Raw genomic sequence first — 57671 nt, forward strand, 5'->3', positions numbered from 1 at the left:
CCGTATCGACGCTGAGCCTCCGTTCTGACGGAGGCTTGTCGCCGTGTCCGTGAGCCTGGCCGGCCGGATCGACCGGCCGCCAGGCCATCAGGGGTTTCACCCCTCGACTCTCCCCCGCCGGCTGACGCCGGAAACGGTCGCGTCCCCTTTGGGGCCGCGGGTCTCTTCTCTCTCTGACATCCTATTTTACTCCAGCAAATCCGGCGTCAAGGACGGCGCGGTCTCCCCCAATTTTGCCACAAGCGACAAAATCGGTTCCCCCGCTTGCGAGCCGCGTTCCGCGGTCCTTGACCCCTCTTTGCTACAGAGTGGCCGATCTCCGTCATCAAGATGAAGGAGATCACATTATGACATCCGACCACAACCTCATGCTCCACACCAAGCTTGCCGGGTTCCGGCTCGTCGTCGTCGCAAACCGCTTCGGCGGCGACACCGATTTCTCGCGAGAGCTTCACGACCGCCTGATTGAAGGGCTCGACGCGGCAATCGCTCGGATCCATGTCATCATGGAATTGGAACGAAACCTTCTCGTCGGAGATGACGAATTCATTGCCTATCAGCTGCAAGGCGAGACCGAGATATTCGGGCGCTTCACCATCAATCTGCTGGATGAATTGGAGATCGACTACGACACACATGAATACCGCATCAACGGCGGCAACTGGATCAACGCTTTGACGGCCGATGACGGTGGGGTCGAGGTCAAGTTTCCGGCATTGGTTCGGTTGACCGACGATGAACTCGGCACACTGGCGTCGATAATTCAGGATATCACGCTAGAAACTGACATCCCCGTTCATGCGGTGCGTGCAATTTGATCCTCGTGTAGACGCTTCAGATGCTGAGAGACGACGGCCGCCTCCAATTGGCGATGGCTCAGTCGTCTGAGGCTGAGCGGCAATGACGGGACACCCACAGCTACTTTCCAGGCATGATCGTAACGTCTCCAACCAGCAAACTTGCAGCACTGTTGGAAATGCTGTAAATTACAACAAATACAGCACCAAGGTGACCCATATGCCTAAGTCAAGCGGTTCCTATTCAACCAGCGACCTCTCCCGTAAGTCTGGCGACATCATCGCCGAAGCCCTGCGCCATCCAGTGACCATCACCCAGCGGAATAAACCCCGACTGGTCCTCCTCAATATCGAAGACTACCAACGGCTGATGAAGCAGTCGGATCGGCGCACCGCCGGGACCATTGAAACGATGCCCGATGAACTGTTTGCCGAGTTCGAGAACGCCGTCGAGGCTTACGCCGGCGAGGACGAGGCAGGCCACTGATGAACTACGAGCTGATCCAGACCGCAAGCGTCATACGCTATCCCTATCTATGGGCGAGAGAGGCTGGGCGTGGAGAGACGGAAGGACGCAAGGAGCGGCCGGTGGCCGTCGGCGTGAGAATGCTGCGGCCGGACGGGGATCTGGTTCTCTTCTTTCCCATCACCACCAAGCAGCCGGAGGCGTCGCGGTTTGCTGTGGAAGTGCCGGCCATCGAAAAGCGCCGCGCCGGCCTCGATGCCGATCGCAGGCTTTGGATTATCTTCGATGAGTTCAATACCGACATCGTCGGAAATTCATTCTATCTTGAGCCTGAGCCGCCAACCGGCCGCTTCAGCAAAGCCTTCTTCCTGCCGCTGCTGCGCGAATTCATCCGTCGCCGCAAGTCGGCCACGGAGGTCAGCCGATTCCGCTGAGCAGGCCCTGAGAACTCGAATTAGCGTTTGCGCACGAACTCGGTGCGTAGAACGAGGCCCTTGATTCCATCATGGCGGCAATCGATCTCCTCGGGATTATCAGTGAGGCGGATCGACCTGATGACGGTGCCCTGTTTCAGCGTCTGGCCGGCTCCCTTGACCTTCAAATCCTTGATGACGGTGACCGAGTCACCATCGGCAAGAACATTGCCGCTTGCGTCTCGAACGACCGCCTCACCGCCACTGGCGGATGCTGACATCTCCGAAGCCGGACGCCATTCGCCAGTCACTTCGTCATAGATGTATTCGTCATTTCAGCGGCCATGCTCGTCTCGGTTCCTCAGAAGTCCTTGGCGCCTTCCGTGCGGGAGCGGCGTACGAAGGCGCTTATCGCAGACGTCCGCCCAACGCAACTCGGGCGGCGCGCTGCTGAACGTGTGAGCTCGTCAAGTTCGCACGAAGCGATTGGCCTTTGCTTGCGCGTCCATCTCCTTCCGCCGGAAATAGATCGCCCGGCCGCAACGGATCGGGCTATGGCCCTGGACGATGATGATCTGCTCGTCCTTGCGCATCGACTGGGTGATCTCGTGCGGCATGATCAGCGGCCGGCGCTGGAAATTGACGCTCTCGGATTTCCGCGTGCCGCCGCCTTTCGTGTCCCAGCCGATGTTGCGCGACCGCCCTTGAACCTCGACGGTCATTTCCCCGCATTGCGCGGAAATATTGCGCGCCGTATCGAGGGCCTTGATCGCCGCATAGGAGGCGAAGGCGCAGCCATCGATCCATGACGTCGCGCCATCCTTCCCGAAGTGCCGCTCCAGCTGTCCGACCGATTGATAGAGCAGCATCATGCTGATGCCGTATTTACGACCGCGATCGCGCGCCTCTTCCAGCACCCGCATGTAGCCTAGCAGGTCGACCTCATCGAGCATGAAGAGCGCTCGGCGGCTGAAGCCGCCATCGGCCTGGACCATGGCGTTGATCAGAGAGCCGATGATGACACGCCCGATGCCCGGATAAGAGCGCAGAATCGACGCCGGGATATTGAGGAACACGTCCTTCTTGTCCGATACGATATCGCTCGACTTGAAGGCATTGCCGCAGACGAGGGCTGCATAGCTGTCCAGCGACAGCCATTGAGTATCCTTCGACGCCGTCGAATAGACACCCGAAAAGGTTTGCTCGGTCATGTTGGTGAAGACGCCGAGCGTTTCGCGGATGAAGGCAGATTCCGAGTGTTCCTGAATGTCGCGCAGCATGGCGAGGACGGAGGGTTCCGGCTCGGAAACGATCTGGCGGAGGCTGCGCAAGTTCCTGCGGCCGGCATACTCCGGCGACAACATGACGTGGGCCAGCAGACCGGTCAGGAGATTGTGCGCCTGGTTCTGGAAATAGGAACCCGTCGAGGATTCAAAACGCAGGCTTTCCGATAGAAGCATGTGGGCGATGCCGACGATATCCTCCTCTTTTCGCTGCGAATGCTCGATGCCGTCGAGGACATTGAAGCCCGTGATCGGGTTCGTCGGATCGAGCACCATGACCTCGCGCCCGACAACGCGCGTGCGATGCTCGACCACCATCGGCGCGACCTCGGTGGAAGGATCGAGGCAGATCAAAGGGCCGGTGTAACGCAGTGCGGTCGGCAGGACGTTGCTGGTCGTCTTGTATCCACCCGATCCGGCAAAGAAGAGCATATGGGTGGAATCGAAATCTTGGCTGTAGGTGAGCAGCGGCGCCTTGCCGCCCTGTCCCCATGTACTGCGATCGTTGGGGTCGAATGGAAGCTCATGGACGACTTCCTTGTCGACGCGATAACGTTCGCCGACGACGATCTCACCGTCGGGCGGAAACAGCCTTGCCGCCGCCGACATCGAAAGCCAATCGGCATCTCCGAACGCTCCGCCCTTCGCCCGTTTAACCGGCTCGGGCACGACCACAGAGATGCGGGCGGCCGCCGCCACAGCGATGAAACCCGCCAGCGCGCCGATGACGGCAACGAAATCCAGATAGGAAAGCGCATGGTCCCACGTGACCGCACCACGTTCCACCGATGGTGCGAGACGGCCATATTCACGCAAAGTATAAAAGCCCGCGACGAGGAGAAAGCAGAATAGGCTGGCCATTGCGACCGGCCGCCGGCGATGCAGCGGCAACGCCCAGACGGTTAGAAGTCCAGCGAGCGGTCCGAACAGAAGCGCCGGCACCGGTGCGACGCGCAGGAACCAATACTCCGTCTTGCCCGACAGGCCGTGGGCCAGTGCCGGCCACCGCCAGCCGGTGATGTAGACGGCGATCGCTGTCAGGGCGATCGGCACGAAGACCAGCAGCAGGCTCGGATACAATCGACCCTTCAGCGCCATCCGGCGTTCTCCTCGATGCGCGGGGAAGAAGGATCGAGCGAAGGGGCCATGAAAGCCTCTTCGCCAATATCGCACAGCCGCTGATACCCGGGTGAGCCTGGCGCAACCCTCGCAAGTTCGATCAGGCCGCCGAGCAGAAAAGCCCGGTCGGCCGTCGACAGGCCAGCCTTCACGACGATGCCGCCGAGCAGGAATTTCTCGCGTGCTTCTTTCTTGCGGTCAGCCGTCATGTGAAACCTCCGACGTCGATCCAGCGCCACCAACTGCTGGTCGACGCGTTTGAGGAGATGCGGCGCTAGCCCCCTTCTTTTCCTCTTTGCGAAATCGAGCGGCGATCTCTTCGAAGATCCGCTCGACCTCCTCGTCGGCGATCTCCATTTCCGCCAGCCCCGACTTCGTCGCAGCGCGGGCAAACCGCTCGGCCGATTTAACTATCAGAATACGCCGACGTTCTCGCAGCTTCTCTATCTGCGCGTCGAGATCAGAAATCGATGATTTTGCGGCCATTAGTGAATCCCCCTATCCTGAAAGTAGCCTCTGAAGACCGATTATACTAACTGGAAAACGATAGTTAAATAGGCTATTTTATACCAGCCCCAAAACGTCGCAGCCGGAATTTCGACCGATGGCCGTCTTCCGGAAAAGCGGCATCGGCCCTGCGGTCCGATCGGTTTGAGGGCGCAATATACGTCGCTGTGGCGACGTGCTCAGAAGGTGAGGAGACGGCAGTGGCGATCATGTTCGTCAGAGCGCAGGTGATCAGCAGGGGAGCGGGACGCAGCATCGTCTCGGCCGCTGCCTATCGCCACCGCGCCCGGATGATGGACGAACAGGCCGGCACGTCGTTCAGCTATCGGGGCGGGGCGTCCGAATTGGTGCATGAAGAGCTGGCGCTCCCAGACCAGACCCCAGCCTGGCTGCGCGCGGCGATCGACGGTCGCACCGTTGCAGCGGCGAGCGAGGCGCTGTGGAATGCGGTCGATGCTTTCGAGAAACGGGCGGACGCGCAGCTGGCGCGAGAACTGATCATTGCGCTGCCGGAAGAGCTGACGCGGGCCGAGAATATTGGCCTGGTGCGCGAATTCGTCCGGGACAATCTGACCTCGAAGGGCATGGTCGCGGACTGGGTCTACCACGACAAGGACGGCAATCCGCATATCCATCTGATGACGACGCTAAGACCGCTGACGGAGGAGGGGTTTGGACGCAAGAAGGTGGCGGTCACCGGTGAAGACGGCGCGCCGTTGCGGGTTGTCACGCCGGATCGACCAAAGGGCAGGATCGTCTACAAGCTCTGGGCCGGCGACAAGGAAACCATGAAGGCCTGGAAGGTCGCCTGGGCGGAAACGGCCAACCGGCATCTGGCGCTTGCCGGCCACGAGATCCGGCTCGATGGCCGCTCCTATGCCGAACAGGGGCTCGATGGCATCGCGCAAAGACATCTCGGTCCGGAGAAGGCAGCCCTTTCCCGCAGGGGTGCTACGATGTACTTCGCACCGGCCGACCTTGCCCGTCGGCAGGAGATGGCCGACCGGCTGCTTGCCGAGCCGGAGCTTCTGCTGAAACAGCTTGGCAATGAACGCTCCACCTTCGATGAGCGCGATATCGCCAAGGCGCTGCATCGCACTGTCGACGATCCCGCGGACTTTGCCAATATCCGCGCGCGGCTCATGGCGTCGGACGATCTTGTCATGCTGAAGCCGCAACAGGTCGATGCCGAAACGGGGAAGGTGGCGGAACCCGCTGTCTTCACCACGCGCGACATTCTGCGCGTTGAATATGACATGGCGCGGTCCGCGCAGGTGTTGTCGGAGCACGAGGGTTTTGCCGTTTCCGATCGGGCGGTTGCGGCTGCGATCAGACACGTCGAAACCGGCGATCCGGAAAAGCCCTTCAAGCTCGATGCGGAACAGGTGGACGCGGTCCGTCATGTCACCGGTGACAACGGCATTGCCGCCGTGGTCGGCCTTGCTGGCACCGGCAAGTCGACCTTGCTTGCCGCCGCACGCGTCGCCTGGGAGAGCGGTGGCCGCCGGGTGATCGGCGCGGCCCTTGCGGGGAAGGCCGCCGAAGGGCTGGAAGACAGCTCCGGCATCAGGTCGCGAACACTCGCCGCCTGGGAGCTCATCTGGGCCAATGGGCGCGACACGCTTCATCGCGGTGACGTGCTTGTCATCGACGAGGCCGGCATGGTGTCGTCGCAGCAGATGGCCCGCGTGTTGAAGCTCGTGGAACAGGCAGGGGCGAAAGTCGTCCTGGTCGGTGATGCGATGCAGCTTCAGCCGATCCAGGCGGGTGCGGCGTTCCGGGCGATCACTGAGCGGATCGGTTTTGCCGAACTTGCCGGTGTGCGCCGCCAGCGGGAACCGTGGGCGCGAGAGGCATCGCGGCTTTTTGCGCGTGGCGAGACGGAGAAAGGTCTCGACGCCTATGCGCAGCAGGGTCATCTCATCGAGGCGGCGACGCGCGACGAAATCATCGATCGGATCGTCGCCGATTGGAGCGAAGCGCGCAAACTGGCAATCGAGACGTCGGTCCTCGAAGGCAATGACGGTCGTCTTCGCGGCGACGAGCTTCTCGTGCTCGCCCATACCAATCATGACGTGAAGCGTCTGAACGAGGCACTGCGATCGGTGATGACAGGAGAGGGCGCGCTGGGTGAGAGCCGCTCTTTCCGGACCGAACGAGGTGCGCGTGAGTTCGCCCCCGGCGACCGCATCATTTTCCTGGAGAATGCCCGCTTCCTCGAGCCACGTGCTCCCCGTCTCGGCCCGCAATATGTGAAGAACGGCATGCTCGGCACGATCGTTTCCACCGGCGACAAACGTGGTGATACACTGCTTTCGGTCCGTCTCGACAATGGCCGGGATGTCGTCATCAGTGAGGACAGTTATCGCAATGTCGATCATGGTTACGCCGCGACCATTCACAAATCACAAGGCGCCACCGTCGAGCGAACCTTCGTACTCGCCACCGGCATGATGGATCAGCATCTGACCTATGTGTCGATGACCCGGCATCGCGGCCGCGCTGACCTCTATGCCGCGAAGGAAGACTTTGAAGCGAGGCCGGAATGGGGAAGGAAGCAGCGTGTCGATCATGCCGCCGGCGTGACCGGCGAGCTCGTTGAAACCGGACAAGCCAAGTTCCGGCCGAATGACGAGGATGCCGACGACAGTCCTTATGCCGACGTGAAGACGGATGACGGAAGCGTCCATCGTCTCTGGGGTGTGAGTTTGCCGAAGGCGCTCGAAGAAGGTGGTGTCTCCGAGGGCGACACGGTGACCCTGCGCAAGGACGGTGTCGAGAAGGTCAAGGTTCAGGTTCCGGTCGTCGATGAACAAACCGGGCAGAAGCGGTTCGAGGAAAGAGAAGTCGACCGCAATGTCTGGACCGCCAAACGCATCGAAACCGCCCAAGCCCGGCTGGAGCGCATCGAACTGGAAAGCCATCGGCCGGAACTGTTCAAGCAACTCGTCGAACGCCTGTCGCGCTCCGGCGCCAAGACGACGACGCTCGATTTTGAGAGCGAGGCCGGTTATCGCCAGTATGCCGACGACTTCGCCCGGCGTCGTGGGATCGACACTCTTTCTCAAGCTGCCGCCGGCATGGAAGAGGAGGTTTCGCGGCGGTGGGCGTGGATTGCGGAAAAGAGAGAGCAGGTGGCTGAGCTCTGGGAGCGGGCGAGCATGGCGCTCGGTTTTGCGATCGAGCGGGAGCGGCGGGTCTCCTACAATGAGGAGCGCATTGAAACGCAAACTGTCTCGGATGCAGATGCCGGCCGTGCGCGGCATCTGATCCCATCCACCACGGGCTTCACCAGGAGCTTGGAGGAAGACGCGCGGCTGGCTCAGCGTTCGTCGCCGGCGTGGAAAGAGCGCGAAGCCATCCTGCGGCCGCTGCTGGAGAAGATCTATCGTGACCCGGATGCGGCGCTGTCAGCGCTGAACGCGCTTTCCTCGGATACAAGCATCGAACCGCGCAAGCTTGCCGAGGATCTTGCCGGAGTACCCGATCGGCTGGGCCGCCTGCGTGGTTCAGATCTCATCGTCGACGGTCGTGCGGCACGCGACGAACGAAATGCCGCGATCACCTCCTTGACGGAACTGCTGCCGCTCGGCCGTGCCCATGCGACGGAGTTCCGCCGGAATGCCGAACGCTTCGATCTCCGTGAGCAACAGCGCCGCGCTCATATGTCCCTGCCGATCCCGGCTCTCTCGAAGGCGGCGATGGCACGTCTCGTCGAGATCGAGGCGGTGCGCAGGCAGGGTGGTGACGACGCCTACAAGACCGCCTTTGCGCTTGCCACCGAAGACCGCTCGATCGTCCAGGAGGTGAAGGCGGTGAGCGAAGCCTTGACAGCCCGTTTCGGCTGGAGCGCCTTCACAGCCAAAGCCGATGCGATTGCCGAACGCAACATAGCCGGGCGTCTGCCGGAGGACCTCGCGAGCACCAGACGCGAGAAGTTGGTTGGCCTATTCGAAGCCGTGAAGCGTTTTGCCGAGGAGCAGCATCTCGCCGAGCGGCGGGATCGCTCGACGATCGTCGCTGGCGCCAGTGCCGATCCCGATAAGGAGAATGTCCCCATGCTCGCCGCAGTCACCGAATTCAAGACCCCGATCGACGAGGAGGCGAGATCGCGCACTCTCGCCACGCCGCTGTATCGCCAGCAGCGCGCCGCGCTGGCGACCGTGGCAAGCATGATCTGGCGCGATCCGGCCGGCGCCGTCGGCAAGATCGAAGACCTGCTCCAGAAAGGTTTTGCTGCCGAGCGCATCGCCGCCGCGGTGACCAACGATCCGGCCGCCTACGGCGCGTTACGCGGTTCCGATCGTCTGATGGACCGGATGCTGGCTTCCGGCCGGGAGCGGAAGGAGGCTGTGCAGGCCGTGCCTGAAGCCGCCGCTCGCCTGCGCGCGGCCGGCGGAGTTTATGCCAGCGCCCTCGATTCCGAGCGCCAGGCTATTGCCGAAGTGCGACGACGCATGGCAGTCGCCATTCCCGGCTTGTCGAAGGCGGCGGAAGAAGTGCTCATGCGTCTGACCGTTGAGGTGAAGAACAACGGCCACAAGCTGAGCGCATCTGCCGCTTCTCTTGATCCCAGCATTCGCCGGGAGTTCGCCGCAGTCAGCACCGCGCTCGACGAGCGCTTCGGCCGCAATGCCATCGTCCGAGGAGAGAGGGATCTCATCAACCACATTCCGCCAGCGCAGCGCAGCGCCTTTGAGGCGATGCAGGAGAGGCTGAAATTCCTGCAGCAGACCGTCCGCAAGGAGAGCAGCGAAAAGATCCTTTCGGAACGGCGCCAGCGCACCGTCAACCGCGGCCGCGGCATCGATCTTTGAAAGTCCATCGAAGAAGTGAAGGGTCGGCCGGGCCGAGGAGCCGAAAGGAGGTGCCGTCGAGCAGATCTACCGTGTGCGTGAAATAAGTGCGCTATCGCGGGCTTCTGCCCTGTAACAACGGCTCGCTCAACATGTTGACGTCGACGTTTGGATAAACCCGCTCCTCCAACAATTGAAGGGATCCAACCCGGACTCCTACAGGCAAAAACACTGCGTTAAAGTCGACTGCCGGTAGCCATTCTACTGCAGAAAACCTGAACAATGTCATGTGAGCAATTTGGGGCGGAGTTGGGCGCCAGTGTTCGAAGCAGATAGCATCTGAAATGGCCGAGCGAAGCTCGCGCAATTCTACCGGCTCCTGGGCCTTTACGAAGATAGCGGCTTCTGAGGCGGCGACCTCATCGAAATGGAGCTCAATCGGCGGGGTCTCTTCGACCAGTTTCTCCACGATCGCTTTCCATCGTTCCCCTTTCGCTTCCAGACCTCGTAGTTTGGAATCCTCAACTGCGTCGCCGCGTTGAGCAGAGTTGCGACCATCATGTGCAGGCTTGTGGCCGGGACGCGCAGAAGCGGCGCAGTGCTATTTCGCTCGATGCTCTCCTGCAAATCGCAGAGCTTTGATAGCGCCTCGCGATCGGGAAAAAACTGCAGATGAAACGCGCAGCACCGCTTAAACCACAGTGGGTCGACCTTCGTTCGGATCACAGCGCAGGCCCCTCTACCTAATACTGCATGCCATACTACGCAGACACTTCGGGATCTTGCAGCCACGCTGGAATGTCGCGCTTCGCATGCAGAATACGCCATACGTCGACGTAATCGGCTTGCTCAAGATAGAAGACGATATAAGGGAAAGCCTTCAGCGACATGCTGCGCAGATCGGGCAAACCGAGTTCATATGCGTAGCGCGATGAACCCGATGAAGGATGCTTTGCGATCAAACCAAATGTCGACTGCAGCGCGTCAACGAAGCTAATCGCGACTTGAGCGCCAGCCTCGCGAGCATAGTAGTCCACGGCATTCTCGATATCCCCGCGGGCCGACTCGCGGGGAACGATAGACTTTGCAATCACTTGGAGCTTTGCCGCGAGGCACGGGCTCGCAGGCTATCGAAATAGGCGGCATCAACCGGCTCGGTCGTCTCGGATGAAGCACCCTCAAGCAGGAGACTACGCAAGTGCTGCCGATCTTTGTCGTGACGGATCAACTCGCGGACGTATTCGCTGCTGGTACCATAGCCTCGCCCGGCGACCTGCTGGTCGACGAACTGCTTCAGGCTATCCGGCAGCGAAATATTCATAGTGCTCATTGGGCTAAAATAGCCAGCATGGCAAAATTTGGCAAGGCGAGAAATCCAGGTGGAGGTTACCGCTGGAGGCAGGCGCTACTCTCGCGAAGCTAAACGCGCACGTTCAGATACCTCCAGCGTCATTGCGAAGCCTGCCTTTGCTTTTGGAAATCCACAATCTCTTCCGTCCCCAGATGTTTGAAAACGCCTACCCAAAAGGTGAAATCACCTGAGCGGCCGTCGTAGCGCGCGCATAGTGCGCACCAGGCAGCCGCTGTTTTCGCATGTTGTCCGTAAAGCGATCGGGCAGCCGTACTTATCTCCCCGACATCTGCATCACTCCAAAAATCCGGTGTCGCCGCAGCGCTGCCGGTTGAGAACTTCTTGAACATTTCGCGCATTAAAAGCCCCGTAACCGTCCGGAAACAGGCCATCAAATTATGCCGGACGTCGATCCCACCGAGTGGGCCACGATCACGTGCCGTCCCTGGCAATATGCGCTCTGGCGCGAGATTCTTCGCGCTCTCAACATTATGTTGTAACAAAATAGAAAGGCAAGCTATAAAAATACCCGTAATGATAGCGCTTATGCGATTCTGTTGCGCACATTTTACGAGCCAGGGCATGAGGTTCCATCAACATGAGGCAGTTTTCTGAAAGTTTTGTGGTATCAAAAGCAGTCGCGGTAAGGTCAGCAACTGGCGGGGCGAGACGATGAGCGAACTTCTGGCGGTCGTATCCCAAGACGCTGACTATTATTTGATGCTGTCATACATCTTGAAGGGAGCCGGATACAGGACGATGCTCGTCGATATTCCGAGCGAGGCGGTAGCTACTGCCGTGGAGCGTGACGCTGCAGCTATCATCGTCGACTGCCAGCCGGGTTCACAAATTCTGGCTGATATCGCGTCGGGTCTGAGGGAAAGGGGACTTGCCAGCGACGTCACGCTCATAGCGCTCGTTGCCGAAAAGGCCGCCTATCTCGACATTCTGAAAGCCAACGTAGATGAGAGCTTTACAAGGCCAATGCCGCCGGAACGGCTCCTGTCTTACCTCCATGGTGCAATAGGCAATTCCTTTGGCGAAGCGACTAGGCGCCTTGCTCCGATATTTGACGATCTGAAGCTCGACGTCAGCAGCCGGCGTGTTCTGGTGCGAGGCACGCCGGTCAATCTGAGCCCGATCGAGTTCCGTCTGTTGAGTGCCCTTGTGGGTGATGCGGGGCGCGTTCTCAGCCGTGCGGAGCTGATAGCCGCTGCCTGGCCAAAGTCGGTATTCGTCGAGCCGCGAACAGTCGATGTTCATATCGGCCGCCTCCGGCGTGCATTGAAGCGCGTCCTTGGCCACGATGTGATCCGCACTGTGCCGAAGGAAGGATACGCATTCGACATCTCCTAAAGCATGTGAACTCCGCCACGTTCACATCTTCACCGAAACGTCCCGAAAATTTGCCGTTGCCTTCGTTGCATAAACAACCATCTCGCGCATAGCGTGAGTCTCCGTAGGACTTTTGGGAGGACAGCATGCAAGAGGTAGCTTCGGGCGCCGGATCGGCGAAAACATCCCACAGAAACACCGCGGGCCTGATTAGCCACGCAAGTCCCCACTTTGCAGCCGCCCATCTTGACGGCCTGATGGCACTCTATGTCTATCCGTCCGATGGACGAGCGGTGGAACTGCCAGTTTCGGGGGGCAGATCGGAGCGCGTCATCGACTTCGTCCGCTGCTCGTATCTCGGACTCGACAATCATCCCTCAATCATCGAAGGCGCAATCGAGACCGTTCGGCGCTACGGGACTCTGCATTGGTCGTGCGCCCGCACGCGGCTCAATTTTGCAGCCCTCGGAGACCTCGAAGATGCTCTTTCTGATCTCTTTGGCGCGAGGGTGATTACCTACACGACTGTGCTTGCCGCCAACTTGAGCGCGCTTCCGCTGATTGCGTCCGGAGTCCTGACCCGCGGCACAAAACCGGTCATGGTATTCGACCGGCTTGCACATGCGACGCTTGCCTTCAACAAGCCCATCGTTGCCGAAGAATGCGAGGTCCGCACGATCGGCCACAACGATCTTCAGGCGCTCGAAGATATTTGCCGCCATAATGATACGGTCGCCTATGTTTGCGACGGTGTGTATTCCATGGGCGGGTGTGCCCCAATCAAGGAGTTGCGCGAGCTTCAGGAGCGATACGGCCTCTTCCTTTACATCGATGATGCTCACGGCATATCGATCTTCGGCGAAAGAGGTGAGGGGTTTGCCCGTTCACAAATGCCCGAGGGTCTCGGCGAGCGGACGATCATCGCAGCCTCGCTCGGTAAGGGTTTCGGAGCCTCAGGCGGCATGCTGATGCTCGCAACTGCGTTCCAGGAGGAAATCTTCCGGCGCTTTGCTCTCGCGCATGCCTTCTCGGCCTCCATCAATGTTGCGGCGATCGGTGCAGCTCTCGCCTCGCAATCGATCCATCGCACACCGGAACTGGGCGTGCGGCAAAGGGCACTCGCAGAACACATCTCTCTTTTCGACGAACTGGTGCCGACCGCACAGGCAGGGTCCCGCCTCCCGATCAGGACCGTCGTCGTCGGTGACGAGCTTGCGGCAATCGGCGCTGCCAGACTGGCGCTTGATTCCGGTTACTATACGTCGGCCATTTTTTTCCCGACAGTCGCCAAGGGAAGGGCAGGGCTGCGAATATGCCCGACTGCCGGCCACACGGCTTTCGAAGTGCGCGAAGTCGCCGCTGCCATCAACCGTGCTCTCAAGGGATAAGATCCGTCTCCACACCTCCGGGCGGCAACGCCGCCCGGAGGGGGATCGTCATCGGATCCAGGCATTCCAACGCTCGAGCATCATCGCGGCATTGTCGTTGATCCATTTAGCATCCGGGATGACGATGTAATCCCGGATGTCCTCGTCGCTCGGCAGGGCCGCGCGTGCAGCCGGCGACATCAAATCGATCGCCTTACGGCTTGGCGGCGTGCAAAGCAGTTCGTCGCACACGCCGGCCTGCGCCTCCGGATGATCAAGCCAGTAGCCGATCAACTTTAACGCATTTCCGCGGTTCGGCGCATCCTTGATGATCGTCAAGCGATCGCCGACGAGGAACGAGGCCTGCTTGGACCAGGCGATCTGGCGACCTTCCGCCTTCAGTGTGTTTGCACGCGTCAGCCAGATCTGCCCGATGCTGTAGTCGCCGTTGCGAAAGCCCTGAACGCTCTGATCACCGGTCTTCCACCAGAGCGATATCGCCGGGCGAATCTCGTCGAGCTTGTTAAGGGCGCGATCGACGTTGAGTGGAAAGAGGTTGTCGCGCGCAACGCCGTCGGCGAGGAGCGCGGCAGCCATGACCCGCCACGGATCGTCGAAATTTGGAAACGAGCGGCCACCGGGAAATTTCGTCTCGTCCCACATATCGGCCCAACTCAACGGATTTCCGCTCTTGAAGCCGGTCGGGTCGTAGGCCATCAGCGTTGCGGTTGAAAAAAGCCTGGCCCCGGCGCTGACGCAGGCATCCTCGACCAGATCTGGCCTGCCCTGGAAAGGCTTGCAAAACTCGGTCAGGTCTTCAGATGTCAGCCGATGCGCTTCAGCGCTCGCCTGGATCTCGCCGTCCGGGTAAAGGTCCCAGGTGACGTTGCCGGTCTTGACCATGGCCGCAGCTTTAGCCCGCATCTCGGCATTCGTTGCCGCGACTGAAACAACCTTGATGCCGGTCTTTTCGGTGAACGGCACGAACCAGAATTTTCGAAGCGCGGCATCGTAGGCGCCGCCTGTGGTCGCAATGATGACTTGCTCTTCGGCTTGCGCCGCCTCCGCCCCAGCAAGCATGAGGCAAGCCGCAAGCAGTAGCTTGAACTTCGTTCGCTTTTTCATCGGTTGTTCCTCTGTCCGATTGATATGATCACGTTAATCCTCACCACGGCCGGTAAGGAGATGAATGGTCCCCATGAGCAGCAGCGATACCGCGACGAGCAGCGTCGAAACCGCCGCTATCACCGGCGTGAGATTGAAATCGATGTCCTCGAACATCTTGCGGCTGATCGTTTTTCCGCCGGTGTCGGAAATAAAGAAGGCGACTGTCGCCTCATCAAACGACGCCAGAAACGCAAAGACAGAAGCCGCAGCCACCGCCGGGGCGATGTTAGGAAGCACAATGCTGAAAAAGGCGCGGCCCCGGCTTGCCCCGCAATTCAGTGCGGCAAGCTCGAGTGACGTGTCGAAGCGCTCGAGTGCTGCCGACACGGTGATGATCACGTAGGGAACAGCAAGTACGGTGTGCGCGATCAGGAAACCAGCGAAATTGCCGGTCAGGCTGAGCGGGGAAAAAACCAGATAAAGGGCGACGCCAAAGACAACATGGGGAACGATCATTGGTCCCAGCGACAATGCCTGCAGAAGGGTCTTTCCCGGGAGATTGCCGCGAACGAGCCCGATGGCGGCCAATGTCCCGATAACAGTCGAAGCGGCCGTCGTCGCCAGCGCAATCTGCAGACTGAAGATCGTTGCCGCGCGCCAGTCCGGATCGGAGAGAAAGTCGCTATACCAGCGAAGCGTCAGGCCCTTCGGCGGGAGCTCGATATAGCTGCTGTCGTTCAGCGAAATCGGGATGACGAGTAACGTCGGCAGGACCAGGAAGAACAGGATTGCTCCGATCAGGAAACCTCCAAGGAGCCGCAATGCCGCTTTGCCGTAAGGCCGATGGGTGCTGTTGACGGGAGAGGGGGCGAATGAGGCGGTGACTGCGGGCTCAATTGACACTGTTCATTCCTTTGCTAACGGAAAGCGCCTTGCGGAACACAAGGACAAAGATCAGCGTCGTGGTCAGAAGGACGGTTGCGAGCGCTGCGGCAAATGGCCAGTCGAGCAGAACGGTGGTTTGCTGGCCGATCAGTGTTGCCATCATCAATGCTCCAGGCCCGCCGACGAGTGCCGGCGTGATGTAAAAACCGATCGCCAGGATGAAACACATGACGCATCCGGCAAAGATTCCAGGCAAGCTGAGTGGCAAGGTCACGCGCAGGAACGCGTCAATCTGGCCGGCGCCGAGATTGCGGGCGGCTTGGGCGTATTCGGCAGGAATAGTGCGAAGAACGTTATAGATCGGCAGGATCATGAAGGGCATGAGAACATGCGTCATCGCAAGGATCACCGCGCCTTCAGTGTAGATAAGCTTCAACGGACTGCTAATGAGGCCGCTCTCGATCAGCAGACCGTTAACGATGCCGTTTCGCTGCAGCAGCACGATCCAGGCATAGGATCGCACCAGCACTGAGGTCCATAGCGGCAAGAACACCGCGGCCGATACGATCATCGCAATCTTGCCTTTGGCACGCGCCATGAAAAAGGCAACCGGATATCCAAGCAGCAGGCTCGCCACTGTTACAATTGCACCCGTCTGCAAGGTGCGAAGCAGGACCTCCAAGTAGAGCGGCTCGGTGACGATCCGCTCGTAATGCTCCAGCGTGAATCCCGGCGCCATTAGGCTCAAAGAGACGAGCCGCCCGATTGGATAGATGAAGCCTCCGGCCAGTAAGAGCATCAACGGCGCAATAAGCAGGAACGTCAGCGCGCGCGAATACTGGCGCGCCGAGCGTGAGAAAATCCAGCTTGCTGAAGGGGTTGGTGCAAGGGGTATATTGTCGACAGTCATGGTCATTTCATGCCTCCGCGACCGCAAAGAGCCGTAGGCCGTCGCGTTCGGCGATGACATCCACGAGCTCCCCCATTGCAAAGGGCACCCGCTTACCATCAGCAGGGATCTGGACCTGAATGATCTCTCCGGTTCCGAAATCGGCACGAACGAGATGAAGGTCGAAGGAGCCTGCAAAGACCGACGTTTCGATCCGGCCGGGAAGGGCGCTCTTTCCCCCTGCGCCGCGCGCTGCAAGGCCAAGGCGCTCAGGGCGGAGCGCCAGCCGAACGCGATCACCGATCTTTGCCGAACCCCCGAAGCCATGGGGAGCACCGGGCGTATCAATGACGACGTCGTCACCCAGTCTGATCGTCTGGCGGCCAGCAGTCTCGCCCAGGAATTCTCCAGTCAGGAAGTTCATCTTGCCGATGAAATCGGCAACAAAGGCACTCTGCGGATTACAGTAAAGGTCCGCCGGGGTTCCGAGCTGCGCGAGTTGCCCCTTTGCCACAACGGCGATCCGGTCGGACATCGTCAACGCCTCCTCCTGATCGTGCGTCACGTAGATGACCGTCGCACCGAGGCGCCGCTGCAGCTGCTTAATCTCGATCTGCATGGACTCGCGCAGCTTTTTGTCCAGCGCCCCGAGCGGCTCGTCCATCAAGAGAACAGGCGGTTCGAACACGATCGCGCGCGCGACCGCCACCCGCTGCTGCTGACCGCCGGAAAGTTCGTGGGGATAACGCTTGGCGTAGTCTGGGAGTTGGACGAGGTCGAGCGCCCGGCCAACGCGTTCTGTCCTGAGATCCTTACGGATGCCGCGCATCTTAAGGGGGAAGGCGATGTTTTCGGCGACGGTCAGATGCGGGAATAGGGCATAGCGCTGGAAGACCATCCCGATATTGCGGCGATCGGGCGATACGGCGGTGACATCTCGCCCGCCAATGATGATGCGTCCGGCAGATGGGCTTTCGAAGCCGGCGATCATCGTCAGAAGCGTCGTCTTACCCGATCCGGACGGACCGAGGATCGACAGGAAGTCGCCTGCCGGAATATCCAGGGTCACTGCGCCAACGGCAGTCTGGCTGCCGTAGGCCTTGCCTATACGATCGATGAAAACGGGCGCACCAATCAAAATGATATCTCCTCATTCGCGTGCTTTGACACGCATTGAACCCTCCCGGCTCCGCTCGTGCGGCGCCAGGTGCTGTGAGTGTCATGCGGGCAAGGCCGGCAACTGTTCGGGCATGGCCTTCCCAGCCAAGGCGTTGCTAATATTCGCGATACCGGTATGCTGTCACATTCCGGTATCGGTTTTCGTGTAATTCATTTTTGTTGCAACAAAAATGTGAAGATGTCAACGTGTGGGGGTCAAATTTGAACGGAAATACAACTGGAGAGGAATCGTCGGCGTCGGATTTGCAGTCTGGACGCCTCAGCGACTTCGCCTATTCATCCATCAAGGAGCAGCTCACGCGCGGTGTTTACAAGCCCGGTCACAAGCTGCCGATCCGCACGGTTGCCGAAATGTTGAACGTCGGGGCCACGCCGGCGCGCGAGGCAATCAACCGACTGGTCTTCGAGGGCGCCCTCGTCATGGTGGGTCCTAAAACCGTTATCGTCCCCCATCTGGATCTTCTGGCGCTTTACGAAGTCACGCAGATGCGGCTTGCGCTTGAGGGGTTGGCGACCGAAAAAAGCGCGCCCTGTGCGACCAATGAGGTAATCGACAAACTCTTGGCCCTGCAAGAGAAAATCACACTGTCACTCAATGAAAAGCGCTACGCCGATGCTCTTCACGACAACAAGGAATTTCACTTTACGATCTACCGGCTTTGCGAGATGCCACACCTCCTTTCGACTATCGAGGCCCTGTGGTTAAGGGTCGGCGCTTCGTTCCATGACCTTTATCCGGAGTTTGCGGAAGCAAAATACGGTGTCCACAATCATATGGCTGCGATAGAGGGGCTGGTGGATAAAGATCCGTCTGCTGTCCGGGCGGCAATGGAAAACGACATTCGTGATGGTTATCGGCGCATGAAAAAAACTGCACAGGAGCGTCTCAGCCGGAAATAGCAGCGGCAACTGATTTTTTTGTTGCAACTTCTTCAGGTTCATGATTTTTGTTATAACAAAATTGTGAAGGGTTGCACCGCGACCCGCATTGGCCGGAGAAGATCAAATGTTTCACCCTAATGTCCTTCGCACCGGCCGGGGATTTTCCCGGTCGAGGTCCGAACACTTCTTTAGAAAGGGTCGCCGCGTGTTTCCAACCGGGATCACGCGCGTCACCGTCGATCACGAGCCCAGCCCGCTCTACATTTCGCGCGGCGAGGGAGCCTATCTCATCGACGTCGACGGTAACCGCCTACTCGACCTAAACAATAACTTCACGACACTGATTCACGGCCATGGCTTTCTTCCAGTTGCCGACGCGGTTGCCGATCTACTTCATCGCGGAACATGTTTCTCTAACCCGACTGAGCATGAGATTACCCTGGCCGAGCTTTTGATCGAGCGCATTCCAGCGATCGAACATATTCGCTTCGTCAACAGCGGGACCGAGGCTGTGATGTTTGCGATCAAGGCCGCCCGCGCCTTCACGGGTCGGCCGGGTATCGCACGCATCGAAGGCGCCTATCACGGCGCTTACGATTGGGCGGAAACAGGCCAGGCGGTGTCGCCGGCTATATGGAACGACCCTCTGCGGTCGGCAGCCGTCCCCGCCTATCGCGGTATGCCGGCTTCGGTTGGCGAGGAGGTGACCGTTATCCGCTTCAATGACGTTGCCGATCTGGAGCGTCGGATCGCTTCGGCTGCTCCCGCACTGGCCTGTATCCTGGTTGATCCGATGCCGAGCCGCGCCGGGTTGATCGCTCCTGAGCCGAGCTTCGTTGCCGCGGTCGGCGCGATCGCAAAGCAGTACGGGATTCTCATTGTGGCCGATGAAGTTCTTAATCTGCGGCAGTCATATTTGGGTGCATCAGCGCGCTATGGTCTCCAGCCCGATCTAATTGCCGCTGGCAAGATAATCGGCGGAGGATTTCCTGTCGGGGCGATCGGTGGGCGCAAGGAGGTGATGCGGGTCTTCGCAAGCGACAGCGGTAAACCGCTGCTGCCGCAAGGCGGTACATTTTCCGCAAATCCCGTATCGATGGTCGCAGGCCGGGTCGCCATGGAGGCGATGACGGAAGCTGCTTTCGGCTCACTCGAGAGCCTTGGCGATCGCATCCGGGCCGGCCTTCGAAATGAAATCGAGCGTCACGGCGCAGCCTTTAGCGTAACGGGGGCTGCATCCCTGTTTCGAATCCATCCGAAAGGGAAGCAGCCAGGGGACTTCCGGCAGGCATACCTCGCGCCGGAAGAGGCCGAGTTGATGGCGCGCCTCTCCAGGCATTTCCTCAATTGCGGCATCCTGATGCCCAACGGTGCTGCCGCGTGCCTTTCGACAGCAATGACGACAGCAGATGGTGACGCGATCACATCAACCTTCGCAGACTTCCTTTCAACCCTCGAAAAAAACCCTACCGAAGCAGGCATGTGACCATGGCAACCGAAAATTTAACCGTCGCCGAGCGTATCGCTCTTTCCCTCAAGAGGCACGACGTCACCCACATCTTTGCTCAGAGCCTGCCCTCAGCGGTTATCCTTGCGGCCGAAGCAATTGGCATCCGTCAAATCGCCTACCGACAGGAAAACATGGGAGGGACCATGGCCGATGGCTATGCGCGGCTGTCCGGCAAGGTCGGTGTGGTAGCAGCGCAGAACGGACCTGCCGCAACGCTTCTCGTTCCGCCGCTGGCCGAAGCGCTGAAGGCTAGCGTTCCGCTCGTTGCTCTCGTCCAGGATGTCGAACGAGATCAGGCTGATCGCAATGCATTCCAGGAACTCGATCATCTCATCCTATTCCAATCCTGCACGAAATGGGTACGCAAGGTGCTGGTTGCTGAGCGGATCGACGACTATGTCGATGCTGCCTTCACGGCAGCCGCCTCGGGCCGGCCGGGACCGGCAGCTCTCCTGCTCCCCGCCGACCTCCTGCGAGAGCAGATAGCCCCTTCGCTCTTTCGTCGGGAGGCTGTGCTTGGCCACTGGCCACTCGATCGGTTGCGTCCGCGCGATAGCGACATCGAGCGCGCAGCCTCGATGATCGCCGCAGCCCAGGCACCCATCGTCATCGCTGGAGGAGGCGTCCATGCAAGCCATGCCGCGGGCGAGCTTTCAAGGCTACAGGACGAAGCCTCGCTTCCCGTGCTAACGACCAATATGGGAAAAGGCGCGGTCGACGAATACCACCCGCTGTCAGCCGGCGTTCTCGGCGCTCTCGTCGGTCCGCGATCGCTCGGACGGCACACGCTTGCCCTTGTCGAAGAGGCTGATCTCGTCATTTTGGTCGGAACACGAACCAATCAGAATGGCACTGACAGTTGGCGCCAAATCCCCCGGTCCGCATCAGTCATCCACATCGATGTCGATCCCACCGAAATCGGGCGCAACTACGAGGCGGTCAGACTGGCAGGCGATGCGGCCGAAACCATCAGCGCGCTTCGAAGCGTGCTTGCCCGACGCGATCTCTCGTACCGCTCGTCGCAGCGCAGTAAGCTGACGGCTCGGATTGCTGGTTTCTGGCGCGCATTTGACACGGAGCGGCAATCTGTCGCCCGTTCGGACAAGAGTCCGATCCGTCCTGAACGGGTCATGTGCGACCTTCAGCAAGTGCTGACGGCAGATACGACCGTTGTTTCAGATGCCAGCTATTCGTCGATGTGGATAGCCGGCCAGTTGCGGGCCCTTTCCCCCGGTATGCGCTTCCTGTCTCCGCGGGGCCTTGCTGGCCTCGGATGGGGCTTGCCACTTGCGCTCGGCGCAAAAGCGGCAAAACCGGACAAACCAGTCGTTGCCATCGTAGGGGACGGCGGTTTCGCGCATAGCTGGGCGGAGCTGGAAACCATGGTGCGGAGCAAGCTTCCCGTACTGATCATCGTGTTGAACAACGGGATCCTTGGATTCCAACGTGATGCGGAAACTGTCAAGTTCGGCACGTTCACGACGGCCTGCAGCTTTGCGGATGTCGATCATCGGAAGATTGCGGAAGCTTGCGGTTGCCCTGCAGTTCGCATCTCCGATCCCGCCGATCTTCCTCGATACTTCGAGCGCGGCCTGCGTGAAGATGGTCCCTTGCTGATTGAGGTCATGACAGAGGCGGCCGCCCATCCGCCCCTTTCGCTATTTTCTGCGATGGATCACGCGGCATGACCCCTGGTGGCAGTCCGCATGTTGCAGTCATTAGCGGCGGCACCACTGGGATCGGTCTTGCCACCGCATTTCGTCTGCTCAAGGCCGGTCATCGGGTTGCCGTCTTCAGCCATGGCGAGGCAAGCGTCATGGCCGCGGGCGCTGCGCTTGCTGAGGCTTTCGGACCAGAGCGCTGGTTTGCGAGGCAGGTAGATCTGCGCGAGCCGGCGGCGATCGAGCATTTCTTCGGCGAAGTCGCCCATAACTTGGGCGCACCTGGGATTCTCGTCTGCAACGCCGGGATCTCGCCGAAAGGTCCAGACGGTCCTCTTAACGTCTCTGACCTTACTCTTGAGGAGTGGAACGACGTGCTGGCCGTCAACTTGACCGGGGCGATGTTGTGTTGCCGCGCTGTTCTGCCTGGCATGAGGAAAAGCGGTTTTGGACGAATCATATTGATTGGATCGCTTGCCGGCCGGACGAGACCACGGATCGCCGGCGCCGGCTATGCGACGTCTAAAGCCGCGCTTTCAGGTTTGTCCCGCGTGCTGGTCTCTCAATATGGTCCCTATGGCATAACATCGAATGTTGTCGCGCCAGGCCGCATCCTCACGCCACTGACCGGCTCTCCCAAAAGCAAGATCAACGTCGACGCACTCGCTCGTATTCCAGCCGGTCGGCTCGGTATGCCGGAGGATGTCGCTGCCGTGATCGCTTTCCTAGTGTCGGAGGATGCCGGGTTCGTCAATGGAGCCATCATAGATGTCAACGGCGGCGAGTTCGCACCGAGTTGAGGCTTGCCGCGTCATCAAGCGACAAAAGGGGCGTCGACATGCCTCCGATCATTCTCATTTGCTCGCAGGACGCGGAGCTTTATCTACTCCTCGCGCACATTCTGCGTAGTGAAGGTCTTGAAGCTCGTCTTGCAGCAAGTGACGACGATGTGGCGGACGCCTGCGCATCAGCAGAGCTGTCTGCCGTGGTCTTGGATTGTGCAGGCTGGCCGAGCGATGTTGCGCCTCTATGCGCGCTCCTGAAGGGCTCAGGGCTTCCGGTGGGTGCACTCATCGGCGGCGATATGCGTGCAGAGCACTTGCAGTTAATCAAGGCAGGCCTCGACGAAGGCATCACGCGTCCTTTGTCGCCTTCAAAGCTTCTGGCCTTTCTTCATGGTATAAGCCCGCGGTCGGAGGCTTCGACTCTGCCTAACTTTGCTGCCCCCACCGAGATTGTCTTCGGGCCGCACGCCGTCGTGGTTTCAGGCAAGAGAATAGCGCTTGCGCCTATGGAGATGAGAATCTTCAGATTTCTATTGGAAAGGCAGGGGCAGATCAGTACCCGCGAGCAACTCATTGAGGCCGTTTGGCCCGATCCGCACGCTGTAGAAAGCCGGACGGTTGATGTGCATATCGGGCGGCTGCGAAAAGCGTTTGCAGGACTCCGCAATCTGAGGATTCGGACCGTGTATGGATCGGGTTACGCTCTCGACACCACGATTGACCTCCGCATGTCTTAGCCTCTGACGGGCTACAGTCCAATCGGATTAGCGATAATAAGGAGCCGTCGGTATCACAGGAGTTTTTATTGCTCCCTTGGAAAGCCGCATCGACAACTTTCATGCGAGACATCATGGCGTCTCGTTGCGAAGGGCAGCGATGACACGATCGGCCATGAAACAGCAACGGGCGCCGTCGAACGGAAACAGGGCCGAGAATGCGCCGGAGAGCTGCTTTTCGATCGATTGCCGCATCAATTTCCGCGCCCGATGCAGCCGGGTCTTGGCCGTTTCCGGTCTTATGCCGAGATAAGATGCGGCCTCGTCCGTGCTCATGCCTTCGATATCCCGCAGCACGAACACGGCGCGAAAATCGTCCGGGAGTTCGTCTACCGCATTTTCGAGGAGATGCCGCGCCTGGCTCCTGGCGAGCTCGGTTTCCGGATCGGTTGCGGACAGGGAGGATGGAAACTGTAACACTTGGCCACCCGGTGCCGTCGTCTGCATGTCGATTTCCTCGAGCCCGGTGGTGTTCTTTCGGGCCCGCACACGGCCCAGCGCCTCGTTGAGCGTAATGCGGGTCAGCCATGTCGAAAGTTGCGCCTCGCCCCGGAATGTCGCCAGATTGGTGAATGCCTTGATGTAGGCGGCCTGGACGACATCTTCCGCCTCCGCATCGTTGCGGATGACGGCGCGCGCCGTTCGGAACAGGCGCTGATTGTGACGTTGAACGATGGCGCGGATGGCGAGCTCGTCGCCCATTTTCGCCAAAGGCACGAGATCGGCGTCGGACAGTATCGACATCTGCTGCCGGTGTCGCTCGGCCGGAACTGGAATGGCTGTCATGAAGAATTCTCCGCCGCCCGTCTTTCGATTGGAGCCCGGCCTACCGCCGGACATCCAGCTTGCCCGTCATGGCGGGATGAAAACGACAATAAAAATCAATCGCTCCCACTTGGGCGACCGTCATGCGGCCTTCCGATTTCGGCGGCAGGTCGACATCGAAGCTCTTGTCGCGAGCGGTTGCCGTGTGCCGGAATATATCATCGTTTCGCCAGACGATTACATCGCCGACATGCATCTCGGCAGGTGGCGAGCTGAATTTCATGCCGGTGATGGTGATCTGATGGTCCGCCGCCGAGGCAACCCCGTTGCCAGCCCAAAGTAGTGCGGACAGCAGCGGGAGCGATTTCATTAGCGAGCCCATTCCTCAAGCCTATTTGATCGTGGAAGCCAGATGCTCGGCATGCATCTGATGTTCTTTGAACAGGGTCAGGCCCGTTTCCAGCAGCGACTTGAGATCTTTATTCTGAGCCGACGGGATCAAGATGTTGGCAAGCGCGTCATTGACCGACTTGTGATAGGCGACTTCGTTTTCGACATAGGCCTTGTCGAACGCCACGCCGTCGAGTGCCTCCAGCGTCGTCAGTTCCTTACCTGCCTGTGTCGATAAGGACTGGCTGACGGGGTTGTCTTCGGGCGTCACCTTCAGCTTCTTGACGAGGGCGAGCGCCTGGTCGTTGACGGCCTTGTGGTCGCGCTCCATGGTTTTGGCGAATGCAATGACTTCGGTATTCTTGCTCTTCTTCAACGCCTGCTCTGCCGCGGTGACATCGATCTGTCCCGCCGTATAGGCGATGTGGGCGATCTGAGGATCGGTCGGCTTGGCATCGGCGGCGATCGAGGCCGTGCCGAGCGATGCCACCATCAGAGTGGCGCCGAGAATTCGTTTCAACATGATCTGTCTTCCTTGTGTCGTGACCGAATGCCTTCCGGCGACAACGGTGTTGCGCCTTCGGAAGCGAACATTGGATGCAGGTTTGTCGAAAAGGTTCCCGGAAATTTCGGACACGGAAAGGGCGCGTCTCATCGGCGTCGGTCACCGACGCGTCAGTCTTTGCCGAGGAAGCGCTGAAGCATGATGGCGTGATTGTGCTGCAAGTCTTTCGCAGCGTAGAGAAGCGTCGCGTCCTCTTGCCGGATCTGGCGTTTCAGCTCCTCGACGGCGGATGGATTTTTCTCCAGCTCGTCCCGATACCGGTGTTGGAACTCGGTCCACTTGGCGGGGTCGTGGCCAAACCATCGGCGCAGCGCTGGGCTTGGTTCTATATCCTTCAACCAGATATCGACTGCTGCATCCTGCTTGCTCAACCCGCGCGGCCATAGCCGGTCGACCAGGATGCGCATGCCGTCTTTGTCTTCTTTCGACATTCGTTTGATGCGCAAGGCCATTTGTCCACTCGCCATACGTTCGAAAGCCATTCTCGACCGAATAGGCGTAACAAGGTTTTGGTTCCAGGCTGAACTCCGATGAGCAGCTTGAGCTGGTGCGTGGCACCGGTTCAAACAAGCCTCCATCACACTCAACTTAAGGAACGCAGTTGCCAATTGGCCACACCTGCGTGCCTCCGAACTGTCATAATTGATTTTTCGCGTGCAACTGGTATTGCTCGGTCGTGCACCGCTGATATTTTCCGATTCTCTCAATATTGCCAAAAGGATACTTGATGCGAAAGTTGGCGCCGCTCGTCCTTGTTGCAGTTCTCACCGCATGCGCCCGGCCCTCGGATGGCCCAACCGCCGGTGGTTTCTATAACGCCACCGCCCCTCAGAGCAACGAGCGGATTCCGGTCGTCAGGCTCTCGGAAGCGCCGATGGGTCCGGTTGCGGTCACCCCGCTTGCCTATGCGGCCACAGATCCCGGGCTCAGCCTCATGCGCTCGAGTGGTTTTGCCGATACGAGGCTGCGTCGCGGCGACGTCATCGAGGTAACGATCCTCGACACCGGCGAAGAGGGACTTTTCTCTTCAACCCAAAGCAAGACCCTCAATCTCGGGCGCTTCACCGTCGATTCCACGGGCAACGTGACCCTTCCCTTCGTCGGCAAACAGCGGGTTGTGGATTCCTCGACCGAGGCGCTGCAGACGCGCATCGTCACCGGCTTGAAGGGGTCGGCGGTCAATCCGCAGGCCGTCGTCACCGTGGTCGACAGGCCCTCCAGCGGTATCACCGTCAATGGCGACGTGCGTGCCGCCGGTCGCTTCCCGCTCACCGCCCGCAAGGAGCGCGTGCTCGATGCGGTCGCACTTGCCGGCGGCGCATCGTCTGCTCCGGGCTCCGCGACCGTCACGCTGATGCGCGGCAAGCAGCGCGCCACCGTGCCGCTCCAGCGCGTCATCGACGACAACAAACAGAATGTCTACCTGCTGCCTGATGATCAGATCTATATCGACAAGGATTCACCCACCTTCACCGCCTTCGGCGCCTTCAAGAGTGTCGGCGAGTTCGAATTCGAACCGGGCAGACTGACGCTTGCCCAGGCGCTCGGGCGAGCCGGCGGCCTGCTCGACGATCGTGCCGATGCGCGCAATTTCTATGTGCTGCGCAACCAGCCGGTCTATACGCAGGTTGCGGCCGCAAATGCCAAGAACCCCGTGCCGGCTGTCGTCAGCACCAAGCCGGTGATCTATCGCGTCAATCTGAAGGACGTTTCCAATCTGGCGCTGATGCAGCGGTTCCAGATGATGGACGGCGATATCATCTACGCCAGCAACGCCAGCCTGGTGGACTTTGCCAAGCTCTTCAACGTGTACCAGAAGAGTGTGCCGACGGCCGCAGCACCGATCCCCGGTTCCAGCGGCAATTAAGCATCGACAACAAGACATTTTGCGGAGCCGCCGAGCAGATGCAAGGCGGCTCTTGCATTTTCGGGCCTGTCCTGCGGGGTCCGTTGCGATAGGCGGTTCGCCAATGCCACCAGGGCTTCGGTTCCATCGCTCTCCTCGTTGCAACGGCTGAGCAGCAAGGACAGAAGACACCCGGCGGCGTAAAGATCGGATCGTTCGTCGAGCGGTTCACCGGCCAACTGTTCGGGGGATGCGAAATCCGGCTGGCCGGCAAAGACAAGATCGAATTGACCATGCCGGCCTCCGCGCTCAAGCGCGATCCCGAAATCGGCGATCTTCAAACGGGAGAGATCGCCGTCGGCGAGAAGGTTGAGCGGCGACAGGTCGCAATGCACGAAACCGCCGGCATGGATGGCTTCCAGGCCTGAAAGCACCGCCGTCGTGACCGCTATAACCTCACTGAGAAATAGCGGCCTTTCCTGCAAAAGATCCGCAAGCCGGCTCCCGAGCCACTCCATGACCAGGGCAGGGCGCCCATCGGCAAGGCGCAGAACGGTCTGGGTCGCGGCAATGCGGGGATGACGGAGCGCCATGCCGATTTCCGCCTCGCGCAGCATCAGTTTCCTGAGGACGGGATCGTCGGCGTGGTCGGGCTGCGGCACCTTGATGGCATGCAGCGTTCCGAGATCGCGATGGCGGGCGCGATAGACCCGGGTGGCCGCGCCGTCATGGATCAGCGCCTCGAGCATAAAGCTGTTGGCGACGATCTCGCAATCCGGCTCGTGGAGCCGGGCCTCTCCCCGATCAAGCGCGTCCCGGACGCGGTCTACCAGGATTTTCCGGGTCTCGGGTGATCCGTGATTCAACGCCTGCCAGAGATGCGAAAAACGTCGCGCGATCTCTTCGAAATCCATCTCCGGATGATCATCCGTCATCGGTCTTCACATCGATCACGATCGCGCTGAGGTTTTCACGGCAATTGGCAATCAGCCCCTCCTGGACGAGAATATCGGCCGCGTTTTCGATCTTTGCGGAAATGAGGATTTCGGCAATGCTTCGCTCGGGCACGGTGGTTGGGAGGGGCGCGCTGCAGAGCAGGAGCCTGTCGCCGGCCTGCAATCCGCCGGAGCGGACTTCGGGGATGAGATGTCCCCGCATGCCGATGGCGCGCGAAAGCGTGCGCCGCAGGCCGATCTCCACGTGGTCGCGCGTGAGGCAGCGCATCATGCCATCCCGCAGAAGATAGCAGCGGGCGTCACCCACCCAGAGCAGGGCGCAGCTTTCGCGAAGCGTGGCCAGCACGACTATGCTCGCGGCCGACGGTTCGCGATCAGAAGAAAGATAGGCCGATTGAAGCAGGCCGTGGGCTCGGCCAAGCTTGCCTTTGATGTCCTGCACCAGAGCTTCGATCGACTGCTGGTTCCCGGTTTCAGCCAGCATATGGACGGCGATCTTGCCGACCTCGGCAGCGCTGCTGCCGTCGCCGATGCCATCGGCGACGGCAAAAAGCGAGGGCGTTTCCGAAACGAGCAGCGCATCGGCGTTGACGCTCAGCCGTGTGCCGGGATGGGTGGCATGGCTGTGGCGGATCACCAGCGGACGATGCGGTTCGGCGATAACAGGGCCTGGTGTCTCGGCCGTTTCGGGTTGCCGCCGTGCAGAAGCCGCGGGGGAATTGTCGTGCAGTAGCTTCAGAAAATCCTCGGGGTCCGGGGCGCCGCCGACACGAAACCCCTTGGCTCGCCGATCCTCGGGGCTGATCCGCCACCAGAGCGTGCCGCGGCCGGAAGCATTGTCCTGCAGCGTCTCGTTTTCCGCGAGGTCGGCTGGGCGCAGGGTCCGCAGTCGCTTCAGGCTCGCGGTGAAGTGATTGATGTCGAAATCCCGCTTGGCCGAGCTTTCGGCGATCGCCTCGGCGGCCGTGAACCAGGTGTCATCAAGGTAGAGCTGACGCGGATGCTCGGCAAAGCCGTGAAGCTGGGCGGCGATAACCAGCGGGAAACTGCGCCCGACGCGGTCGAGGCTCGGAAGCAGAACGCCGGCAATGGTGGCCGGCCCCCAAAGACCGCGTTCGACGATAAAACGCCATGCCGGCATCATGCGAAAGCGGCGTTCCCAATCCTCGCCGAGTTCCCGCTGCGCCGCTTGCAGCCCCGACTGCAGCCAGGCGTCGAGCGACGCCTGCAGGTGGCGGCTCAGTCCCGTCGAAACGAAATCGCCATGGCTCGGCAATTTGCCGAAGAAGCCGATCCTGTCGGCTTCGGTTTGGCTTCGGTCCAGGGTGGCGCGCTCGTTCATGACGGAGCGGTCAGAATTGCGCCGGGCATGAGAAGGCGCCGAGCGCCACCAGCCGGAATGGATTGAGCACCGAACCGAACTGCACGTCGAACTCCGCCGTCTGACCGTTCTGCTGGAATTTTGCCCGGAAGAGGTCGTCGCCCTGTATGGCGAGATCGGCATCGTCGAAGAGCCGGAAGGGCGACCAGTCGCCGTTCTCCGTCAGCGCCTGCTGCCAGCCGCCCGGCTGGAAGGCGAGGCGCGAGACGTTGCTGGCTTCGGTCGACGGCCAGGTGATCGATTTCGATTGGATGGGCCCGTGGAAATAGACCACGCGTTCGCCCTCGATCTCCAGCATCACGGCGCTGGCCGCCTCGGTCAGCGATACCGGCTTGACGTTGATCGATATCGATGGGTTCTCGCTGCCGGCCGGGAAAAAGGCGCGGTTGATCTTGTCGGCATTCTCGAACTGGGCGATCGCCGCACTCGGAATGCTTGTCGCGCCGAACGTGCCCTTCCAGCCCCATGGCGAGGCGCTGGTGTCGACGAAGGCTTCGAGCTTTTCCTTGAAGAAGGTCTTGAACAGCCCCTCCGGTCCGAAAAGCCTGATGAAATCGCTCATCGCCACGTCGCGCGGAGATTTCCGGTCGAAGGGATAACGACCGGCGACGACATTCGAGCAGAAGCCCGCGCCTTCGGCAGCCCAGGCGTCGCTGATGCGCGAACGGGCGGATTTGACTGCTAGCGATCCGACATCCGCAGCCAGTCCCGCCATCCAGCTATCGACCGGCGCCGGCAGCTTGCGGGCCTGTTGCAGCAGGTCCTGGTTGGCGTCGGTGAGTTGGCTGTCGACGTCGAAGACTTTCGCGACTTCGGCGGTCGACGTCGTGGCGCGAGAAAGCTGCTCCTGGACCCTTTGCAGGATCGGTTCGAGCTGCCCGATCTCCGATCGCGGCGCATCCTTCGGCTGGTCGGCCGGCGACGATTGGCCGGCCGGTGCCTTCAGCGCTTCGCGAAGACGGCCGAAGGGGTCGGGCGCGTTCGCTGCGCTGGCAAGCGCCGTGGTCGAGGCTGGCAGGTTGTCGCCGGCGGCCGAGGCGATTTCTGCACCGGGTGCGCGCAGATCGGTGGCAGCGACGATCGATTTGGTGATCGTCTCGACAGGACCGGGCTTGCCCGCCAGGATGCGGGTGGTTTCCGCCGCATCGCTAATCGTCTGGGAAGGCTTCACCCTGATATCGGTGAGGATCGTCGACCAGCGCTGCTCGAAGGCATCGAAGTAAAGCTCAAGCGTCGCCTGGGCGATTGTGTCGACCGTGACACCGGCCGGATTGGGATCGCCGCGGACCCATTGCTCGTCGAGCGCCTCGCGCGCGGCGTCAGTGATCCCAGGCAGAACGACGGTGCGGTAGCCGATCGCGGAGAAGAGGCCGGGAATGCCTTCGTTGAGCGGCGCCTTCGAGGTCCGCTCGAAAGCCTGTTCGCCGAGCGGCCCCAGCGCGCCTGCCGGGCTCCAGGCGGGAAGCGCGCGGGACCTGCGATATTCCGCCAGAATGTCATAGGCGCGGCTGGCGATGTTCTGCGAGCGGATGACCTCGCGCGCCTTGGCGATCAGCGCCTTGTCGAGCTCGATCGGTGGCAGCGCGCCGCGCGCCATGACATCGGCATGGGCAATCAGCGCCTGCCGGGCCGCTGCCCTGCCTTCGTCGGGATAGAGCTTCGTGAACATGTCTTCTGCTTCCAGCGCGGCAAAGTCGGCATTCATCGGACCGAGCCCGCCGAGCATGCCGTAGAGCTTCAACGCATCGAAGGTTCGGGTGACGTCGGTGGTCTCGGTCATGTCCTTCTGGAGCTGCACCAGCATGCGCGGCAGGAGCAGCGTGTTCAGCGCCCGCTGATAGGCCTCGCGCTGCCGGCTGGCGACCTTGCCTTCCTGGTCGAGGCCGAGGCTTATCGGCCAGACGCGGGTCTTCGAGAAGTCGGTGGTGACGGCGGCGAGATTGTCGAGCGCCGGCAGGATGCGCAGGAAATCCGCATCCGAAACATCGCGAACCGGCACGCCACGCACCAGTTGTTCGTAGGCGTCTATGCGTCTTTCCGCGCCGGCCAGCGCCGTGGTGTTCTGAATGTAGGTGGCCGTCCAGCTCGTCAGCACCACGGCAAGCAGCAAGACCGTGGCGGCATAGGCCGCGCGGCGGAAGAGCAGCTGCCGCCCCGAAAGCCGCTTGTCGCGGGCGACCAGCGAGGCCTCGCCGAAGATCACCTCCTTGAAGAGGCGCGAAAGGAAATAGCTGCGCCGCATGCGGGGCACAGTAACCGTCTCCTCCCTCTGGGTGCTGGAAGCGAAATAGATGCCGCGCAGCAGCGGCGCCTCCACCAGCTTGGAACCCGAGCAAAGCTCGGTGACGACCTCGTGCAGACGCTCCTTCAAAGAGGTGAGTTCGGCCGGGAAACGGAAGATGCGGCCGCGCAATTCCGGATTGGGCTCCTGCTGCAGCCGTTCGATCAGCATGGTATCGACGCGCTGCTGCAGCAGGGTGAATTCCTCCAGGAAGCGTTCCGGCAGGTTCGCCGCCTTGTAGCTCTCGTCGAGCCCGAAAGTCGTGCCCCAGACCTGTTCGCGGTCGCTTTTGTTGAAACCGTCGAAGAACTCCACGAAGCCGGTCAGCAGATCAGCCTTGGTCAGCAGCAGATAGACCGGCACGCGCGCATGCAGGAGTTCATCGAGTTCGGAAAGCCGCTGGCGGATCGCCCTGATCTCCTCGCGCTGCGCTTCCGGATCGCGCGTCAGGAGATCGCCGATCGACAGCGTCACCAGCGCGCCGTTGATCGGTTGCGAACGCCGGTACTTGCGCAGCAGGCCGAGGAACCCTTCCCAGCCGGCCTTGGCGGTGCCGTTCAGATCGTCCTGCGTCGTATAACGGCCGGCCGTATCGACGAGGATGGCTTCGTCGGTGAACCACCAGTTGCAATTGCGCGTACCGCCGATCCCCTGCACCGAATTGCTGCCGAGCGCATCGCCGAGCGGGAATTTGAGGCCGGAATTGGAGAGCGCCGTCGTCTTGCCGGAACCCGGCGCGCCGAAGATGACGTACCACGGCAGCTCGTAGATATAGCCGAAGCGCTTCTTGGTGATGCGGCGGAGCAGCTGCAGCGCTTCCTTGAGCCGACCGTGGATCTCGCCGACCTCAGCCTGCTGGCTGGCCGCGGCTTCTGCTTCCGCGTCCCGCTCGATACCGTCGACGAGCTGCTTGTCGCGGCGTCGGTCGCGGATGGTCGTGAAGACGAGATAAGCGAGCCAGGCGGCGAGGATGATGCCGATCAGCGTCAGCCGCGCGCTGGTGCTCGCCAGCGGCTTGAAGTCGCCATAGGCGGCGAGATAGCCATAGAACCAGATGACGACACAGATTGCCGCCACCCAGATGATCGAGATGAAGCGACGGCCGATGAGGCCGGCATAGGCCTCCACATAGGAGCGGAGCGTATAGAAATAACTGAGCGGGTTCATCGCGAGGCACCTCCTGCGGCGGGCGCCGTCGGTTCATCCGGCATGTCGGCCTGACGCGGTGTCGTCAAACCCGCATCGTTCAGCCGCTCGCTTGGATCGGTCAGGACCAGGATCTCGGTGCGGCGGTTCATCTCCCGGCCCTCCGGCGTATCGTTGGCGGCGATCGGATCGGTGTCGGCACGCCCCTCGGTCAGGATCGCGCCCGGCCCTGTGAAGGAACCCAGGATTTCGCCGACCGCCTTGGCGCGGGCTTCGGAAAGGTGCCAGTTGGAGGGGAACTGCACGGTGCGGATCGGCACATTGTCGGTATAACCCACCACCACGGCGCGGAAGTTCTCTGCGGCCAGAGCCCCGCCGATCCGCTGGAGTAGATCGTGGAATTTCTGGCTGACCTCCGCGCTGCCGGTGGCAAACAGGCCGGAATTGCTGATCCGCACCAGCAGCCTGCCATTCGAATCCGAGAGTGTGACGAGCTTCTTCTCGACCTCCGGCTGGAGGAAGGCGAGCAGATTGTCGAGCCGGCTCGGCGGTTTCACTTGCGGCGGTTGTGGGGGCGTTGGCTGCGTTTCGGCGACGACGACGGGCGGTGGCTGCCGCGGCGGCTCCGGAAGCTTGACCAATACGCTCGGCATATCGCGCGGCGGCAGCTTCGCAAGTCGCTCGAACGTTCCGTCGGAGGCACGATTGAGCGAGAGCGTGAAGAACAGGTAGCCGAACGCCAGGATCAGCGTCAGAAGGGAAAGAAGCGTCCAGATCGCGGCTGCGGTGCGCAACGGCTGATGCCGAGCCGAAACGCCCTTCCAGTGGGGAGAAAGCTCTCGTTCGAAGACGCCGTACTGGCCAAGCAGCGTCTTGTAAAGGCCGTCGCGGATGCGCCCGAGCTCCAGCCCGCCGCGCGGTGAAACGCGGGTGCGGCCCTCGAAGGCAAGTGACAGGCAGAGATAGATGAGGAGAAGCAGGTCCTTGTTGGCGCCGGGGCTCTGGTGGAAATGGTCGAGCAGGTCGAACACCCGTTCGCCGCCGGTCACGTCCATATGGAAGGTGGAAACGAGACCCGAGCGGGCCCAGCCGGCACGAACGCCCCAGGCCTTGCTGAGCACGACATCGTCGACCGTCGCGCAGACGACATAATGGGCTGCGCGCGCTCGTTCGGGGCTGATGCGGGCGCTCGCCAGATCGCGTTCGTAGCGGCCGACGGCCTCGATCGCCACCTGGCGCAGTTCGTCGATTTCAGGCTGTTCTTCCGTGTAGCGCAGGGCATGGGCGAGGTTGAGGAGGGGTGCGGCCGAGCGCACCAGCGTCGGCACGTCTTCGGCTCCGAAGCGAAAATCCCGGACGAGCGTTTCGACGGAAGCTGCGCCCTTCGGAAGCGAACCCGCCGACGCCTTTCCGCCCTCGCTTTCGGGAAAGTCGAGGACGTCATCCAGCATCTCCGCCATCTTGCGGGCGGATTGCTTTTTCCGAGTGCCGTCCTCGGTAAGTTCGACAATGGTCGGCAGGTTCTGCCAGGTGGAGGCGGGTTCGTTCTTCATTCTCTAAGGGCCCACAGTTCTATTTCGAGCCCGGGAAAATCGCCGGCGAGATGCACGGCGATGGCGCCCGAAGTATCGAGTTGTTTCCAAAGCGGGTTCTTGGTGTCGAGTTCGAAATAGATGGTGCCGGAGCGATAGGGGAGCTGGCGCGGCAGCACCGGCAGCGGCCGAACGGGGATGCCCGGCAGCGCGACGTTGACGAGGTCGGCGATGCGCTCGACCGGGCCGATCTTGATCTGCGCCGGCAGCTTGCGGCGCACGTCTTCGGCCGGCATCTCGGCCCGGACCGCCAGCACGAAGCCGGCATCCCTCAGCAGCGAACGGTCGTTGATCGTGCCGATCCTGACGCCATGCCGGCGTTCGGCCAGCTCGATCGCCACGGCTGCCTGTTCGAGCACGGACGATAGCGAGGCGCGCAGATCGTCGAAGACGGCCGCGAACGTCGCCTTCAGGTCGTCGTGGCGGTAAGGCGGGAAGTCGCTCGCGCGCTTGCGGTCGGTCGTGAAGGTGGCGAGCTCGCCGGCAAGCTGGATGCAGGTCTCGTAAAAGACGATGGGGTGGATCCGCGTCGCATTCGCCGAAATGTGTTTCAGCATCGGATCCGCGCGGTTGAGCATCTGTAAGAGCAGGTAGTCGCCGACCTCCGCGGTCCCTCGAATGGTGGGATCGCCGATCCGTTCGGCGATCGCCTCGGCGCGGTGGCGCACGATGCCGAGCAGTTCGGTGATCAGTTCGCCCAGCCGTGCAGCAGCCGTACAGTTGAGGCTCGGCACGATATAGTCCGGATCGAGGATCACGGCCCTGTCGGAACGCACCTCGATGATACGGGCAAGTCCGATAAGCTCGTAGCCGGCCAGTTCATCACCGGTTCTGAGATAACGCAGGCTGAGACGGCCGACATCGATCGGCGCCATGAAGTCGGTTTCGACATTGGCATCCGGCGCTTCATAGGGCGAAGCGACGAGCCGGACGCTGTTGCGCGCGGCATCGCCGTTCAGCGCCACATCGGCCTTGCCCGGCTGGCGGGCGGGAAGTGCGAGATAGACGACAGCATTCTTGGTGTTCTCGTCGAGATCGAGCGGCGGCGGCAGGTCGGTATCAACAGGGGCTTCGAAGGGCGTTCCGTCCGGCAATACGCCGCGCAGGTTCGACAGCGCGAATTGGCCGATTGCCAGGGCGCCGCGGTCGATGCCGATTTCCGCCACCCCCCAGGGATAGGGCGAGAGGCCGTGCGTCGCGGTGCGCACGAGCCGCTCGGTCCAGCGGTCCGCCTGCTGAAAATGCTGCACGCGAAGGAACATGCCTTCGCTCCAGGCCACCCGGTTTTCATTCCTCATGATGCGCGTCTTTTCCTTCCTGCCCGTCTTGCGGACGAGGCCCTGCCTGCGTGCCGTTTACCGCCTCCGTCATTGCGCGGCGGAAAACGTCATGGATTGACTGGCTCTTGCCGTCCTGTTCGAATTGTCCCCGGTAGGCGCGCCAATAGGCCCGGTCTCGGCCCCAGGGCAGGCGCCAGGCTCCGGTCTCGACCCGCGCCTCCAGCATGCGCGGCTCCAGCCGGCCTGCTGTCTGAACCAGAGCCTCAAGCGCGAAATTGAAGTTGAGCTGTTGTCCGATCAGGGTTTCGATGCGGGCAAGAAGCGCTTCCTCCCTGCTGCTGTCGGCCAGGAAGTCCGGCTCGCTGGCGGCGGATGGCAAATTCATCTCGAATACGGCATAGCTATTCCGGACAGCCTCCTCGAGCCGGGTAAGCAGCGGCTCCAGGCGATCGGCGAAGGCTTCGGGCCGGCCGATCGTCAGCGCCGGAAACTCCTCGGAATCCGGGTCCGGATCGTTGTCGTTGACGATCTCGATCACCGGTGCCCGCCGGCGCTGAGTGATGGGCGCGGAAACATGGGTGGCGGAACCATGTTCCAGATGGCTGCCATATTCGGTCTCTTCCGAATTCCAATCCTCCGGCAGAAGCTGGGTGACTGAGCGGATCTCCGGAGGGCCGCTCCAGCCGATCTCGACATTGCGAGATGAGGCCGTCGCTTTCTTGCCGCCCGTTTCGGGAAAAGCCCAGTCATCGCTGGCACGCTCGCCAAGGATGCCGTTTGCAGTATGACCGCCGGGAGCGATATCGGCCAGGATGGCGGAAATGGTCAGCGGTTCGTCACTCAGCATCAGACCGGCATCGGGATCCTCGACCTCGCGGTCTTTCTCGCCCGATATGTGGACGGAAAAGGCAAGTCCGCCCACCTCCAGCCGTGACCTGTCGGAAAGCCGCACGATCTGGCCTTCATGCACGGCGAGGCCGTCGACCCGGGAGCCGTTTGCGCTCTGGTCGCGCAGCAGGAAGCCTTCGCGGTCGCGCTCGATGATGCAATGAAGCTTCGAAATGGAGCGACGATCCTCCGGCAGCCGCCAGTCGCAATCCGGTGCCCGGCCGAGCGTTCGCCGGCCACGTTCGAAGAACCATTTCGACTGGCCTGCTGGCGCCGTCGCGTCACTGGTGATCTCTTTCAGTTCAAGCCGCATTCCTCGTCTCCTCACCGCGCCTGAACCGACAGGCGCTCGACGATCACTGCATCGCCGCTGTCGCTTGCAGCCGGAGCAACCCTCGCCCAACTGTTCCAGCCAAGCCGCGGCGGGTCGCCTGCCTGCCCGAGCTGGCAGAAGGGAACGTCCTCCTTCTTCAGGATCGCCTGTATGTCGAATTCGAGCGCCGCACCGACATAGAGCCGCGTCAGTGCGAAGAGCTCGGTGATGGCGCGGCCGCCCGGCGCGAGCGAGAGGTAATCGGCATAACCGAGCGGACCGATGACGATGCGAAAGCCGCCGCTGAAATCGTGAATCGCCGCACCTGCCGTCGCATTGACGCTAAGCTGGACGCCCTGCGGCTGGCCCATGCGGCTGCGCTCCTCGATCGGGATGGTCAGCCAGCGGCCGCGGAACAATTCGATCTCCACCGGCAGGCCGCTGAATTCGCAGAGCATGGCCCGGAGATTGACGGCGTTGCGGTGGCGCGTGGCGAAGAAGCCCGAGAAACGCAGGATCAGTTCCTCGTCGACGCCGCTCTTTTCGACGAGACGCTTGGTGCCGAAGCCGGTCAGCGACAGGAGCGTGGTGACGAAAGCGTTGTTTGCCCATGTGCCGCCCCAGCGCAGCCGCCGGGCGATACGGTATTTCTCGCAGGCGTCAGTGAAGAGTTCCGCCATCCGCGCGCTGAACATGTCGAAGAAGCCCGCCAGCGCCCGCGACCTGTTGCGCTCCTCGCGCATGACGAGGTCGTTATAGGCCGACGGCATCGAGCCGAGTGCCCCGACGAGACCGGCAAGCGCACTGCGGACGACGGCGCCGCCGCCCTTGCGCTTGTATCCGCTGACGGCAAGAGGCGCCGGCGAGACGCCGACATGCGAGGCGACATCAAGCCGTCCTTCCCCCACCGAAGCCTGCGCGACGCGAAAGGCCGTCACCGGCTCGAAGCGGCCGGGGTCGCGTTCGAGCAGATCGGCAAGGGCGTCTGGCTTCCGGGCGGCGGGGAGATCCATGATTTAATAGCGATCCTTCCTTAGAGAAGCGGGCGTTCGGCGGCGCGTGCCGGCCACCGGGCGATCGGCCTCGATTGCCCCTTCATCCCAATGGTGAGCCGGGTGAAGCTGTTGACCGAGGTATAGAGACTGAAGAAGCGGTCGAGCACGCTGCCGAACAGGAAGGCCGAGGGCCGGTCGATGGCGGCCGGATCGAATTCAAGTGCGATCTCGGTGCCGGGCACCATGCCGCCGCTGCCGAGACGGGCGGTCGAATTGCCCGCCTTGATCCGGACGAGCGCATCGACGAATTGTTTGGTCTCGGGGCTATCCCGGAAGGCGTAGAGCGACAGGATATCCTTCAGCGCCGCACCGTCATTGTCGAAGAGCGACAGGTGATTGAGGATGAGATGCGACATCAGCCGCCAGTTCCGCCCTTCGTGATCGTTCATCCTGACCGACGGTGTCGGCGGGATCAGGGCTTCGACGCTGGCGACCGCCTCATGGCCGGAAGCGAGCTGCAGGAATGGATGGCCGCCGCCGAAGGGAAGCTGTTCCGGCAGGTCGCGGTTGAGGCAGAGCGTATCGACGCTTGCGACCGCATCGACAGGACCTGAAGAACGGCGCTGCCTGTCGACGAAGGCGATGTCCATGTCGCTGGTCCTGTCGTCTTCGTCGAAACGGCGATAGGCCTGCCAGTAGGTCGCGCTCGTGCCTGCCCGCTGCGACCGGCCGAAGAACGGCTGGCAGAATTCCTCCTGGCCGCGCGATCCGGTGAGCAGAACGCGGTCGATCGAATAGATCTCGCGGGTCTTCTGGCGCCGCGCATCCGGCAGGAGACGGTATTCCGTGCGGGTGCCGTCGATGGCAATCGGTTCGCAAACCTGGCGGAAGAGGTTGACGACAGGCGTCGCATTGAGCGCGAAGTCGCGGACCGAGACTGCGCGTTCGAGCTTGGCGTCGCTTTCCCTGAGGTAGACGAAGAGCTCCAGCGTGTCGCCGCGCCACGCATCGAGCCCTTCGATGTCGAGGAAGAGAAATTTGCGAGGCAGAGCGAAAAATTCGGTCAGCAGCCGGTAGCCGGTGAAGCTCGGCGCCGGATAGGGCAGCACGGCCTCTTCAGGCTCGAAACCGACCGGCTTGAGGTTCCCCGCCGGCAGGAAGACCGGCGAACGGTCGTCCGCATGTTTGGCAAGCGCGATGCCGAGCGTGTGGTTGGCAAGCAGTTCGTAGATCGCCATCGCCTGTTGCCAGGGAGACGGAATGTGCAGGCGCAGCCGGCTCATGCCAAGGCCGCCAAGCGGCTTTCGGGCATCGAGAGAGCGGATGGACAGCCTCAGGCAACCGGCAACGCCGGCATAGGGCGAAAGCGGCGCATTGATCGGCTGGCCGGAAAGTTCAGCACCGGTGATTTCGATCGGCGCGATCTCGACTTCCTGCGTGGTGCGGAAGCGGCAAGCTTCGCCTCTCACCGGCTCGGCTAGGATTTCCGTATGGCGCGGCACGGTCTGGACCGAGGCGAGCGTGTCGCTCGGGCGGAACTTGACGATGCTCATCGAGGGCAGCGGCGCCAGATAATGGGGATAGAGCGTTTCGAGGAGGCCGTCGGTCAGTTCGGGAAACTCGTCGTCCAGCTTCTGACGGACGCGGGCGGCCGAATAGGCGAAACTCTGGATCAGGCGTTCCACATGCGGGTCGTCGGCGACGTCGCCGGTCATGCGCAGGCGGCCGGCGATCTTCGGGAAGGCATCGGCAAAGCGCGCGGCCCGGCGGCGGAGCGCCAGCAATTCCTCATTGTAACGGTGCAGGAAACCTTCAGCCATGCGCCGCCTCCACGAGGAAGCGCTGGGTCGAGGGATCGATCGTCGACTCAAAGCTGATCGGCGGCATGCCTTCATGCAGGCTGAAGGTCGCCTGGATGCGCATGCGCAGCGCCCGTTCGGTCATCGTCCGGCTCTTGAGGATCGTCACCCGCACATCGGACAGCCGCGTTTCGAAAAGCGCAATCCGCCTCTCGATCGCTTGCGCCAGCTTGAGCTTGGCCTGGTCGGTCATCAGATTTGCCGAGACGATGCCGTCGACGCCATAGCTCACCAGGGCGTCCCTGAGTTCCGAAAGTGCCGCCGGCGGCGTTGCCGGGCAGCGCCGCGTGTTCAGCAGCGCTTCGAGATCGCGGCGGATCGCCTCCCTGACGTCGCGGACCTGATCGACGAAGCTCATCGGCGGATCGGCGGTGCGATCCGGAGCCTCGTCGATCAACCTGTCGAGGATCGAGCGGGCAAGGACGCGGTCCCGCAGCCGGTAGCGTTCGAGGGGATCAACCATGCGCAACCTGCCTGCCGGCAGCCGTTGCCGGCACGATCTCCAGACTTTGGGTGTCATGGAAGGAAACCAGCTCGTCGCCGGCGAGGTAGCAGCGCTGACCACGGCCGGTGGTGATACCGGTTGGCTCCTCGATCCACTCGGTCTCGCGGCCAAGCCTGAGCGTCGCATCCTTGCCGGTGCCATGGTAGACCGCCGGGAGAAGCACCGACGCGGCTGCGCCGTCGATCAGGGAGAGTTCGGCGCGGCGGAAGGCCAGATCGCGCGGACGGGCAATCGGCTCTATCGAGAGGGCTGCGATCTTGGAAAAATCGATCCAGAGATATCCGCCGCCGGTCATGATGACTTCCAGGGCATGCGGTGTCCGGTCGTCGAGATCGCGGAAATCGGAGACCGCCCTGCCGTTCCAGATCAATGGACGTTCGCCCCTCAACTTCTCGAGCGCATCGAGCGTGGTCCTAGCCTCATCCGCATCCGCATCCGCATCCGCGTTGCGATGGGCGATGCCGAGGCGAACAGCGAGCTTGTCGAGTTCGCTCGGCCCCTGTGGAAATTCCGGCAGGGCGCCGCTTTCGAACCAGGCGTCGCGCGCCGCCATTGCCCGAAGCTCGTTGCGCAGCAGGGCGAAGCCCATCGTCGCGTCGGGAGAGAGGGTGGCAGCAAGGCTGCACTGATTGTCCGCCCGCTGGTAGTCACCGGCAAGCACGAGAAGATCGATATAGAGATGCCGCGCCTCCTGATCTGACGGCTTGACCTTCAGATGCGCCTTGACCTCCTCGATCGCGTCATCGAGGGCATTGTCGCTGAGCGATTGGGCGATGCTGGCGGAAAGCGTCATGCGGACATCCTCTCGGGTATGGCAACGGGGCGGCTCAGGATCTGGCCCGTGGTCGCGGTCTCGGCGATGAGATGGAAGCTCGTGGCAACGTCATCGAGCTGGAAATGCGGCTGCAGCCGGACGGTGCAGGAGAAGCTGCCGGGCTTGCCCGGAATCTCGGCGACGCCGATGCCGGCCGAGCGCAGGGGGAAGCGGGTGCGCAGCGCGATGTCGGCGTCGTCATTGCCGAGCGTATAGGCGGTCAGCCAATCCGCCAGCTTCCGCTCGATCGAGATCGCATCGGCAAGCTGGCCGATTTCGTCGCGCATAATGATCTTGAGATAATGCGAGAAGCGCGACGCACAGAGCACATATTGCAGCATGGCGGCGAGGCGGGCGTTCTGGCGTGCATGTTCGTTGGAGTAGTGCGGCGGCGCATGCAGGGACTGATTGGAATTGAAAATCGCCGAAGAGGAGAGATAGGTGGTCGCGGCAGGGATGATGCCGAGCTCGCAGAGCTGCTGCTCCTGGCCGCTGGTCAGATGGATTTCCACCGGCGCCTGAGCTGATAGTCCGTTGCTTTCGGTGCCGAAATCATAAGGTGGAAGCTCGGTTGCGCTCAGTAGGCCACCGTCGATAGCGTCCTGCGTGACGCCGCGGATATCGGCGAACCATCCGGAATCGATGAAATTTCGGATGACGACGGTCGCAAAGGCGAAAGCGGCGTTGCCCCAGAGAAGCGAACTGCCGTCGCTAGCAACGCTTTCCCGGAAGGGAAAGCCGTCGTTGCGATTGCGTGCATGAGGCGTAAGCGGCGGGCGCATCAGGATGCGCGGCGCGACAAGTCCGAGGAAGCGCGAATCCTCACGCGCGCGCAGACCGTTCCAGCGGATGCGGGCCGTCTCATTGGCAAGCCAGGAAAAGTCGTTGACCCGGTTCAGCTCGTGAAAGTCTTCAAGCCCAATCGCCAGCGGCGCAGCACCTGCGATGAAGGGGCAGAAGGCGGCGGCCGCCACCATGCCGATCTGCGACAGCGTGCTGACCGGATCGCCGCCGGCCGGATCGGCCGGAGAAAGATGGTAGTCGCCGACCAGCAGACCGAAGGGTTCGCCGCCCGGCATGCCGAACTCGCGGCTGTAGATCAGTTCGAAGAGATGGCTCTGGTCGAAGTCGCTGGCACGCTCCATGCTCCGCGTGAGCTCGCTCCAGCTGACGCCGAGAAGCTTGACTTTCACTTCGCCGCTGCGGCTTGCCTCGCGCACGAGCATGGCAAGGCCACGCCATCTCGCCTCCATCGCCTGAAAATCTGGATGGTGGAGGATGACATTGACTTGCTTGTTCAGCGCTTCGTCGATCAGCGTAATCAGCTGATCCGCCCGGCGCCGCCATTCAGTGTTGGAACCCATCGTCAACCTGACACAGATGTTTCGAACGCAAGGCCCAAGCGCGGCGGCGACCCGCCGCGCCTGGGCCTGCTTCATCAGTTCTTCGAGGGAATCCGGGCGACCATGCGCAGCGAGGTGGTCAATTCCTCCATCTGCAACCACGGACGCATCCAGGCCACGGCGTTGTAAGCGCCAGGCCTGCCGGGGATTTCCTGGACGGTGACTTTTGCCTCGCGCAGTGGATATTTCGCCCGCGACTCTTCGCCGGCGTCGTCATTGGCGTTGACATAGTTGGAGATCCAGCGATTGAGCCAGGCCTCGCAATCTTCCGCCTCCATGAAGGAGCCGATCTTATCGCGGCCCATGACCTTGAGATAATGGGCGAAGCGCGAGGTCGCCATCATGTAGGGCAGGCGGGCTGAAACGGCCGCATTCGCAGTCGCCTCGGGCCGGTCGTAGAGCTTCGGCTTATGCGCGGTCTGCGCCCCGAAGAACACGGCATAGTCCGTATTCTTGTAATGGCAGAGCGGCAGGAAGCCGAGCTTGCCGAGTTCGGCATCGCGGCGATCGGTGATACCGACTTCCGTCGGGCACTTCAGGTCCAGATCGCCGTCGTCGCTCGAGAAGATGTGCATCGGCAGCCCTTCGACCTTGCCGCCGTTTTCCGCCCCGCGAATGGCGGTGCACCAGCCGTTCTTGGAGAAGGCCTCGGTGAGACGCGTGCCCATCACATAGGCCGCGTTCATCCAGCAGTAGGAACCGTGGGAGAGCTCGCCGGTCTTGGAACCGCCGGTTTCGTCGAAGTTGAACTCCTCGATCGGGCTGGTCTTCGGGCCGTAGGGCATGCGGGCGAGCACACGCGGCATGGCGAGCGTCACGAAGCGGGAATCATCGCTGTCACGCAGGCTGCGCCACTTGGCGTATTCAACTGTCTCGAAGATCTTCTCGAGATCGCGGGGTTTTGCGAGCTCCCGGAAATCCTCGAAGCCGAACATGCGCGGGCTGGCGGCCGAGATGAACGGGGCGAAAGCGGCTGCGGCGATCATCGACACGCCCTGCAGCAGCTGGACGTCGTCAAAGGAATTGTCGAATTCGAAATCGCCGATCAGCGCGCCCATCGGTTCGCCGCCCGGCGTGCCGAATTCGTCTTCATAGACCGACTTGAAAAGCCGCGACTGGTCGAATTCGACGGCCTTTGCCAGATCCTTGGCGACATCGCGCTTGGATGCATTGAGCACGCGGATCTTCAGGTTGGCGCTGGTCTCGCTGTTCTTGACGAGATAGTTCAGGCCGCGCCAGGCGCCTTCGAGCTTGGTGAACTCAGGCGACTGCATGATGGCCGCGAGCTGGCTTGATATCGCCTTGTCGATTTCGGCAATGGCATTGTTCAAGGTGATCGTCAGGTTGCGATCATAGGTGACGGTGCCCTTCAGGGCTTGATCGGTGAGGGTGCGCAGAAGGTCCTGGGCACGGTCTGGCTCGGTCTGGCGGGTCGCCGCAACGACCTTCGAGAGCAGGTTTTCATCAGGCGCGAAGCCTACGTCTTCCTTTGTTTGCAATTGCGTTTCGGCGGTCATCTATCGATCCTTTTTGCGAAAGCGGCGGCCCTCGAAGCATGAGGGGTTCCCTTCAAAAGGGGCCGCTGCCGGACAACGACTCTTCAGGAATGGAGCGCGCGGGCGCGATCGGTCCGCGATCCCAGGTACTCAGTTCAATGCGTCCTTGGCCTCTTCGGCCTTGTCGCCGCCGAGCTGGGCCACCAGCTGCGAGAGATCGGCCTTGTTCTGCAGGATATCCTCGAGCAGGCGCTCGAGCTCTTCGGAGCGGTCCGCCTTGCTCATCAGGTCGCGCAGCTGGTTGCGTGCGTTGAGCAGGGCCTTCAGCGCCGGCACCTGATCGACGACCGCGCCGGGTTCGAAATCGGCCATGCTTTCGAATTTCAGCGAAACGGGAAGCTCGGTTCCGTTTTTCTCGAGGGTGTTCTCGACCGACAGGGTGAGGCCCGGCGTCATGCGGCGCATGACGTCGTCGAAGTTGTCGCGGTCGACCTGCACGAACTTGCGCTCGCCGAACGGCTTGAGCTGCTGCGTGGGATTTCCGGAGAAATCGCCGAGTACGCCGACGACGAAGGGCAGTTCCTTCACCACCATCGCGCCTTCGGTTTCCACTTCGTATTTGATGTGGACTCGCGGTTTGCGAACCCGTTCCAGTTTCTCATGCACACTTGCCATCAAGATTCTCCTTCGTCTCATCGGCGGATTGTCAATTGAGGATGCTGCGGCGTGCAGTTAGCCTCCCTTGTCGGCTACGGGCTGGATGCCGGCTGCCGTCAGCACCGCGTTGCGCGTCTGCTGTTCGGGCAGGAGCTCGGCAAGAAGCTCGAAAAAATCCATGCGGCCGCGACGCACCAGCGTTTCGATCGACATGGAGATCGGTGAATGGGGCTCCGTGCGGCGGAAATAGCGCGCAACAGCGATCAGAAGTTCGAAGGCTTCTTCCCGTGAACGAATCATCTCGGCGCTGACAGGCCGCAGGCCGATGGCTTCGGACTCGTCGGTTTCGCTTGCCGGCAGTGGCTCGGATTCTTGCGAAGTAAGGGCTTGCGGAGCGGCGAGCGGCGCTTCGATTCCGGCGAGCATCCGGATTGCAGACGCCGCCTCCTGCAACACATTGCGTGTATTCGAACTCGGCGGCGCCTGGTCGCCGCAGTGTATGTCAAGTATTTCGACCATGCGATCGAATGCGGCGATGCACCCGGTCAGCACGCCGAGATAGGCTGACATCTGAGCGACACCGGCTTCCGCTGCCGCCTGCTGCAATTCCTTGCGTCGTTCGGTTTCGTTCGGCCGCTGCGAAAGCTGGAAATCCCAAAGCGAAAACTGCGCGAACTTTCCGCCGGGGATCAACGATGTCAAACGAATAGCCTGGATAAGCGTTCCTTCGCCGCCGACGCCGTTCAGTCCCGCAAACGGCGCAAACCGTTCCTCGACGTCACCATCGCCGATCGAATGCAAAGCGTCGAAATGCTTGTCTAAAAGCGACACGGTTGCGACGTAAACGTCATGCAATCCAGAGAAGCCGCGCAGCCGCAGCTGCGCCTCTGCGAGCCATGCCAATACTTCGATGTCCTTGCTCTTTGAAGAAAGGATCTGCAATCCAAGATTGCTAACATCGTGCCAAGCAGGTGCAATCGCAATAGTTTCACCCGGGATAATACTACGTTCGGCTGTACGCGCGGCGTTTCTCGCGTCCTTAATTCTATAGTATATTTCACGAGATACAGTATTGCTCCGCACGTTTTCTCCGCACGGAGGATTTTGTTCAAGTGGATCTATAATTTCGCGAACATTCACGCGGTTAAATTCCTCAAAAAGCAGAGCATAATGCGAAGAATGGTCATTTTGGGCGGCTCATATTGGCTTGTCAACCATAGAAGGATGATGACGGATTTATGACGACTTTCGATATGCTCATTTTTCAAAATAGAGTCGTTTTTCTTCTGGACAAGGGTTTATGAGCGCCCTAGTTGTTTCTTCGCAACGGGTGAGCGTACTGAATTTCGACGTAAAGACAGGACTTGCGAATGTCCCATATCGATCTCAATCGTCTGATAAGAACGCTTGAGCCCAATCTACGTGTCGGTCTTGAGACAGCGGCTTCGCTTGCCGTGCGTCATCAGCATGCCGTCGTGGATATCGCCCATTGGCTTCGCTCCCTTCTTGATATCGCAGGATTTTCCGCCGTTTTCGAAGAGCTCAAGCTCTCCTCCGAGATGCTGAGAATGGAGCTCGACGCGGCGATCGCCGACATCCCGCGGGAGGATGGCGTCTCACTCGCGCTGTCTCCGAACTTGCTTGCCCTTGGGAGGGAATCCTTTCTGGTTGCATCGCTGCAATGCGGGCGCAATGTCGTGCTTTTGGCCGATCTGCTTGCCGCACTGATCAACGAGCCGGCGTTGCGGGCGGTGACGCGCGGCATTGCCCCGTCGATGCGCAATCTCGACAGGGCGACGCTCGACAAGTTGCTGGAGACGGCGGCGCCAGGCCCGTCGGGCGAGCTTTCCGTGCCCGTCGCCTCGTCTGCGAACTTCTCTGGGGACAATGAATTCCTGCGGCTCTACACCCACGACATGACAGCGGATGCCCGCGCGGGCCGAACCGACCCGGTCATCGGTCGCGATCGCGAGCTGCGGCAGTTGATCGATATCCTGATGCGCCGGCGGCAGAACAATCCGATTCTTGTCGGCGAGGCGGGTGTCGGCAAGACCGCGGTCGCCGAAGCTCTGGCGCTGGAGATCGCCGCCGGCAACGTGCCGGCCCGGTTGAAGGACGTGAAGCTGCTGCTGTTGGACCTGAGTCTGCTGCAGGCCGGGGCCGGCGTTAAAGGCGAGTTCGAGCGGCGGCTGCATGGCGTGGTCGATGCGGTGAAGACGTCGCCGGAACCGATCATTCTGTTCATTGACGAAGCGCATGGGCTGATCGGCGCCGGCGGACAGGCAGGGCAGGGCGATGCCGCCAATATCCTGAAACCCGCTTTGGCGCGCGGCGAATTGCGGACGATCGCGGCGACGACCTGGAGCGAATACAAGCGCTTCATCGAAAAGGACGCAGCACTCACCCGCCGCTTTCAGACCGTACATGTGCGCGAGCCGGACGAAGAAGCCGCCATCCGCATGCTGCGCGGCGTGGCGGAAGGCCTGAAAACCCACCACAAGGTCCGCATCCGCGACGAGGCGATCGTCGCCGCCGTCCGGCTTTCGGCCAGATATCTGCCGGACCGGCAGCTTCCCGACAAGGCGATCAGCCTGATCGATACCGCAGCTGCTGCAGTAGCGCTGGCGCGCCAGACGACGCCGGAGGCGCTGAAGCTGCTCGCCGACGAGCGCGATCTTCTGGAAACCGAGTCGAGCTGGCTCGCACGCGAGCCGGAGACGCCGGAAAAGCGCGCCCGGCTTGGCGAAATCGCAGGCAAGCAGCAGGAGATCGTCCTGGAGATCGATACGCTCCGGTCGAAATTCGATGAAGAAAACCGGCTCGTCCGGGAGGCCGACCGGCTGGAGGAGTTCTTCTCGCCCGACGACGCCGTCGTCCCGCTGGCACCGGCCGACAAGACCGGCGACGGTACGAATGTGGCGCCATTCCCTTCGCAGGCGATGACGGCGGAAAGCGCACGCGCTGCACTTGCCGTGACCGAACGGAGCCTGGCGACAGTGGCGGATCAAACGCCGCTCCTGCCGCGCGTCGTCGACAGGGAGATCGTTGCCGCCGTCGTTGCCCGCTGGACCGGCATTCCGGTCGGCAAGCTGCTTGCGGACCAGATCGAGGCCGTCAAGACGCTCGATGCCCGCCTGAAGGAGAGGGTGCTTGGCCAGGACGCGGCGATCGAGCGGATCGCTTCGGCCATGCGGGCCGCCCGCGCCGGACTTTCCGATCCGCGCCGACCGCCGGCTGTCTTCCTGCTGGTCGGCATGTCCGGCACCGGCAAGACCGAAACCGCGCTTTCGCTCGCCGACATGCTCTATGGCGGCAGCCGGTACCTCACGACCATCAACATGTCCGAGTTCAAGGAGGAGCATAAGATTTCCATGCTCCTCGGCTCGCCCCCCGGTTATGTCGGCTACGGCGAAGGTGGCGTGCTCACCGAAGCGGTGAGGCGCAGGCCCTATGGGGTGCTGCTGCTCGACGAGATCGACAAAGCGCATCCGGGTGTTCAGGAAATCTTCTATCAGGTGTTCGACAAGGGAACGCTGCGCGACGGCGAAGGCCGGGACATCGATTTCAAGAACACCACCATCGTCATGACGGCGAATACCGGTTCGGAGATGATCGCCGCACTTGCCGCCGATCCCGACACGATGCCGGAGGCAGACGCGCTCGAAGCGCTGCTGGCGCCGGAATTGCAGAAGCATTTCAAGCCGGCCTTCCTGGGCCGCACGACCGTGCTGCCCTTCATGCCGCTCGGTAACGAGACCCTTTCGGGCATCGTCGATATCCAGATCGGCCGTATCCGTGAGCGGGTCGAGGCGACCTACGGCACCAAGCTTTCATTGTCGCCGGAAGCCCGCGATGCGTTGATTTCGCGCGCCCGCACCAGCGAGGTGGGCGCCCGCGCGATCGAGGTCATGATCGCCCGCGACCTCTTGCCGGTGCTGTCAACCTTTTTCCTCGATGCCGTTGGGCAGGGGAAGAAAATTACCGGGGTCGCCATCGGATACGACGGCCATCGCTTCGGCCTCGATGCCGAAGAGGCCGCCCCGCAAGAATTCGACACGCCGGGGGAAAACCGGTTGTCGGATGAAGTAGCCCCGAGCCGCAAGCGAACTCGGGGAGCAGCGAGAAGAAAGGCAACTACGCCTTAGACGCAACTAGGCACTCAACCGCCAACAGGAGAGCTGACAGCATGCCGATTTATCTTCAGATCGACGGTATCCAGGGGGATGCTACCCACGAGCAGCATCGCAAATGGATGGACATCGAAGCCATCCACTGGAATGTAGCCCGCAACATGAACACCTCCGCCGGTTCGGCGGCGAACCGCGAAGCTTCCGAGCCGACCGTTTCGGAAGTGATCCTCACCAAGGTCAGCGACTCCTCGTCGACCAAGCTTTTCCAGGAGGCCTGCTCGGGCCGCACCGGCAAGCGCTCCGTCATCCATCTCGTCACCACGGGCAATCCTGGCGACACCTATATCGAGTACTCCCTCGAGAACACGCTGATCGCCAGCTACTCGATCGATTCCAACGGCGACCGCCCGGTCGAGACGATCAAGCTGAACTTCACCAAGATGGAAGTGAAGTACACGCCTTACGACGACAAGCACTCGCCGCAGTCGCCGATGATCGCTTCTTACGATCTCGCGACCACCAAGGCCGCTTAATATCCGACTGGAAGGGGCGCCGCATCGTTGCGGCGCCTGTTCGCTCCATCGTCGTCGCGGGCTTGAAGGAAGTCTTCCCATGAGCGGATTGGCCATCGATAATGTGAAACTGACGAACTACCATCTGATCGTCGAGGAAGTGTTCGACGAAAGCGTCTTCGGCATGGTCGCGCCCAGCATCAAGATCAAAGGCGTCAAGGGGGTCGGGACCAGCCATCTTCAGGTGATGCGCAGCGTCTATACGCTTGCCATCGGCGAAGATGTCTATTTCAAGGGCCGCAAGCTACAGGGTTCGCCCGGAGCGCGGGAATTGCTTTCGGAGTTTTTCGAATCGGGAACGCAGCTGACGACCCGCCCGAACGGTCGCACCACGGTCATGCACCGCTATCTCGGCAAGAAGAACATCTTCACGGCCAAGGCGCTGGAGCATTACAAAGCGTCCGTCACGCTGAATTTTCTTCCCATCTATGGCGAGGATCCGGCGCCGACCCGTTTGCTGTACGGCAATCCCGCGGTCACCTTCATCCAGAAGACCGGAGAGCGGCCGATGGCTGCCGCCTATTTCAACGGCAACAACAACCGACTGGAACTCTTACATTATTTCGATCGCCGTACCCTCGTCGACGGCTTTTTGAAACGCTTCTCGGAAGCGTCCGCCGCTGCCGTAGGCTGAGAGGTCCTCATCGATGAACGATATGTCGTCCGCCGCGGACTTCATCCAGGCGAGCCGAATCCTCAGAATCGTCTCGCCGCTCGGCGAAGACCAGCTTCTGCCGGAGCGGGTGACGATCGAGGAAGGTATTTCCTCGCTCTTTGAAATCAGGCTCTCGGCCCGTGCCAAGAAGCCATCCGTCAAGCCGGAGGAACTGATCGGCCGGCTGATGGATGTCTCCGTCGAGGTGCAGCAGGGTGACGATGGGGGCGGCGTGCGCCGGCCGTTCAACGGCCTGGTGACCGAACTCAACGAGGGCCCGCCCATTACCCGCGGCCTCAGGTCCTATTCCATGGTGCTCAGGCCGCAGATGTGGCTGCTTTCGCGCCGTTCCGACTGCCGCATCTGGATGGACAAGACCTCGGTCGATATCGTCGAGACGCTGTTTTCCGAGCACGGTATTCCCGCGCCCGATACCTCGGGCGTAATCACGCCACCGCCGCCGCAGCATTATTCGGTGCAGTGGAACGAAACGGACCTTGCCTATCTCACGCGCCGTTTCGAGGAAGACGGCCTGTTCTACTGGTTCTCCCATGAGGACGGCAAACACAAGCTGCATGTGGCCGACGGTGCGAGATCCTGGCTCGGTCCGTCGCCCTCGGCGCAGGGTGAGGGGCGGGTTCGCCTCGCGCAAGGCTCCTCGGATCGCAACCATATCAACGAGTGGAGCCGGCGCTATTCCTATGTGCCGGGGCAGCGGGCAGGCGCCGACTGGAACTTCGAGACGCCGCGAATGGTGCCCGGCACCATAACGCCGTCGCTGGTGCAGATGCCGGAAGCGACGAAGCGCGAGCTTTACGAATATCCGGCGCGCATTTCGTCCGTGGCCGAGGCGGAGCGGGCGGAAAAACTCAGGATGCAGGCCTCCGAAGCCGATCACGACCGGGTCTTCGGCGCCTCCACATCCCGCATTCTGGAGGCGGGACGCCGCTTCACCCCCTATGAAGTCGCCCATCCCGACCATGCCTATGAGGAGCATGTGGTGGTCAAGTCGGTGCATACCGTCGTCGACCGTTCCTATGAGACGAATAGCAACGAACCGGAATACACGAACACATTCGAGGCGGTGCCGTCGCGGGTGGCGATGACGCCGCACCGCGAGACCAAGCGGCCGCGGATAGAGGGCACCCAGGTGGCGATCGTCGCCGGCCCTTCCGGCGAGGAAATCCATCCCGACCAGTACGGCCGCATCAAGCTGTGGTTCCCCTGGGATCGCAAGGCCAAGAAGGACGGCTCCGACACCTGCTGGGTGCGCGTCAGCCAGGTCTGGGGAGGCGGGACCTGGGGCGCTCAGGTCATCCCGCGCATCGGCATGGAGGTGATGGTCGCCTTCGTCGACGGCGACCCCGACCGGCCGCTAGTGACAGGCGTGGTGCCCAATCCCACCAATGCTGTTCCTTACGACCTGCCGGCCAACAAGACCCGCATGGTCATGCGCTCGAACTCGCATAAGGGCACTGGCTTCAACGAGATGACGTTCGAAGACGAGTCTGGCCAGGAGAACATGTTCTTCCATGCGCAGAAGGACCAGACGACACGCGTGCTGAACGACCGCACCAAGCGCATCGACCGGCACGAGGTATCGGCGATCGGCGCGAACCGAACGGTCGAAGTCGGCGGCAACCAGAAACACGAAGTCGGCGGTTCGATGAACACCGTTGTAGGCGGCACCGGGCCGATGGCAATGGCGTTGATGGGGGCTGTCAGCGGTCTTTCCGGACATACGGCCGGGCTGCTGGCGCAGGCTGGGCAAATTGCAGGCGGCGGTGGGCCTGGGCTTGCGGCCTTTGCCGGCACACTCGCATCTTCAGCGCTCGGTTTCCTCGGCGCAGGCGGACTGGGAAGCCGCGAGGGCGTTGTGTCCGGGCCGTCGCCCAGAGCGGATGCAGGGACGGCGCTGGCCGGCTCCGGCACGGGTGTCGGCGACGCGGCTTCAGGCCTATTCCCGCTTCCCGGCATCATGAACACCATTGTTGGCTCGTTCAAATCCGACACGATCGGCATCGCCCGCGCCGAGCAGATCGGCGTCAGCAAGGTGACCAATGTCGGCCAGACATCGCTGGAGAGCGTCGGAAAATTCAAGAAGATCGCCGTCGGCGAGGAATTCGTCATCGAATGCGGCGATTCCAAATTCATCATGAAGGCGAATGGCGAAGTGATCATCCTCGGCAAGACGTTCAACTTCGTCGCCACCGAACACTTCCAGATGCGCGGCAAGCCGATTGATCTGAACTGAGGAGGAAGTTCGCTTGGACCTGATCAACCGGCTTCCCTTTCCGGCTATGGCCTTCCGGCAATTCGACGCGAATGGGGATTTGGATTGCGTCGTGTCGGTTCGCGGCACCTTCGTTCACCGCCAGGGCGATGCGCTCGCCATCGCCTCGAAACAGGAAGACTTTCAGTGGGAGGACGCCTATGACGGCGATCCCCATGCCAGCCCTCTCCTGCGTCAGACCGATCTCACGCCAGAGAAGGTCGGAACCGACATCACTTTCCTTGGCAATGCTTACGCCCCGCGCGGCGAGCCAACACCTTCATGGCAGGTCGGCCTTCGCGTCGGGCAGCTTTCCAAAAAGCTTGATGTGCATGGCGCGCGCTTCTGGCGCCCCGTCGTCAAGCAAAAATGGGCCGGCTTTTCGGCCAAGGAAGCAAAGCGGGTGCTGACGGATTGGCAACTGACCGAAGCCGAGCGGGCATCTTCGGTGCCGATTTGCTGGAGCAAGGCGTATGGCGGCCAAATTCCCGGCACCGGAGATCCGGAAAACGAAACGCCCCCCGATGTCGAAGCGCGCAATCCGCTCGGTTGCGGCATCGTCAATCTCGACATGCCGCGGGATCACGCCCCTGTCGCAGCGCCACAAATCACGTTGCCTGGCGAGAAGCTGAACTGGCGCGAGCCAACCGTGCCCCAGGGACTAGGTCTCGTGTCGCCTTGGTGGCGGTCCCGCCAGCAACATGCCGGCACATATAACGATACTTGGCTCAACGAGCGTCACCCGCTTCTGCCTAGGGATTTCGACGCACGCTTCTGGCAATGCGCTTCTCCGGATCTCGTTGTTATGCCGCATCTGATCGGGGATGAAGACTACCAGTTGGATCATCTGCACCCTAGCTTCGCCCTGGCCGCAGGGCGACTGCCGGGAATCGCGCTGGGGGTCCGATGTGCCGGTCATGAGCGCGATGAGTGGTATCTGCTCTCTCTGGACGGCGTGCATTTCGACTGGCGGAACGATAGTCGCGTGATGCTGACTTGGCGGGCACGCTTTCCCCTTCAGGAGGCAGGCGAAACATCGCTGACGTTGACGCGGGTCCAAGTTAAAGCGGCGGCTCATGCTGGTGCCGGTGAGGCAACAGCATGAGCATCCCGCGCGACAACTATGTCGGCGAACCCGACTATCCGGCGCCCTGGACGACGACGCAGCCGCGCGAAGGTTTGCGTGATCTTGACGAGGCAAAGATCGTCTCGCTGTCGCCGGATGTTTGCCTGACGCCGGTCGGCTCCTCGGTTGTCCCCATCCCGTACCCGATCGTCGACTATTGCGGGCACGACATGGGATATACGCCTTCCGTCCTCTTCACCGGCAAGAAGGCCATGGTCATGCGATCCCGTACGACGCACGTCCATGGCGATGCGCCGGGAACGAGAAAGGGTGTCAAATCCGGCACAGTAGAAAATGTTTGCGAACCGATCGGGCATGCCGATCAGGTGCGTGCCGAAAGCTCGCATGTCATCCGCCACCTTGATCGCTTCTGGATGAACAACCGGAACACCCAGGGCGAGGCGATCTTTGTGCGTGGAACAGAGACATATGCGCCGCCGAAAGACGATGATCCTGTCCGAGGATCGCTGCGCGCGAATGGCAGTGACGAAGGCCGTGTCTTAAGCGATGCCTCGCCCGAGCCGCTGATCATGGGTGCGCAATATGCACAGGCGAATGTCGGTACCGTGACGGGTGTGGGTGGCGGGGTGCCTGTTGGCGGGACAACGAGAGGAGCGACCACAACCGCTCCGCCGACAACGCAGACTCCAACCGCCGGATCGCAAATTGGTTCGCAGGTGCTCAAAAGACTTGGCATTTGGGGCCGCGCTGCGTCGCTCGTCGTGGACGACCTCAGCAAAACGCAGGCTGAAAAAGGTGCTGAAGCGCGTGCTTTTCAGACGATCCTTTCTGGCCCGGGCGATTATGTCATGACTCAGAATCGCCTGCTGGGCGGTCGCCAACATGTCAGCAATCCTCTGGACATGTTTAATTCTTCAGCTTGGGAAGGGAAATACGGCCTCATTATTAACGACAGCGAACGCATTCCGCTTGCCAATGACATCTTGTCTACGTTGGCCGGAAAGCCGATGGACGTCCGCACAATGTCGGATGCCGAAGTTCAGAGTGTCCTCTCTCCCTTCCAGGGGCTATCGGAAGACCAGATCGAGCAAAAGCTGAAGGAGATGACCGAGGCCCGGAAAAAGGAAGAAGAGGAGGAGAAGCCGAAACCGGAGGAGCCAACGCCGGTTCCCATTTTGCCGGATAGTACCGTCCGTATCGATGAAGATTATAGCCAGCGCTGCCCGATCAAGACGATTTCCTTCGAGAGCCACGGTAAGCGCGATGAATTCGAACGGCAGGTGGAGGAGCAGGAGGGACGTCTCAACAGGATGCCTGTATCGGAATATATGCAGAGGCGCGCACCGATCCTACCGGGCGTGCCGGGACGTCAACAAACTCTCGCGTCTCGCCGAACCGCATCCCTCCCTTATCAAAACACTGCGCGCAACGTTTATATTCGAAATAATCAAACGGCCTATGTTGCTCAGTATGGACGTAAGGCGTGGCAGGATCACTTGTCCTCTCTGGCAGCAACACATGAGCTCGACCTGATTGCCGGCGGGTATGAAAATGAGATATCTGGCATGGGTGGTGCTGTGGAAAATAGCTCCATAGGACCTCAATGGCGCGCCGACAGCCGCAGCGGCGCGCTCGATCGGCACGCCCAAGAACTCGCGCGCAACGGTTGCCCGATGATGCGTGTTAATCTCGTTGTCAATTAGGAGCCAATATGTCTGCTACACCTCGGCGCCCCTTACAGGAAATATTGGATGAATTCGGGCCACTCAAAGATGGTATGGCGGTTGCTGCTTCGCAGGCCGCGGGCTATCGCGGGAAGCTGCCTGACGCCATGGTTGATTTCTGGATTGAGCATGGGCGCGGGCAGTGGCGCGACGGTCTTTTCTGGATCTGCGATCCCGAGCCGATCATGCCTGTTCTGCATGCGCTGTTTGCTGGCGATCCGGAATTCGACGTCGCAAGAATGGTGCCCTTCATGCGTGATGCGTTCGGCGAGGTCAGCGTCTGGCATCCCAAGTTCAAGCTGATCACGCTCGATATGAATCTTGGCACCGTCAACACCACCGACATTACCACCCAAGTCATTGAGGGCGTACCCCCCTTCGACGATGATATGGCGGTAGCTGCCGCCGTGGACGCCAGTGTTTTCGATGGTCGTGGCTGGGTAGATGCTACAACCGGCAAGCCCGTTTTCGATGCGGTTCGCCGGCGACTTGGGCCGATCAGCGCTGATCAGGTCTATACTATGGTCCCGCATTTCCGCCTCGGCGGCGATGGCGCTGCCAAGGATTTTTCAATCGGCGGCTTCGTCGAATATCTGGGCGTGCTGTCGCAGATAGGATCCTTTACGCTCGAACGCTATATCGATCCGAAGCAGGGTGGCCGAGGACCCTTTGGACATCTCGAGGCTGTCCGTACGATCGGACATGACCGTCTAATCGACAATTGATGTGTGCTTCGCTTTAGCCTCGATGACCGACGCCACTGACGACGACGATGATTTCGAGGAACTCTACGGAGCATGGGAACCAACGCTTTACGCCGCGACCATGGCGGACGATCGGTACTTTGCGCTTCTGGTCGGCGGACCGCGTTGGGATGATCCCTATACCATCATTCTGACGCGCGACGACGAAGCGCAGAAATTCTCGCGCCTCGACGTGCGGCGTGAACTGCGAGACATCAGGGTCGTGCCGCGGGCCGGTGATGCGGGTGAGCCGTCCTATGTGACGCTCAGCCTGAACGGCGACATTTATGTGATCAGTCCCAAAGGCGCGGAGCATTCGGTCATTCCCGGGACGCAAGCCGAATCCGATGATGCGCCCGAAATCCTGTTCAGCTCCATTTTGCCGGTCGGGGATCAGTGGCTGGTTGCGGGCGGCGAAGGTTTTCTGAAGCTTGGCAAGGAAAAATCCTGGCAGGATGTGTCTCCGCCGCTGCAGACGGAATATCCTTACAAGGTGCCCGATTGGACGATCCTCGGGACCAATCAAAACGGCGATATTTTCATCGTCGGCACGCAGGCGGCGAACACGCGGCATTTTAACCTTTATCCCGGTCATCCGCTTTATCGGAAGGATATGTCGGACGAGGAGGAGTTTGAGCTTCAGAAAAAACTCTATGCCGAATTGGACAGCTATCCGCGCCTGAAAACGCTTTTTACCGGGCGGCCCGGCGCCTGGAAGCAGCAGGCATTGCCGGATCGTATCGCTCGATCTCTTCCCGCTTATTCCTACGTCGCCGATGTCGAGAGCGATGGCCCCGAAGCCGACTATGTCGTCGGTTCCGACGGCCTGGTGATGAAGGGCAGTCCGCAAGCCGGCTTTACCGACATCTCGTCCATTGCCGACCGAGAGAAGAATTTCAAGGACGGCGTCCGCTGGCGCAATGAACTGATCCTTGCAACTGGCACCGAACTGTTCCGGTTCGACGGCCATTTTGCAAAGCCATTCGCGCCCAAGGTGAAGATGAGATCCGCCCCCTTCGTCCTGCAGCCGAGCGCGATCTTCGCTCAGAACGATAAGCTCTACGTGTTCGACTACGGGCTTCGCTATTACACATTCAACGATGAGAGTTGGCATCAGCACGACATTCCGAAAGAGCTTTCGCAGAGGCCGTTCAAGGGTGGTGGCGGGAAAGGACCGCCTTGACCAAATCGCGCGGCTGACGCGCTTGACGAAGTCTGTCAGTAAACTCGTTCGGAAACGAAAACGTGGCTGAAAAATCAAACTATAACATCTTCGAAATCAAGTGGTTCGACGAATTTCTCTCGGCTTACAAGATCGATAATGTCATCAATCCGAGCGAAGCTGAGATAGCCTGGATTTTCATCTCCGTTTCTGGACCGATCATAGCAATGTCCGCGGTACGGTCGTTGAGCAGATTGTCAAGGCTGTGAGCGATGAATTCGCTAACAGCAATAAGTGCCAACGACTGAGGGCTCTGCAGCGCGTCCAGGATATCCCGGAAGAAACGATGAAAATCCTATCGAACGGTAAGTATAAAAAAAATGACAGAAGCTCTTATTGAAAAGTCTGAACTGACGCGGGCATGTGCTTCGAGCAAGCAGTCGCTGCTGGTATCGTCGGTGGTGGAAAGCTCTGACCTCTACGAGCCAGACTCTGTCGTATGGAAATATGACCGGTCGGGTGGTGCATCGCAATGGGAGGATCGACAGGTTGCCGCGCATATAGAGAGAATCATTTCTTCGGCGGATAGCCATGACTATGTCGTGATGTCTTCGGAAGGAGAGGTGATTTCTGACGTATTTTCCAGTGGAGCAATCGAAAGGATGATCGGAGCCGGCACTTGGATTGACGGTGCTAAAGGCCATGGTCGCATGCTCGCCTTGGCAAGGATCGAAGATACGCTCTATTCGTCCGGCAATGGGGGGCAGATATATGTGCGAAACCAGCCGAACCAATGGCGCATATTGACCAATGATCTGTTGTTCGATCCTGACGCTCACGCTCGACTCAGCAAAACGGCGTCCCCGACAGATGACCCACGATTTTTGCAATGGCTTATGGAGTCCAGATCGAAGCGGCCTCGGAATATGTCCTTCCATGACATCAATGGGCTAAGCCATGATGCTATCTATCTCTGCGGCGTGGAAGGTACCAAACCTGTCTTGTGCTTCTGGGACGGCTCGGCGCTTCACGAACTCAAGGTTCATCTTGAAGAAGCTGCGCTGACGGGCATCCACATCGAGCATG

The 57671-nt window shown here is 61.0% G+C and carries 51 protein-coding genes and 1 pseudogene (2 of these 52 cut by a window edge); 22 read left to right on the forward strand and 30 right to left on the reverse strand.

Annotated features, from left to right (window positions below; all coding sequences use genetic code 11):
- The 4 genes from GR198_RS35330 to GR198_RS08750 all read left to right on the forward strand — a co-directional run.
- Positions 1 to 28 carry the 3' portion of a hypothetical protein gene (locus GR198_RS35330; RefSeq protein ID WP_165507536.1) on the forward strand. Its footprint begins 140 nt before the window's first position, so only the last 28 of its 168 coding nucleotides appear in the window; its start codon lies off the left edge, out of view; it ends in the stop codon at positions 26 to 28.
- 319 nt (positions 29 to 347) lie between these two features.
- Positions 348 to 818: a hypothetical protein gene (locus GR198_RS08740; protein WP_164068348.1), complete on the forward strand. Its 471-nt coding sequence runs from the start codon at positions 348 to 350 to the stop codon at positions 816 to 818.
- Between the two features lie 199 nt (positions 819 to 1017).
- On the forward strand, positions 1018 to 1284 hold the full coding sequence (locus GR198_RS08745; protein ID WP_164068350.1) for a type II toxin-antitoxin system prevent-host-death family antitoxin: 267 nt from the start codon (positions 1018 to 1020) through the stop codon (positions 1282 to 1284).
- Positions 1284 to 1697, forward strand: coding sequence for a hypothetical protein (locus GR198_RS08750; RefSeq protein ID WP_164068352.1), 414 nt, complete (start codon positions 1284 to 1286; stop codon positions 1695 to 1697). The genes GR198_RS08745 and GR198_RS08750 overlap by 1 nt, the downstream gene beginning before the upstream one ends.
- Before the next feature lie 20 nt (positions 1698 to 1717).
- On the opposite strand, the gene GR198_RS08755 is transcribed toward GR198_RS08750, so the two are convergent.
- The 4 genes from GR198_RS08755 to GR198_RS08770 form a co-directional block, all read right to left on the reverse strand.
- A complete protein-coding gene (locus GR198_RS08755; protein WP_164069034.1) occupies positions 1718 to 1999 on the reverse strand; it encodes an alkylphosphonate utilization protein in 282 nt (93 codons plus the stop codon).
- Between the two features lie 144 nt (positions 2000 to 2143).
- Positions 2144 to 4057, reverse strand: a complete 1914-nt coding sequence (gene traG / locus GR198_RS08760; protein WP_164068354.1) for a Ti-type conjugative transfer system protein TraG — start codon at positions 4055 to 4057, stop codon at positions 2144 to 2146.
- Positions 4048 to 4287: a conjugal transfer protein TraD gene (locus GR198_RS08765; protein ID WP_130742146.1), complete on the reverse strand. Its 240-nt coding sequence runs from the start codon at positions 4285 to 4287 to the stop codon at positions 4048 to 4050. Before GR198_RS08765 ends, traG begins: the two co-directional genes overlap by 10 nt.
- Entirely contained in the window at positions 4277 to 4564 is a 288-nt protein-coding gene (locus GR198_RS08770) for a TraC family protein (protein ID WP_164068355.1), read from the reverse strand. Before GR198_RS08770 ends, GR198_RS08765 begins: the two co-directional genes overlap by 11 nt.
- A gap of 221 nt (positions 4565 to 4785) precedes the next feature.
- Here GR198_RS08770 and traA point away from each other — a divergent pair, with 221 nt between their 5' ends.
- A complete protein-coding gene (gene traA, locus GR198_RS08775) occupies positions 4786 to 9402 on the forward strand; it encodes a Ti-type conjugative transfer relaxase TraA (RefSeq protein ID WP_164068357.1) in 4617 nt (1538 codons plus the stop codon).
- A 91-nt stretch (positions 9403 to 9493) separates the two neighbouring features.
- Here traA and GR198_RS08780 read toward each other — a convergent pair.
- From GR198_RS08780 to GR198_RS35730, 4 genes and pseudogenes are all read right to left on the reverse strand, one after another.
- Positions 9494 to 10107 (reverse strand): annotated as a pseudogene (locus tag GR198_RS08780) (2'-5' RNA ligase family protein).
- 35 nt (positions 10108 to 10142) lie between these two features.
- A complete protein-coding gene (locus tag GR198_RS08785; protein ID WP_164068359.1) occupies positions 10143 to 10475 on the reverse strand; it encodes a type II toxin-antitoxin system RelE/ParE family toxin in 333 nt (110 codons plus the stop codon).
- Positions 10472 to 10711, reverse strand: coding sequence for a type II toxin-antitoxin system ParD family antitoxin (locus GR198_RS08790; protein ID WP_164068361.1), 240 nt, complete (start codon positions 10709 to 10711; stop codon positions 10472 to 10474). The genes GR198_RS08785 and GR198_RS08790 overlap by 4 nt, the downstream gene beginning before the upstream one ends.
- Positions 10712 to 10830: 119 nt before the next feature.
- On the reverse strand, positions 10831 to 11316 hold the full coding sequence (locus GR198_RS35730) for a hypothetical protein (RefSeq protein WP_246711078.1): 486 nt from the start codon (positions 11314 to 11316) through the stop codon (positions 10831 to 10833).
- 88 nt (positions 11317 to 11404) lie between these two features.
- Here GR198_RS35730 and GR198_RS08800 point away from each other — a divergent pair, with 88 nt between their 5' ends.
- Both GR198_RS08800 and GR198_RS08805 read left to right on the forward strand, forming a co-directional pair.
- The gene (locus GR198_RS08800; protein WP_164068363.1) at positions 11405 to 12088 is read left to right on the forward strand and encodes a winged helix-turn-helix transcriptional regulator; all 684 of its coding nucleotides are present in this window, start codon (positions 11405 to 11407) and stop codon (positions 12086 to 12088) included.
- 125 nt (positions 12089 to 12213) lie between these two features.
- Positions 12214 to 13455: an 8-amino-7-oxononanoate synthase family protein gene (locus tag GR198_RS08805; RefSeq protein ID WP_164068365.1), complete on the forward strand. Its 1242-nt coding sequence runs from the start codon at positions 12214 to 12216 to the stop codon at positions 13453 to 13455.
- Between the two features lie 48 nt (positions 13456 to 13503).
- On the opposite strand, the gene GR198_RS08810 is transcribed toward GR198_RS08805, so the two are convergent.
- The 4 genes from GR198_RS08810 to GR198_RS08825 form a co-directional block, all read right to left on the reverse strand.
- Positions 13504 to 14559, reverse strand: coding sequence for an extracellular solute-binding protein (locus GR198_RS08810; RefSeq protein ID WP_164068366.1), 1056 nt, complete (start codon positions 14557 to 14559; stop codon positions 13504 to 13506).
- Between the two features lie 33 nt (positions 14560 to 14592).
- A complete protein-coding gene (locus GR198_RS08815; RefSeq protein ID WP_164069036.1) occupies positions 14593 to 15363 on the reverse strand; it encodes an ABC transporter permease in 771 nt (256 codons plus the stop codon).
- 70 nt (positions 15364 to 15433) lie between these two features.
- The gene (locus GR198_RS08820) at positions 15434 to 16342 is read right to left on the reverse strand and encodes an ABC transporter permease (protein ID WP_164068368.1); all 909 of its coding nucleotides are present in this window, start codon (positions 16340 to 16342) and stop codon (positions 15434 to 15436) included.
- A gap of 1 nt (position 16343) precedes the next feature.
- Positions 16344 to 17453: an ABC transporter ATP-binding protein gene (locus GR198_RS08825; RefSeq protein WP_164068370.1), complete on the reverse strand. Its 1110-nt coding sequence runs from the start codon at positions 17451 to 17453 to the stop codon at positions 16344 to 16346.
- A gap of 242 nt (positions 17454 to 17695) precedes the next feature.
- On the opposite strand from GR198_RS08825, the gene GR198_RS08830 reads away from it, so the two are divergent.
- The 5 genes from GR198_RS08830 (at position 17696) to GR198_RS08850 (ending at position 23069) form a co-directional block, all read left to right on the forward strand.
- Positions 17696 to 18394 (forward strand): GntR family transcriptional regulator, encoded by a 699-nt coding sequence (locus GR198_RS08830; protein WP_164068373.1) that lies wholly within the window; start codon positions 17696 to 17698, stop codon positions 18392 to 18394.
- Positions 18395 to 18500: 106 nt separating this feature from the next.
- Positions 18501 to 19862: an aspartate aminotransferase family protein gene (locus tag GR198_RS08835; protein WP_164069037.1), complete on the forward strand. Its 1362-nt coding sequence runs from the start codon at positions 18501 to 18503 to the stop codon at positions 19860 to 19862.
- A gap of 2 nt (positions 19863 to 19864) precedes the next feature.
- The gene (locus tag GR198_RS08840; RefSeq protein WP_164068375.1) at positions 19865 to 21574 is read left to right on the forward strand and encodes an acetolactate synthase catalytic subunit; all 1710 of its coding nucleotides are present in this window, start codon (positions 19865 to 19867) and stop codon (positions 21572 to 21574) included.
- Positions 21571 to 22347, forward strand: coding sequence for a 3-oxoacyl-ACP reductase FabG (gene fabG / locus GR198_RS08845; RefSeq protein WP_164068376.1), 777 nt, complete (start codon positions 21571 to 21573; stop codon positions 22345 to 22347). Before GR198_RS08840 ends, fabG begins: the two co-directional genes overlap by 4 nt.
- Positions 22348 to 22385: 38 nt before the next feature.
- Positions 22386 to 23069 carry a winged helix-turn-helix transcriptional regulator gene (locus GR198_RS08850; protein WP_164068378.1) on the forward strand — a complete coding sequence of 228 codons (684 nt, stop codon included), beginning with the start codon at positions 22386 to 22388 and terminating at the stop codon, positions 23067 to 23069.
- A 111-nt stretch (positions 23070 to 23180) separates the two neighbouring features.
- Here the strand turns inward: GR198_RS08850 and GR198_RS08855 are convergent, their stop codons facing one another.
- The 4 genes from GR198_RS08855 to GR198_RS08870 form a co-directional block, all read right to left on the reverse strand.
- The gene (locus GR198_RS08855; RefSeq protein WP_164068380.1) at positions 23181 to 23894 is read right to left on the reverse strand and encodes an RNA polymerase sigma factor; all 714 of its coding nucleotides are present in this window, start codon (positions 23892 to 23894) and stop codon (positions 23181 to 23183) included.
- Between the two features lie 40 nt (positions 23895 to 23934).
- Positions 23935 to 24255 (reverse strand): cupredoxin domain-containing protein, encoded by a 321-nt coding sequence (locus tag GR198_RS08860; RefSeq protein ID WP_164068382.1) that lies wholly within the window; start codon positions 24253 to 24255, stop codon positions 23935 to 23937.
- Between the two features lie 9 nt (positions 24256 to 24264).
- Positions 24265 to 24786, reverse strand: a complete 522-nt coding sequence (locus GR198_RS08865; RefSeq protein WP_164068384.1) for a DUF4142 domain-containing protein — start codon at positions 24784 to 24786, stop codon at positions 24265 to 24267.
- A gap of 152 nt (positions 24787 to 24938) precedes the next feature.
- Positions 24939 to 25280 (reverse strand): DUF488 domain-containing protein, encoded by a 342-nt coding sequence (locus tag GR198_RS08870; RefSeq protein WP_164068386.1) that lies wholly within the window; start codon positions 25278 to 25280, stop codon positions 24939 to 24941.
- A 275-nt stretch (positions 25281 to 25555) separates the two neighbouring features.
- On the opposite strand from GR198_RS08870, the gene GR198_RS08875 reads away from it, so the two are divergent.
- Positions 25556 to 26695 carry a polysaccharide biosynthesis/export family protein gene (locus GR198_RS08875; RefSeq protein WP_164068388.1) on the forward strand — a complete coding sequence of 380 codons (1140 nt, stop codon included), beginning with the start codon at positions 25556 to 25558 and terminating at the stop codon, positions 26693 to 26695.
- On the opposite strand, the gene GR198_RS08880 is transcribed toward GR198_RS08875, so the two are convergent.
- The 14 genes from GR198_RS08880 to tssA all read right to left on the reverse strand — a co-directional run bounded on the left by GR198_RS08880 (position 26692) and on the right by tssA (position 45380).
- The gene (locus GR198_RS08880) at positions 26692 to 27609 is read right to left on the reverse strand and encodes a serine/threonine-protein kinase (RefSeq protein ID WP_164068389.1); all 918 of its coding nucleotides are present in this window, start codon (positions 27607 to 27609) and stop codon (positions 26692 to 26694) included. The genes GR198_RS08875 and GR198_RS08880 overlap by 4 nt on opposite strands.
- Entirely contained in the window at positions 27599 to 28972 is a 1374-nt protein-coding gene (gene tagF, locus GR198_RS08885; RefSeq protein ID WP_164068391.1) for a type VI secretion system-associated protein TagF, read from the reverse strand. Before tagF ends, GR198_RS08880 begins: the two co-directional genes overlap by 11 nt.
- A 10-nt stretch (positions 28973 to 28982) precedes the next feature.
- Positions 28983 to 32459 carry a type VI secretion system membrane subunit TssM gene (tssM, locus tag GR198_RS08890; RefSeq protein ID WP_164068393.1) on the reverse strand — a complete coding sequence of 1159 codons (3477 nt, stop codon included), beginning with the start codon at positions 32457 to 32459 and terminating at the stop codon, positions 28983 to 28985.
- Entirely contained in the window at positions 32456 to 33991 is a 1536-nt protein-coding gene (tssL, locus tag GR198_RS08895; RefSeq protein ID WP_164068395.1) for a type VI secretion system protein TssL, long form, read from the reverse strand. The genes tssM and tssL overlap by 4 nt, the downstream gene beginning before the upstream one ends.
- Positions 33988 to 35328: a type VI secretion system baseplate subunit TssK gene (gene tssK / locus GR198_RS08900; protein WP_131708277.1), complete on the reverse strand. Its 1341-nt coding sequence runs from the start codon at positions 35326 to 35328 to the stop codon at positions 33988 to 33990. The genes tssL and tssK overlap by 4 nt, the downstream gene beginning before the upstream one ends.
- A complete protein-coding gene (locus tag GR198_RS08905) occupies positions 35318 to 36511 on the reverse strand; it encodes a type VI secretion system-associated FHA domain protein (protein WP_131708278.1) in 1194 nt (397 codons plus the stop codon). The genes tssK and GR198_RS08905 overlap by 11 nt, the downstream gene beginning before the upstream one ends.
- Positions 36512 to 36522: 11 nt before the next feature.
- Positions 36523 to 37524, reverse strand: coding sequence for a type VI secretion system baseplate subunit TssG (gene tssG, locus GR198_RS08910; protein WP_164068397.1), 1002 nt, complete (start codon positions 37522 to 37524; stop codon positions 36523 to 36525).
- 20 nt (positions 37525 to 37544) lie between these two features.
- Positions 37545 to 39326: a type VI secretion system baseplate subunit TssF gene (tssF, locus tag GR198_RS08915; protein WP_164068399.1), complete on the reverse strand. Its 1782-nt coding sequence runs from the start codon at positions 39324 to 39326 to the stop codon at positions 37545 to 37547.
- The gene (tssE, locus tag GR198_RS08920; protein WP_164068401.1) at positions 39319 to 39828 is read right to left on the reverse strand and encodes a type VI secretion system baseplate subunit TssE; all 510 of its coding nucleotides are present in this window, start codon (positions 39826 to 39828) and stop codon (positions 39319 to 39321) included. Before tssE ends, tssF begins: the two co-directional genes overlap by 8 nt.
- Positions 39821 to 40663: a type VI secretion system accessory protein TagJ gene (locus GR198_RS08925; RefSeq protein WP_164068403.1), complete on the reverse strand. Its 843-nt coding sequence runs from the start codon at positions 40661 to 40663 to the stop codon at positions 39821 to 39823. The genes tssE and GR198_RS08925 overlap by 8 nt, the downstream gene beginning before the upstream one ends.
- Positions 40660 to 42048: a type VI secretion system contractile sheath large subunit gene (tssC, locus tag GR198_RS08930; RefSeq protein ID WP_164069038.1), complete on the reverse strand. Its 1389-nt coding sequence runs from the start codon at positions 42046 to 42048 to the stop codon at positions 40660 to 40662. The genes GR198_RS08925 and tssC (GR198_RS08930) overlap by 4 nt, the downstream gene beginning before the upstream one ends.
- Positions 42049 to 42122: 74 nt before the next feature.
- A complete protein-coding gene (tssC, locus tag GR198_RS08935; RefSeq protein WP_130853777.1) occupies positions 42123 to 43604 on the reverse strand; it encodes a type VI secretion system contractile sheath large subunit in 1482 nt (493 codons plus the stop codon).
- A 129-nt stretch (positions 43605 to 43733) separates the two neighbouring features.
- Entirely contained in the window at positions 43734 to 44258 is a 525-nt protein-coding gene (gene tssB / locus GR198_RS08940; RefSeq protein ID WP_041937007.1) for a type VI secretion system contractile sheath small subunit, read from the reverse strand.
- 57 nt (positions 44259 to 44315) lie between these two features.
- Positions 44316 to 45380, reverse strand: a complete 1065-nt coding sequence (gene tssA / locus GR198_RS08945; protein WP_164068405.1) for a type VI secretion system protein TssA — start codon at positions 45378 to 45380, stop codon at positions 44316 to 44318.
- Between the two features lie 230 nt (positions 45381 to 45610).
- On the opposite strand from tssA, the gene tssH reads away from it, so the two are divergent.
- The 9 genes from tssH to GR198_RS08990 form a co-directional block, all read left to right on the forward strand.
- Positions 45611 to 48385 (forward strand): type VI secretion system ATPase TssH, encoded by a 2775-nt coding sequence (gene tssH, locus GR198_RS08950; RefSeq protein ID WP_164068407.1) that lies wholly within the window; start codon positions 45611 to 45613, stop codon positions 48383 to 48385.
- A gap of 41 nt (positions 48386 to 48426) precedes the next feature.
- Positions 48427 to 48903 (forward strand): Hcp family type VI secretion system effector, encoded by a 477-nt coding sequence (locus tag GR198_RS08955; protein ID WP_003575677.1) that lies wholly within the window; start codon positions 48427 to 48429, stop codon positions 48901 to 48903.
- Between the two features lie 79 nt (positions 48904 to 48982).
- Entirely contained in the window at positions 48983 to 49576 is a 594-nt protein-coding gene (locus tag GR198_RS08960; protein ID WP_017956906.1) for a hypothetical protein, read from the forward strand.
- 13 nt (positions 49577 to 49589) lie between these two features.
- The gene (tssI, locus tag GR198_RS08965; protein ID WP_164068409.1) at positions 49590 to 51851 is read left to right on the forward strand and encodes a type VI secretion system tip protein TssI/VgrG; all 2262 of its coding nucleotides are present in this window, start codon (positions 49590 to 49592) and stop codon (positions 51849 to 51851) included.
- A 13-nt stretch (positions 51852 to 51864) separates the two neighbouring features.
- Positions 51865 to 52974 (forward strand): DUF2169 family type VI secretion system accessory protein, encoded by a 1110-nt coding sequence (locus GR198_RS08970; RefSeq protein ID WP_164068410.1) that lies wholly within the window; start codon positions 51865 to 51867, stop codon positions 52972 to 52974.
- Positions 52971 to 54659, forward strand: coding sequence for a PAAR-like domain-containing protein (locus GR198_RS08975; protein ID WP_164068413.1), 1689 nt, complete (start codon positions 52971 to 52973; stop codon positions 54657 to 54659). The genes GR198_RS08970 and GR198_RS08975 overlap by 4 nt, the downstream gene beginning before the upstream one ends.
- Positions 54660 to 54667: 8 nt before the next feature.
- Complete coding sequence (locus GR198_RS08980) at positions 54668 to 55405, forward strand: GAD-like domain-containing protein (RefSeq protein WP_029871443.1); 738 nt, start codon at positions 54668 to 54670, stop codon at positions 55403 to 55405.
- 22 nt (positions 55406 to 55427) lie between these two features.
- A complete protein-coding gene (locus GR198_RS08985; RefSeq protein ID WP_029871442.1) occupies positions 55428 to 56606 on the forward strand; it encodes a hypothetical protein in 1179 nt (392 codons plus the stop codon).
- A 359-nt stretch (positions 56607 to 56965) separates the two neighbouring features.
- Positions 56966 to 57671, forward strand: the 5' portion of a protein-coding gene (locus tag GR198_RS08990) for a hypothetical protein (RefSeq protein ID WP_164068415.1). Its footprint extends 344 nt past the window's final position; the window shows 706 of its 1050 coding nt (coding positions 1-706); it begins with the start codon at positions 56966 to 56968; the stop codon falls past the right edge of the window.

It is taken from the genome of Rhizobium leguminosarum, from assembly GCF_010668065.1.
Lineage (GTDB): Bacteria > Pseudomonadota > Alphaproteobacteria > Rhizobiales > Rhizobiaceae > Rhizobium > Rhizobium leguminosarum_S.

Coding starts and splice junctions, on each gene's coding strand:
- GR198_RS08740 (WP_164068348.1), top strand. CDS start 348: ATGACATCCGACCACAACCTCATGCTCCACACCAAGCTTGCCGGGTTC.
- GR198_RS08745 (WP_164068350.1), top strand. CDS start 1,018: ATGCCTAAGTCAAGCGGTTCCTATTCAACCAGCGACCTCTCCCGTAAG.
- GR198_RS08750 (WP_164068352.1), top strand. CDS start 1,284: ATGAACTACGAGCTGATCCAGACCGCAAGCGTCATACGCTATCCCTAT.
- traG (WP_164068354.1), bottom strand. CDS start 4,057: ATGGCGCTGAAGGGTCGATTGTATCCGAGCCTGCTGCTGGTCTTCGTG.
- GR198_RS08765 (WP_130742146.1), bottom strand. CDS start 4,287: ATGACGGCTGACCGCAAGAAAGAAGCACGCGAGAAATTCCTGCTCGGC.
- GR198_RS08770 (WP_164068355.1), bottom strand. CDS start 4,564: ATGGCCGCAAAATCATCGATTTCTGATCTCGACGCGCAGATAGAGAAG.
- GR198_RS08790 (WP_164068361.1), bottom strand. CDS start 10,711: ATGAGCACTATGAATATTTCGCTGCCGGATAGCCTGAAGCAGTTCGTC.
- GR198_RS35730 (WP_246711078.1), bottom strand. CDS start 11,316: ATGCCCTGGCTCGTAAAATGTGCGCAACAGAATCGCATAAGCGCTATC.
- GR198_RS08800 (WP_164068363.1), top strand. CDS start 11,405: ATGAGCGAACTTCTGGCGGTCGTATCCCAAGACGCTGACTATTATTTG.
- GR198_RS08805 (WP_164068365.1), top strand. CDS start 12,214: ATGCAAGAGGTAGCTTCGGGCGCCGGATCGGCGAAAACATCCCACAGA.
- GR198_RS08810 (WP_164068366.1), bottom strand. CDS start 14,559: ATGAAAAAGCGAACGAAGTTCAAGCTACTGCTTGCGGCTTGCCTCATG.
- GR198_RS08820 (WP_164068368.1), bottom strand. CDS start 16,342: ATGACCATGACTGTCGACAATATACCCCTTGCACCAACCCCTTCAGCA.
- GR198_RS08835 (WP_164069037.1), top strand. CDS start 18,501: ATGTTTCACCCTAATGTCCTTCGCACCGGCCGGGGATTTTCCCGGTCG.
- GR198_RS08840 (WP_164068375.1), top strand. CDS start 19,865: ATGGCAACCGAAAATTTAACCGTCGCCGAGCGTATCGCTCTTTCCCTC.
- fabG (WP_164068376.1), top strand. CDS start 21,571: ATGACCCCTGGTGGCAGTCCGCATGTTGCAGTCATTAGCGGCGGCACC.
- GR198_RS08850 (WP_164068378.1), top strand. CDS start 22,386: ATGCCTCCGATCATTCTCATTTGCTCGCAGGACGCGGAGCTTTATCTA.
- GR198_RS08855 (WP_164068380.1), bottom strand. CDS start 23,894: ATGACAGCCATTCCAGTTCCGGCCGAGCGACACCGGCAGCAGATGTCG.
- GR198_RS08860 (WP_164068382.1), bottom strand. CDS start 24,255: ATGGGCTCGCTAATGAAATCGCTCCCGCTGCTGTCCGCACTACTTTGG.
- GR198_RS08865 (WP_164068384.1), bottom strand. CDS start 24,786: ATGTTGAAACGAATTCTCGGCGCCACTCTGATGGTGGCATCGCTCGGC.
- GR198_RS08870 (WP_164068386.1), bottom strand. CDS start 25,280: ATGGCCTTGCGCATCAAACGAATGTCGAAAGAAGACAAAGACGGCATG.
- GR198_RS08875 (WP_164068388.1), top strand. CDS start 25,556: ATGCGAAAGTTGGCGCCGCTCGTCCTTGTTGCAGTTCTCACCGCATGC.
- GR198_RS08880 (WP_164068389.1), bottom strand. CDS start 27,609: ATGACGGATGATCATCCGGAGATGGATTTCGAAGAGATCGCGCGACGT.
- tagF (WP_164068391.1), bottom strand. CDS start 28,972: ATGAACGAGCGCGCCACCCTGGACCGAAGCCAAACCGAAGCCGACAGG.
- tssM (WP_164068393.1), bottom strand. CDS start 32,459: ATGAACCCGCTCAGTTATTTCTATACGCTCCGCTCCTATGTGGAGGCC.
- tssL (WP_164068395.1), bottom strand. CDS start 33,991: ATGAAGAACGAACCCGCCTCCACCTGGCAGAACCTGCCGACCATTGTC.
- tssK (WP_131708277.1), bottom strand. CDS start 35,328: ATGAGGAATGAAAACCGGGTGGCCTGGAGCGAAGGCATGTTCCTTCGC.
- GR198_RS08905 (WP_131708278.1), bottom strand. CDS start 36,511: ATGCGGCTTGAACTGAAAGAGATCACCAGTGACGCGACGGCGCCAGCA.
- tssG (WP_164068397.1), bottom strand. CDS start 37,524: ATGGATCTCCCCGCCGCCCGGAAGCCAGACGCCCTTGCCGATCTGCTC.
- tssF (WP_164068399.1), bottom strand. CDS start 39,326: ATGGCTGAAGGTTTCCTGCACCGTTACAATGAGGAATTGCTGGCGCTC.
- tssE (WP_164068401.1), bottom strand. CDS start 39,828: ATGGTTGATCCCCTCGAACGCTACCGGCTGCGGGACCGCGTCCTTGCC.
- GR198_RS08925 (WP_164068403.1), bottom strand. CDS start 40,663: ATGACGCTTTCCGCCAGCATCGCCCAATCGCTCAGCGACAATGCCCTC.
- tssC (WP_164069038.1), bottom strand. CDS start 42,048: ATGGGTTCCAACACTGAATGGCGGCGCCGGGCGGATCAGCTGATTACG.
- tssC (WP_130853777.1), bottom strand. CDS start 43,604: ATGACCGCCGAAACGCAATTGCAAACAAAGGAAGACGTAGGCTTCGCG.
- tssB (WP_041937007.1), bottom strand. CDS start 44,258: ATGGCAAGTGTGCATGAGAAACTGGAACGGGTTCGCAAACCGCGAGTC.
- tssH (WP_164068407.1), top strand. CDS start 45,611: ATGTCCCATATCGATCTCAATCGTCTGATAAGAACGCTTGAGCCCAAT.
- GR198_RS08955 (WP_003575677.1), top strand. CDS start 48,427: ATGCCGATTTATCTTCAGATCGACGGTATCCAGGGGGATGCTACCCAC.
- GR198_RS08960 (WP_017956906.1), top strand. CDS start 48,983: ATGAGCGGATTGGCCATCGATAATGTGAAACTGACGAACTACCATCTG.
- tssI (WP_164068409.1), top strand. CDS start 49,590: ATGAACGATATGTCGTCCGCCGCGGACTTCATCCAGGCGAGCCGAATC.
- GR198_RS08975 (WP_164068413.1), top strand. CDS start 52,971: ATGAGCATCCCGCGCGACAACTATGTCGGCGAACCCGACTATCCGGCG.
- GR198_RS08980 (WP_029871443.1), top strand. CDS start 54,668: ATGTCTGCTACACCTCGGCGCCCCTTACAGGAAATATTGGATGAATTC.
- GR198_RS08985 (WP_029871442.1), top strand. CDS start 55,428: ATGACCGACGCCACTGACGACGACGATGATTTCGAGGAACTCTACGGA.